Genomic DNA, 57671 nt, shown 5'->3' on the forward strand with positions numbered 1-57671 from the left:
TTCTTACTTCTGATAAATGTTAAGATTTTGTTCCTTTAAATCTTTGAATTTATATATTTTTTAAGACCTATCGGTTCTTGAAATCCGTTTTATCGAGTTGGTGCTTTCTTAGTTTGTCATACAGTGTTTTTCTCGATACCTGCAGCTCTTGTTGTACCTCTTTTAAACGACCTTGATGGCGATGTAGTGCCTCAATCAAGATAATTTGTTCAAAGCTATCGGTGCGTTGGTTTAACGACTGTTGTTGCTCTTCAATGCTCATATCGAGTTCATTTTGCTCATCAGTATCGCTGTCGAGCGACGGCTGCTTAATTTGAGTCAGCACTCTGAGTTCGGCATGTTGGCGAAGCTGACGAATGTTCTCCGTCCAATGCGTTGCAATGAGTCGCTGAATCTCTTTTTCTGTAATGACGGGGGGTGGCAGCTGATAGCGACTGGCCGCACCACGAGCAAAGTGTTTGAATAAAGAGCCAATATCTTCCGTTCTTTGCGCCAAGGGTAGTAAATTAAACCGGCGTAGTTCACCTGTAATTGTAGTAGGAACTACTGTAGTTGCGATAATGATACAAGTTGCATTGGTCTTGCATGAGTTTTCATGAAGTAGAGTGGGTTTTAGAGCGGCTAACCATAGCCATTGCTGCGAAGTTAACGCTTCTGTTTCATGGATATAGAGTGTTCCACCTTGATGCTTTAAGAACAGTTGCAAAACAAACTGATGGAATGTCGCTTCGTCACTGCGTGGCAAATTAAACGCCGCGACAGGGCAAAGCTCCGCGGTTTGATGACTGTGTAAATCATGGGTGTATTGTGCAGTGACCCTTTTCCCCGTCCCTAAATCACCAACAAACAATAGAAGTGGGTTAGTTTTGGTATCTAGGGAGATCAATTCTCGGCGCAATGCCTGCATTGATGGAGATTGACCAATCAGTTTTGGGCCAACCTGATTTTGCATTGCCAACTCTTTGCGCAATAGGTTGTTCTCTTCAACCAGTGCGAGTTTATCTGCGGCTTTTTTAACGGCAGTGAGTAGGGCATCGACCACAAATGGCTTTTCCAGAAAATCGTAAGCGCCGGCTTTCATTGCGGATACCGCGGTTTGCACGTCACCATGTCCGGTAAGTACGATGACCTGAAAATGAGGATTTTGGCTCAGTAACTTTTGCGTCAATTGAATGCCATCCATCACCGGCATGTGAATATCGGTGACGACAATTCCGGCTTGCGTGGTATCTATTTTCTTTAATGCCTCAATAGCATTGGGAAAGCAGACAATATCGATGCCTTCAATGAGCATGGCTTGTTCTACGGAGTCTCGAATGGCGGGTTCATCGTCGACAAAATAGAGTTTAGGCATAGAGTGCAAAAGCCGATTCCTTAGCAGTAGGTGAGATTAGCAGTATGTGAGATTCGTTTTCTAATCAGCGATAACAACGGCGTGTTAGCCCTTATCGTTATATAACGGGATGTTTAGCGAGAATACCATGCCTGAAGGCTCTAACCGGTTCGCGCTGATCGTGCCGTGATACGCTTCAATAATCCGTTTCGATATTGAAAGCCCTAGCCCTAAACCTTCCGGTTTGGTGGTGAAAAACGGGTCGAACAGCTGTTCTAGTTTGTCATCTGGCATGCCAATTCCGTTATCCCAAATGATCAGCTGACAAGCGTTGTGATGAAGTTGCCATTCGATGCCTATCTGTGGGCTAGCCTGTTGGTCAACGCTTTCCAGGTTTTGTTGCTCCTGCAAGATTTTCTGTTCAAGAACTTGTTGTTGCAGCGCTTGAATCGCGTTGTGAATCAGGTTCACTAGTACTTGTTCGAGTTCGGTTGGATGAATCGCAATATTGATGTCATCTGGCACCGTGCTTAGCCTTAGCGTAATGCCTTGCTTGATCATCAGCGCACTGAGAATACTGGTGGCGTTGTTGACCGCTTGGTGCAGGTTCGCCACATGATGCTCTTGTTTAGTGACCTTGCGAGTAAAGACTTTGAGTCGCGCGATGATGTCGGTAATGGTGTTGTTGAGGCCAATCATTTTCTCAAGATTGCTTTTCACTAAATCGGTTCGTTCCATTTCCAGTAGCTTTAAGCTGTTTTCACTGTAGGTTCGCAGTGCTGCAAGTGGTTGGTTGATTTCGTGGTTAATGCTGGCTGACAGCTCACCGAGTACCGCTAGTTTTGCGGTTTGTGTCAGCTCTTGTTCTGTCTGTTTCAACTTCGACTGCGACTCTTGGTATTGAAAAAGGGTTTGTTGCAGCTGCTGATTGGATTGCTTCAAGTAGTGGGTACGTTTATCAACGGTTTGCTCTAGGTTTTGGTTGAGTCGGGTCAACGCCACTTTCGCGAGATAAGTCTGGCGCCAAGACCAAGCGATGAGCATCACCAAGCTGTAAATCACTACGAAGATGACATCGATCTGAAAGATTTTAATAAGTTCAGCTCTGGTCTCTTTTAGGGCGACGACTTGGTACTGGTTGTTGCTGATGGTAGCGGGGTAAAGATTAAAAGCACCAAGCTTGAATAACTGGTTGGCGGTGAGCTCTTTTCGGATTTCATTGGATTGAAGGTTGCTAGATTGATTGGCGTTGCTAGCTTCTGACTGAGATCTTGAAGAACGAAAGGCTTCGATGATCGAAATTTCGCTTTGACCGTATTGGCGTTGAAGTGCGATATCCGTTTGTTGTTGCTGCGTTAATGGCAACAGTGAATGATAAAGCCATGGAGCTTGGCTTGATAGAAAGACCACTTGGTTCGAGTCGAGTACTACGATCTCAAAGTCGTCGCTGGTTAGGATGTTTTCGAGATTTTCTAAGCTCACTTTTACGGTGATAACGCCAACAATTTCCTTGTCGATATACAGAGGTGAAGACAGAAAATAACCGCGTACGTTCGAACGAGCGCCTAGCGCGACATATTGTGTGTTGTTACCTTGAATGGCAGAAGCAAAGTAGGGACGAAACGAGAAGTTCTCACCCACAAAAGTGCGAGGCTTTTGGTAATTACTGGAAGCGACCACAGTACCGTTCGGATCGTGAATATAGATGGTGTCGGCTTGGCTTTGATTCGACCATTCAAATAGCAATTGATTGAGCTGCGCAGCGGAAATCTTGTCTGCTTGTGGTGATGAGTCAAAATAAGAGAGCAAGCGCGGGTCATGGCTGAGCAAATCCGGGATCTGTTTGAATTTATCCAATTCAGAGTCGATTTGTAGATTGGCTTTACTTGCTGCTTCATCGAGTTGCTGAGTGACGATTTTTTCTTGGAATTGCACTGCTATAAAGTGGGTTGCGGTCAGCCCTGCAGCTCCCAATAACAATGAGAATAAAACAAAGGGTGTCATTAGGTTAGGCAGTATTTTGGTCACTCGGATCTCAGCTTGTCATCGGTTTGTATAAAGATTATCAATATGATGGAGAGAGTACCGAGATCTTGTTAACACAGAGCACCTTCTGTGAGACAAAACCATGGCTTAGACTTGTGTTTCAAAGGATTACGGCGCAAAATCACAAAAAAATTTAAAGGAGCAAGCAAATGGAACTGACAGATATTCGTCGCGAATACGCTAAGGGTGGATTGAGACGCAAAGACTTGGCCGCAGACCCGATTGAGCAATTCAATCTATGGCTAGAGCAAGCCATTGAAGCGAAGTTGACGGACCCTACTGCCATGACAGTTGCTACGGTTGATGAAAATGGTCAGCCATTCCAACGAATTGTTCTGCTGAAGAATGTGGATAAAGACGGGTTCGTTTTTTACACCAACTTAGGTAGCCGCAAAGCGCACCAGCTTGAGCACAACAGCAAAATCAGTTTGCACTTCCCTTGGCATCCACTCGAACGACAAGTTCATATTACGGGCACGGCTGAAAAGCTGACCGCTATGGAAAATATGAAGTACTTCTCGTCACGTCCAAAAGAGAGCCAATTGGCCGCGATTGCAAGTAAGCAGAGTAGCCGCATTTCAGCGCGTGGGATTTTAGAAGGTAAGTATCTAGAGCTTAAACAGAAGTTTGCCAAAGGCGAGATTCCTGTGCCTTCTTTCTGGGGTGGCTTCCGAGTTCGTGTTGATAGTATTGAGTTCTGGCAGGGTGGTGAACACCGCTTGCACGACCGTTTCTTGTTCTCACGCCAAGACAACAGTTGGGATATTGATCGCCTAGCGCCTTAGGCTGCTTGATCGCTTAGCTGCTTAACAGATCCAAAAATGCCGTTGATTAGACTGATCAAATCAACGGCATTTTTTTGTCTGCATTTTCAGCTGAACAGTCAATCAGTCACTGTGAAGAACAACAGAGATCTGTTTTTTGAGCAGAGTTTCTGGGATCACTGAGCCCAATCCTGAATCCAATGCATACTCAATCAATTGGCTTTTACTGCGTGCATCAAACTTCTGTTTCAATCTGGCGACATGACCTTCGACCGTTTTGATTGAAATGTTTAACGTCGACGCGATGTACTGTGGTTTCTTGCCGAAAAGCAGTAAGAACAGTACCTCTGATTCTCTCGAAGTCAGCCGCTTTTGCAGCTTAGACACGCGCGGCTCTGACCCCGCAAGCGATGCCTGATCGCTTTTTGTTCCTGTGGCCTGACAAACCCAATGACCGACCTCTAAGATCGCGGTATCGGTAAGCTCTTGGCCATAGAAGATGGTGCCTTGGACGTTGTCGTCGTCATCAAGCCATGGTGTTTTAGTAAAGATATGGGCGTGCCAGCGTCCGTCTGGATAGGGGTGAATATCGAGAATCTTAAGGGTACTGCGTGTATCCATCGCATGTTTGTCTTGAGCTCTGAAATCTTGTGCGCACTCGGTGGTTTGACTGGGCATGTCGAAGTCGGTCAAGCCAGTACAAGTCTCATTGGGTTTTAAGCCAATCAATTGGTTGTAAGCAAGGTTGGCGTACACGAAGACCGAGTCAGTATCTTTGCAGCCCCAGCAGCCTGGAAGTTGTTCGAATAAAGAACGATGTATGGAGTTGAGTGGATCTGGCAAGGTTTTATCTCGTGTGTTGCGATGTTGCAATAATATCAGTTTCTTATAGCGCTGCAATGGCAATTAGAGTACGAAAAATAAGGGGGGACTGACAGTTAAACGGACTGCTGACTAACTGTGTCAATCACGGAGAATCGATGGGCATAAAGGGTGATAATCAGGCAAAAAAAAAAGCCAGCCTGAAGAGGGGCTGGCTAAAGACAAGATATGCCTTGTCGACATGTAGAAGATTTTCAGTCTAATTTACGAGGGTCAGGTAAATTAAACTGAGGCATCAATTTGATACCCAGAGTGACTTACTACTCTATCGACGAATCTACTCCTAGGAGTGCTTATGCATAAGGGGGGAATTCCCCTATAAATGTTGCTCAATGTGATAATTGAGAACCTAGAGTAAATATTTGGGGTTCTGAGCCTATGACTGGGAGCCTACAGCTCTCGTACTACTCGGAATCCTAGATAGTTCGCTGCCGTTGAAGGCGGTACGTACAGTTCGTTAAACACTTTTGCTTCTTCAGGAGAGAAGCTCCACGCGCCACCTTTCGCTAGGCCTTTCTGAACGGTTGTCCATTCCCATACATTACCCACCATGTCGTAGAAGCCTGTAAAATGTTTTTCGTGTTCGTGTTCGTGTTCGTGTTCGTGCTTGTGTGATTGCTTGTGAAGTCCCTAAACTCGCCGGAACGATTGGTTTTACAATGCCCGTAGTTTGTACACTCTTGATCATCCTTCCGGAGGCATGATCAAGATGATCGCGATAATGATCTTTTCATTCTCGCGAGCAAATAACTCTCATGAGCATTTACAAATTCATCTTATGCGCATTTAAGAGTATTATTCTTACTATGTTGACCCGAGTATTTTTCTGTCATGTCTAAACCTTTACCCTTTCCTAACCTAGACCTTTCTCCGCTAGGCCTTACTGGCCCTCGTCCTGCTGAGATCATCACTTTGCCATCGCATATGGATTGCCACGATCACCACTATTCTCAGGTGGTGATTGGTTTAAAAGGTCAGGCGGAATTTGAAGTGAGTGGTAAGGGGAATCTTGTTGGCCCAGGACAAGGTTGTGTGGTGACAGCGAGCTCTGATCATGCTTTCGGCGGAGTGGTTGGTCAGTCGGATATTCTCGTGCTCAACATGCCTATGCCAACCGATGATGACCCTCTGATGCTAGAGAAGATTAACCAGTTAGAATCATCGAACGTCTACTTCCAATTAGATGCGCAAATTCAAAAGCTTATCCATATGTTGGTGCAAGAGATGCAGGCCAGTCCTGATGATCTGTTATTAAGCCGTGCGTGCAATGATACGGTGATTGCATTGATGCAAAGGCACATCTCGGCATTTGAAACCTCAATCAAAGATTCACGCTTTGATCTTGAAGCGTTGGATCGCTACATAGAACAGCATTTAGCAAACAAGATCTCCGTCGCGCAGCTTGCGGGTAGTGTGTTCTTGGGTGAAAGCCAGTTCCATATGTTATTCAAAGAGCAAATGGGCATTACCCCTCACCAGTACGTTCTTGGCAAGCGCATCGACCGTTCTCGTCGTTTAATTGAACAAGGTAATCTAAGCCTTGGTCAGGTCGCTGAACTGGCTGGTTTCTCCGGTCAATCTTCCTTTACTCACACCTTTTCACGCCTTCAAGGCATGTCACCATCCCAATACAAAAAGAAAATTTCTGTTAAATAGTGAAACAAAACGGCATATTATTTTAAAGTTTCATATGTGACCTTGTGTTTGTTTTGTTAATAAAGCGAGTTTTTAGCAAAAAACTCGGAGTTTTTGACAAGTAATCCTTATATACTCTAAATACACTGCAGCCATTGTAGAGATCCCGAACTCTTTTCGGGTGTGAGATTAAGGAAAACGCATGTTTACAGCTACTGATGTGTTAAAGCCAGAATTCAATGAGCAGTCGCTTGCTGATCTTTGGACGCTTATCTCACCATTATATATGGTGGATGAAATCCAATGGCTAGAGCAACTTCTGCCACTAGCTACCCCTTCTGAGTCTGAAAAGCAGCAAATCACAGACAAAACGACTTCTTTGATCGAAGCTATCCGTGCGGATAAGACTTCTATCCAGATGATCGATGCACTGTTGCTTGAATACAGCTTAGATACTCAAGAGGGCATCTTGCTGATGTGTCTGGCGGAAGCCTTGATGCGTATTCCTGATTCGGCAACCGCTGATGCGTTGATTCGCGACAAACTTAGCGTTGCGGATTGGAAATCTCACCTGAAGAATTCTGACTCGGTTTTTGTTAACGCATCAACTTGGGGCCTAATGCTAACAGGCAAGGTGGTTGGACTTTCATCTAAAGAGCAGAGTGCAGGTCAAGCGGTTAACCGTTTAGTGAACAAGCTTTCTGAGCCGGTGATTCGTAAAGCGATGCACCAAGCGATGAAGGTGATGGGTCACCAATTCGTTCTTGGTCGCAGCATTGCTGAAGCGCAGAAGAACGGTAAGTCTATGCGTGACAAAGGTTTTACCTACTCATACGACATGCTAGGTGAAGCGGCACTGACCACTGCTGACGCAAACAAATACTTCAAAGATTACCTAATGGCGATTGAAGCCGTAGGTCGAGACACATACGTCTCTTCAAAATCTAGCCCAGCACCGTCTGTTTCTATCAAGCTTTCTGCGCTTCACCCACGTTATGAAGTGGCGAATGAAGACCGCGTACTGACTGAGCTATGCGACACGCTAGAGCAGTTACTGCGCCGTGCGATTGAGCTTGATGTTGCGATCACGATTGATGCAGAAGAAGCGGATCGCCTAGAGCTTTCGCTTAAGTTATTCGAAAAACTGTATCGCAGCGAGCTAGTGAAAGGCTGGGGCAAGTTTGGTCTGGTTATTCAAGCGTATTCAAAGCGTGCGTTACCGGTTCTAGTTTGGCTAAACCGCCTAGCAAAAGAGCAGGGTGACTTAATCCCACTTCGCCTAGTTAAAGGTGCTTACTGGGATAGTGAGATCAAATGGTCACAACAAGCTGGTTTCGATAACTACCCTGTTTACACTCGCAAAGAAGCGACTGATGTAGCCTACCTAGCGTGTGCGCGTTATCTATTGAGCCCAAGTGTTCGTGGCAATATCTTCCCGCAGTTTGCTAGCCACAATGCTCATACGGTTTCCGCTATTGCAGTGATGACAGACCATAAAGACTTTGAATTCCAACGCTTACACGGCATGGGTGATTCACTTTACAACCATGCAATGGAAGCTTACCAACAGTCGGTACGTATTTACGCGCCAGTTGGTAGCCATAAAGATCTACTGCCATACCTAGTACGTCGTCTGTTAGAGAATGGTGCAAACAGCTCGTTTGTACACCGTTTGGTTGATGCTCGTTGCCCTGTAGCAGAGCTAACACAGCATCCAGTCGACATGCTTTTGGCATTCGATACGTTGAACAACACTAAGATTCCTCTGCCGCCAGCGGTATTCCCTGAGCGTAAGAACTCATACGGTGTGAACATTGATATCGAGAGCGAAGCGCATCAGTTTGAAGAGCAAGTAAAAGGCTTTTTGAACAATCAATGGACTGCTGGACCTGTGATCAACGGCGAATCTCTTGCCGAAAGCATGATCAAGGCTGATCAGAACGTTGAGCAAGTGACTGCACCTTATGATCGTCGAATTAATGTGGGTCAGGTGGCTTTCGCTAACCTTGATCATGTTTCCGCAGCGATCACTGGCGCTGATGCAGCATTTGCTGATTGGAACGCAACTTCAGTTGAAACCAAAGCGGCAGCGCTTGATAAGTTGGCTGACCTGATGGAAGACAACCTGGCTGAGCTGGTGGCAATTTGTCATCAAGAAGCGGGTAAGACAATTCACGACAGCATTGATGAAGTGCGTGAAGCGGTCGACTTCTGTCGTTACTACGCAAAACAAGCGAACAACCTACAAGGTTTTGAGCTAAAAGGCTTTGATGGTCTAACTCGAATCGCTTCGCGACAAGGTCGTGGTGTATTCGTTTGTATCAGCCCTTGGAACTTCCCATTGGCGATCTTCCTTGGCCAAATTACAGCTGCACTAGTGGCGGGTAACACGGTTGTGGCGAAACCTGCAGAGCAAACAAGCTTGATTGCGGCTCGCGCGGTTGAACTGATGAATGAAGCGGGTTTCCCTGCTGGCACGATTCAGTTACTACCGGGTCGTGGCGCTGAGATCGGCAGTGCGCTAACCAGTCATGACGCGATTGCGGGCGTTGCCTTTACGGGGTCAACACCAACAGCACAACGTATCAACGTGTCATTGGCGAGTCGTAACGCTAAGCCTGTTCCGTTTATCGCGGAAACCGGTGGTCAGAATGCGATGATCGTCGACAGTACCGCACTGCCTGAACAGGTAGTCCGTGATGTTATTCGTTCGGCATTCGCTTCTGCAGGTCAACGTTGTTCTGCGCTACGTGTGCTTTACATTCAAGAAGACATTGCAGATCGCGTGATTGGACTAATTCACGGTGCGATGGATGAGCTAAGCGTTGGTATTCCACATCTTCATAAAACGGATGTGGGCCCAGTTATCGACCAAAACGCGAAGCAGAAGTTGATGACGCACCTAGAAAATATGACTAAGACCCAGAAGAAAGTGGCTCAACTTTCTCTAGGAGCGGATTGTGAACATGGTGACTTTGTTCCACCAAGTGCATTTGAAATCGATGACATCAGCTGTTTGAAAGAAGAGCAGTTTGGTCCTGTACTGCATATCGTTCGCTTCAAAGCGAGTGAACTGGCGCAAGTGGTAGACCAAATTAACCAAACCGGTTTTGGCTTAACCATGGGCATCCACAGCCGTAACGAGACAACTTACCGTTGGATCGAAAAACACGTTCGTGTGGGTAACTGTTACATCAACCGTGACCAGGTCGGCGCTGTTGTTGGTGTACAACCATTTGGTGGTCAAGGCTTGTCTGGTACTGGCCCTAAAGCGGGTGGTCCTCACTACCTATACCGCTTTACTGATGTTCATTTCTCTCAATCACAAGACAAGGCATAAGGAGCAGTATCATGGTTCATCAAGTGACAGGTTTTTCTGATGCTTTCTTGGCGTGGGAACAATGGAATCTTACCGATTTTGATCATAAGAGTGCTCAGGTACTTGCATTCAAATCAGAGATCGAAAGCCAATCTACGTCTTTGGCGGCAGTGGCAACTTATCACCTAGAGCAGGCCTCTGCGCTGCTTTCTGAGCAGCACCTAATGGCTGGCCCGACTGGTGAAACAAACGAGCTGTATGCTGCAGGACGTGGTGTGGCTTTGGTGATTGTTGATGATTGCCAAGACAAAGAGCCAGCACTGCAAACAGCAACCGCGATGATTACCGCAGCACTATTAGCGGGTAACAGCGTGCAATTGTGCAGTGATGACGTGCAATTCAACACCTTGATCGCTGATGCAGCGAAACAAGCGAATTTACCGACGAACTTGGTGCAGGTTGCTTCGTACGACGCGGCTCAACAGCTGCTGTCTTGCGATGTACGTAGCGCAGGTTACGTAGGTAACTCACAAACGGCTCAAGCTATCAATTTACAACTTGCTAAGCGTGACGGTGCCATCGTCAGTTTAGTAGCTGAAACGGATCTGACAGCAATGCATGTTGCTCACGATCCACACTTATCGCTGCGTTTCATTACCGAGCGTACGCGAACTATAAATATAACAGCCGTGGGCGGTAACGCGACCTTGCTCGAACTTGGAAGCGAAGCTCACTAACCTTCAGTAACATTGGCTCTAAGCACTTTTGTTTTCTCCATTGTTGGTTTCACCATCTTTGGATTTAACTCATAGTGCCTTGGAGCCTCAATACCTAACTCAATGCACTCGCTTGCCTTTACGGTGAGTGTCTTGCATTGAATTAGGCATGGAAGGCTTTTTACAAATGAGGACTATCAAATGATAGAAAACAGTTTTGCAATAACGACGACGTTCATTGCGTATCTAATTATGATGCTGGCAATCGGTGTTATTGCTTACAAACGTACTTCTAGCTCGACAGACTACTTCCTAGGTGGTCGTTCGCTAGGCCCATGGCCTGCTGCACTTTCTGCTGGTGCATCAGACATGAGTGGTTGGCTACTACTTGGTCTACCGGGTTACGCTTATGCTGCTGGTTTTGAAGCATTCTGGCTTGCTGGTGGCCTGCTAGTTGGTACTTGGGCGAACTGGTTAATCAGTGCTAAGCGTCTGCGTACTTACAGCATTACAACAGAGTCACTGACGCTACCTGAGTTCCTATCTCGTCGTTTCAATGATAATTCTAAGCTGATCCAAACAATTTCTGCTTTCTTTATCCTTTTATTCTTCCTTTTCTACACAAGTTCTGGCTTGGTAGCAGGTGGTAAATTGTTTGAAACAGTATTCGGCCTAGATTACACAACAGCGGTAATCATCGGTACCGTATGTGTGGTTTCTTACACGCTATTTGGTGGTTTCCTTGCGGTATCTTGGACGGATTTGGTTCAAGGTCTGCTGATGTCTGCTGCGCTATTGATTGTACCAATCGCAGCGATGAACGGTGGTCTTGGTCAGCTATCGACTGATCTTCACAACATCAACCCAGAGCTTCTCACGCTATGGAATGATGTGAAAGGTGAGCCACTTTCTGCTATCGCGATCATCTCGCTAGCGGCATGGGGTCTAGGTTACTTCGGTCAGCCACACATCCTTGCTCGTTTCAAAGCAACACGTAGCAACAAAGACCTAACAACAGCGCGTCGTATCGCGGTGGTATGGTCTGCTCTGTCTATGGTTGGTGCAATGCTAGTAGGTCTTGTTGGTCTAATCTACGTGACTAACTCCGGCGCGCCTAAACTAGACGATGGCGAGAAGATCTTCATGCTTCTTGTTAACGCAATGTTCCACCCAGTCATCGCCGGTATCCTACTTGCTGCAATCCTAGCGGCAATCATGAGTACTGCTGATTCACAGCTTCTTGTTTCTTCATCTGCAATGGCAGAAGACTTGTACAAGCAAATTCTGAAGAAAGACGCAACGTCTGAAGAGATCGTTCGTGTAGGCCGCTTCGCGGTAATCCTAATTTCTCTGATTGCTCTTGTGCTAGCGATGACGCCGGACAGTTCAGTTCTTGGCCTCGTATCTTACGCATGGGCTGGTTTCGGTGCTGCGTTTGGTCCAGCTATCGTATTGAGCCTTTACTGGCCTCGTATGAACCGTAACGGCGCTCTAGCGGGTATCGTTGTTGGTGGTGTTACGATTGTACTTTGGAAACAGTTCACGGGCGGTTGGTTCGATGTTTACGAAATCGTACCGGGAATCATCCTATCGACTCTTTCTATCGTTATCGTGAGTCTAATTACGGGCGAGCCTGAAGACGAAGTTAAGAAGCAACACGCTGAGTTCGAGAAGAACCTTGTTGAGCTAGACTAATTTACATTGTAAAAATACCAATGAATTAGCAAAAGACATGAACAATAGAGTCACTTCGGTGGCTCTATTTTTTTATGTGAGTACGACCTTTGTCTTATTTCAAATTAAGTTTATTCGAGGTTTTCTGATATTGAAATGGGGGTTTACAATGTAAATCGAAGCGGTAGGATCTTGCGTGAGAAGGGAAAGATCAACTTACTCAATGGCGTGTGATGTCAAAAAATAAAACAGAAAAATGGCTATTTTTTGAACTTGGCGCTCACTTTTGTCATTAGCTCGGTGAATTGTGGAACCGAATTGGACATGATGTGTCAATTGTCAGTAACCACTAAAGACCTATAGGACAAAGGTATGCCTGATCTCTATTGCAAAGGATGTAAAAAAACAACACTACATAAGTCTATAATGAAACGTTGTGAATCAGAGCCCGAGACAGCTTCTGGCCGTATGATGCAATGGACGTCAAAACTATTTAGTGGAAACCTGTACTACGATATGGAAACTCAGCACTTCTGCCGCACGTGCAATTGTCGTTGCGAAACTGGAAGTGCTGTTCCCCAAGTTGGCCTAGCCTAACTCATAGTAAGTGCTTACTAACTTGATTCAAAAAACCTCCGTGCTAGGAGGTTTTTGTGTTTCTAAGCAGCCTTGAGTGCAAGCTCAGCTTCAATGGCATTGCCATCAATCTTCACTTCCCATCCATAGTTTGAGTATTCATTTGCTAGTGCCTGAGCAACATCTTTTGATACCGTTACGTGTGTCCATGAACCAATACCGTAAGGTTTATATGCGAGTTCTTGCGTTTTCATAATAGAGTCATCCTTTCTCTTTGATAATTATATTATTCACTTTGGCCTATATCCTTTCTTTCGTTTCCGGCTCAACTTATTTGTTAATCGGGTCATTTCTATAATAATTTGTTAATAACCAGAGTTTGATTTATAAGGGTTCTTATCTATTTTTATGTGTTTATATCTGGCGTGAATATCATCCGTGCATTTAGTTTTTAAATGTGTGAGCGAGGTTTTCTTCGATTGCACTTGGTATGGAATATACTGAGCGGAATTTAGAATGTTTAAGGAATGTTATGTCTCAGCATCAGCTCGATCGTATCGATAAAGAGATACTAAGAATTCTGCATATGAAAGGGCGTTTACCTGTTGTTGAACTGGCAAAACAGGTCAACCTTACGACGTCACCTTGCTCTGATAGACTCAAGCGATTGGAGAAAGAGGGCTACATCACGGGCTATCATGCTGAGCTTTGTTCAGAAAAGCTGGGACTCGATGTTCAAGTCTTTATCCATATCCGTCTCGATCAGACTAGCTTTTCGATCTTCGACAAATTTGCCCAAGCCGTGGAAATGATGCCTGAGGTGGAAGAGTGCTACTCACTGTCGGGTGACTTTGACACCATGATCAAGGTTCGAGTGAAAGACATGAAGGCGTACCAAGCGTTTATGGCAACGAAGTTGGGCACCTTGCCTGGTGTGATTCAGACACGTAGTGAAGTGGTGATTGAAGAGCATAAAAAGGGCTTCGGCGTGAACCCTGAGTTGTTGGCAACTCTAAAATAGTGGCCTAATTTCGCTTACCAACGTGATTTAGATATAAAAAATGGAAGCAATAAGCTTCCATTTTTTGTTGAGCGTCAGATAAAGAGCAATCCGATAAACTTGTTCGCCTTAAAGCGTAATGGCCGCAGAGATTAAGCCAATCACACCACCGAATACACCGCCCCAAACCACAAGCCAGCCAAGGTGTTTCTTGATCATGGTCTGAACCATCTCTTTAACCAGCTTAGGTGTTAGTTCATTCAAGCGCTGATCGATGATCGCCTCAATGTTTTCTTTGATTTCATCCATCATCGCAGGCGATTCTAGCTCGTCTTTGATGGCATTTTTTACAGAATCACTCTTGCTGATTTCAATCACAGATTCTTGCATCTTCTCAACAAACGGCGCTTTCATTGGCTCTAGTGCTTCTGTGCCACCAAACATTGCCAACATACCGCCAAACTGAGAGTTCTCGATAACATGCACCAGTGAGTCGAATGCAGGGTTAAAGTCGATCTTCTGAATCACAGGCTCTAGATTGAGCGACTTTCCTGTCATCTCGCTGCTTAGGAAGCGGTCGATGTTACTTTCTGTAAAGAATTGCTCCATCATCAGTTGCTTGATGGCTGCCTTGAACTCTTCAAAGCGCGCTGGAATCACTCCAGAACCGTATAGGCCGGGTACTTTCTCGAACAACATGTGAATCGCAAGCCAGTTGGTGATGGCACCAGAAAAGGCGAATAGGCCTGCATAAAGCAAGTATTGGTTTGCTGTCGCATAGCCGCCAGCAAGCAGCGCTAACGCGATAACGTTAGTTAAGACACTTTTGTTCATGGTTGATCTCTAGAAAGAATATTGCGCGCATTTTAAGAAAAAAACGCCAAGAAAAAAACAAAAGGATCGATGAAGTTTATTGGACAGGTAGCAAAGAGCGCCAAATAGCAGGCATAAAAAAGGCTAGCCTCCCCCCGAAGTCTAGCCTTATTCCAGAACGCGCAAGCGAGGCGTCTTTGGTGTTAATGTCATTATATAATTACGACATAACATTCTGCCATGTGTAATTTACCGCTAATAAACAAATTGCTGTGAATCACATCGCACTTTTAAAATAGCACAAAAATTAAGCGTTTGTAGCTTGCTCAAGGTCATCGGCAATGAAGCCACCGGTTTGGTGATTCCATAGCTGCGCATAAATACCATTCTGGTTAATCAGCTCTTGGTGCGTGCCTTCTTCTACGATATTGCCGGCATCAAGCACGATCAGGCGATCCATCGCTGCGATGGTCGACAGGCGGTGTGCAATCGCAATAACCGTTTTGCCTTCCATTAGCTCAATCAAGCTCTCTTGAATCGCTGCCTCTACCTCAGAATCGAGTGCAGAAGTTGCTTCATCGAGAACAAGTAATGGAGCATTCTTTAGAAGAACACGTGAGATAGCCACACGTTGACGCTGACCACCAGAAAGCTTAACGCCACGTTCACCCACTTGAGCATCGTAACCAACGTTGCCAAACGGGTCGGTTAGCGTTTCGATAAACTCATGCGCGTGTGCCTGTTTAGTCGCCGCGTATACCTCTTCGTCTGATGCCTCTGGTCGACCGTAAAGAATGTTGTCTTTGATCGAACGGTGCAGCAGTGAAGTATCTTGGGTCACCATACCAATGTTGCTACGCAGAGAATCTTGAGTAACGCTCGAGATCTCTTGGTCATCAATCAGGATGCGGCCACTTTCTACATCGTGGAAACGCAAAAGTAAGTTAACTAGGGTCGATTTACCTGCACCTGAACGGCCAACCAAGCCCACTTTTTCACCCGGTTTGATGTTGAGGTTTAGGTTGTTGATCACCCCCTTATTCTCACCGTAGTTAAAGCTTACATTGTCGAAGTTGATACCGCCTTGTGGAACCTCCAGAGGCTTCGCGTCTTTCTTGTCTTCAATAGCAATAGGCTTAGACAGAGTTTTAATGCCGTCAATCACGGTACCAAGGTTCTCAAACAGACCACCAATTTCCCACATGATCCATTTCGACATGCCGTTAATACGCAGAGCCAAGCTGACCGCAATCGCGATTGCACCCACGGTGATTGCGCTATCTAGCCATAGGTAGATAGAGATACCCGCAATGCTGAACACCAATAGATAGTTAGCGAATTCCACGCAGATGTTGAAGCCGGTTACCAAGCGCATTTGGCGGTGCACAGTATCTAGGAAGCCTTCCATGCCTTCTTCGGCGTATTCGGTTTCTCTTTTACTGTGTGAGAACAATTTCACCGTCGCGATGTTGGTGTAACTATCGACAATACGACCTGTCATTAACGATCGCGCATCCGCTTGCTCTGAAGACACGTCTTTTAGCTTTGGCACGAAGTGCAGTTGAATACCGATGTAAACGAATAGCCAAATCAGCATCGGAGCCATCAAGCGCCAATCTGATTCAGCAAGCATGAACAGCATCGCCGTGAAGTAAACCGTCACGTAGACAAACACATCGACCATCTTGGTCACAGTTTCGCGCACTGCAAGCGAGGTTTGCATCACTTTGGTCGCGACACGTCCGGCGAAGTCATCTTGATAGAAGGACAGGCTTTGCTTCAAAAGGTAGCGGTGTGCTAACCAACGAATCGACATTGGGTAGTTGCCCAGCAAAGTTTGGTGAAGCAATAGCGAGTAAACACTGATCAAGATTGGCATCACAACCAACAGCAGAATACCGAGCCCCATCAATGTCGATTCGTTGTCTGCTAAGAAAGTGTCTGGGTTGCTTGTTGATAGCCAGTCGACCAATTGCCCCATGTAACCGAACAGCGCGACTTCGATGATCGCGATGGTCATGCTCATCAACCCGAGCAAAATCAATGGTTTTTCGAAACCTCGAGTGTAATGGCGGCAGAATGCCAGTATGCCAGTAGGAGGTTGTATCGGCTCTCCCTTTGGAAAGGCTTCAGTAAAGCCTTCAAATTTCTTGTACATAGATTTCCCTTTATAAACTAGTGCATCTATAAGCGACTGCATCGTTGGTGCAGCTTTGTTTTTATGGTCTTGATTCGAAATTTAACTGCCTTAGTTTGAAATTATATAAGCGCCCATGGGTTCTTATCAGTATTAAGTCATTCGATGGATTTTGTTCTAGCGCCTATTTAGGCACTTGGCTTTAAAACACTAAAACTTTGTCTAAGCGATACAGGAAAGGTCCAAAGAGTGTCTTTCATGACGCTTATTTTAGATTGAATTAGACAGGAAAAGTTAAGCTTATTTCAAACGTAATTGATTGTTATGCAACGGTGATAATCCTAACGTTAAATGGATTGAATTGTAATCAAAACTCGTGATGGGCGAGAAAATGGAATCAGAATATTTATCCATAAAGTGACTTAACGAATATGCATACAGTTGGTTCTTTCTGATGTGCTGTTATCTTGCAGTAAAAATTACCGATTAATCTAAGATCTGCAGTAATTGTTTGGGATAAATATTCAAATAAATATTCTTTTCAGTGAATCTTGTCGTAACAAGTTGTTTACAATTCTGAAGTAAATAAAAGATAGGGACGGTTGAAATGTTAAACCTACACAAAAAATCACTTCATATCACTAATGTTCAAAACGCCAATTGCGTTGTTATGGTGCCACCAAAAGAGTTTAAATTTAACGAAGAAACAGCACGTGATAACGAATTTCAGCACAGAGTTAATCTGACCGAAGCTGAGGTGAAAGTAGAAACGATGGCCGAGTTTAAGGCGATGGTCGCTTCGTTGCGTAAAGAAGGTGTGCAAGTTGTAGAGTTTGATTACCCAGAATTGGGCGTTGAAACTCCGGATGCTGTTTTCCCAAACAACTGGTTCAGTACCTGTAGTGATGGAAGCTTATTCACGTTCCCTATGGCGTGTGAAAACCGTCAGAATGAAGTTAAGCCAAATGCTCTTATTGAAGCGTTAGAAGCGTCGGGTCGCATTGTTAACCATAGCGAGTCTCTAGAGTCTTACATCGCGCAAGGTTCTTATCTAGAGAGCACGGGCGTGATGGTGATCGACCATATCAACAAGACCATCTACGCTGCGCTTTCTCAGCGTTGTGACCGCGAAGTGTTAGAAGATTATGCGAAGCGCATTGGTTATTCTCGCGTGGTCTCGTTCCAAACAGCACTGCCGTCTGGTCAGCCGATCTACCACACCAATGTGATGATGGCGATTGGTGATAATTTCTGCGTGATCTGTGATGAAGTGATCCCAGAGTTTGAGCGCCGCTTTGTGGTGAAGTCGCTTGCTAAAGATAAGCAGGTTATCTCTATCTCAATTGATCAGATGAACCGTTTCTGTGGCAACATCCTGCAGCTTGAAACCGTGAATGGCGACAAGGTGATCGCGATGTCTCAATCGGCTTACGATGCGTTTTCTCCAGCCCAGTTAGCTCAGCTTTCGACGCATGGAAAACTGCTGCCATTTAACGTGAAAACGATTGAAGACATTGGCGGTGGTTCGGTGCGATGCATGTTGGGTGAGGTGTTTTTACCAACGCGAGTAAATCGTCTGTAACAAGCACTCACTTTCAGTAATGAATCTTTGAATACCACTCTTATCGCAGAGTGGTATTTTTGTTTTTGTCTTTCACATATAAGAGAACAGAGCTCGATACAGGAGTCAACGCGCAAAAGCTAATGGAAATAAGCTATGAAGCGTCCTTAAAAGCTCTGTGTTCGATGAACTGAGCCGACAGTGTTACGACTTCTTTGGAGTAGACAAGCGCCGTGTGGTTGAGTTTGAGGGCGTAAGTATCCGTTGCTCCTCTCAGGTTGGCGTCTTCGAGTGTGACTGTGCCATCGCCCGGGTTTTTCCCCAGTACAATACGTCCAACTCCGGCGTCGTAGGTGCCTGTAATCACGCCAATCGGCACATCAATATCGTAGTCACCCAAGCCATCACTTAAGATCATTTTGCTCGAACCAAATATAAATCCAAGACCATGATTCGAAAGCGTTTTGGCTATGGTTGCCCCATTGTGCGGCGTACCTGCGGTAATAATGCAGGTGTCTGCAAAGTCGGGTTGGTAGAACTTAAAGTAGTGGCGAATCAGCAAGCCACCGAGTGAGTGACCAAAGAAATAGACCTCATCGTACTCATTAAAGCGAGCATTTACGAAGCGATTGAGGCGTTTGGCTGCAGAAGGGAAACGCAGCGAGTTGTAGGCAAACTTGTGCGTTGTAAAGCCGCGTTTTTTGAAGTTTCTATCCAGATACTGCATGATCAACGCAGGCATATATAGGCCATGAATTAAAACTATATGTTTGTTTTTATTATTCATTTTTGTCCTCCGTCTGATGATGTCCCCAGTATATTTAGTCGCAAATCTAAACTCAATAAAACTTGCTACGAATGGGGCACAAAAGACAGAGGTGTACGTTATAAACAGTGCGTTCGTCATAGAGAAAAGGTGGGTTAGTCAGATCTCACTCCACCATACACATCTATGGTTAATCCGCCTTGTTTGGCGTAAGTATTGGGTGTTAGACCGATGGTTTTCTTTAGGTAACGAATCAGGTGCGGTTGGTCGCTAAACCCAAATTGAAAGGCGACGTCCATCCAGTCGATGTCATCCAAATTTCGCTTATACAAGTATTCCAACATCGCTTCGAGTTTGTTCATCGATTGGCACTGTTTTAATGTCAGCCCTGTTACCTTGTTGAAGCTTCTTTCCAATGTTCTTTGCGAGCAAAACAGCTTGTCTCCAAGCTCTGCAATCGGTGTCGAACCAAGCACACCCAACACCTTGCGTGTGAGTTCGCTGTGCCTATCCGTTTTAGCTGTCGATAGCCAAGGCAGCATTAAATCATCTAACTGCTGACAGCAGGCCTCAACATCGGTTTGAGCGAGCTTGATCAGCGACATTACTTCGGCATTAGGATTATCTAACAAACTCGCGAGATCGATAGGGTTAACACTGTCTAGGCTGGGGTGTGGACAGTCTGGAATATCTAACGTGTACAAGGCTCCGACATGGAATTTAATACCTAGGTGAACAAAGGGCTTTGAGTGATCCAATTCGATGGCTTTATGGTGTGGTAACAGCAGATGGCAACCAACGCCTTGATCGACCTGTTGCTCTATTGTGTAGTGATACGGCTGATCGCAGGGGGACAGGATTAAATGCGCTGAAGGGTCAGGGTTGAGTATCGGAAACTGATGAGTTTGGGCATCGGGCGTTTTCTCGATAAGCCAGTAGCAATCAATGAACTGAGCGATTTCAGGGGATTTTGGCGACTGTAACCAATTGATCATTCGAACTTCTATTTCTGATGAGTACTTTACCACTATATGTGGATATCGTTGTCTGTGACAGTTTTATCCATACTAAGTGCTTGCGCTTGGCATCTTAGCTTCACTTCACACTGAGTGCGCATGCTCAGTGCGAGGTAAAGCTGAGTTTTCAACTAGCGAAAATCAAACTGTAAGATGCGATGCTTTGATGACAACCCAGCGCGTGTGATAGCTTTTTGCGCGCCAATATTGCTATTTTCTGTTGAACAGATAACTTCCAAATCTTGCTGGTTAGCGTGCTGCTTTAGAAAGTTAAGAACACGCGTTGCTAACCCTTTTCCGCGCTCTTGTTGAGCGACAATCATACCCAGGTCGGCAAACTGTGTTTGATGCTCATCGAACTTACGGCACTCACCGGCTGCGAGAACGCTGCCATTTTCCCAGTAGCCCCATAACTCTTGGCGGGCAATCAAATTGCCGTAGTAGCCGGTTAACCACTCTTTTGGCGCACCAATCGTTGATGAAGCAAATTCGACTAATTGATCGAGTTGTTCTTGCGTCGCTAGAGTCATCTCGATGTCTTCAATACGACCTGAATTACGACTAGAGTTAGCTTCTTGGTCTTGGCAATACATCAAGGAGTTCACCTTAAATGAATGGGTGTTATCCATGCATAGTGACAAGTATTGTGGTTCTGCCGTGCTTACGAATGCGCCTTTCACTTCACCAATCACAGAGCTGTTGTTTTCTACGATTAAGGTAAACAAGTCTTCTATATTGGTGTTGGCTGTTGGTGCTAGGTAGAATTGAAGTAAGTAACCTTCTCCGTTCAATACGCAATACCCCACAAGTTTGTCATCTTCGTAAAAGCCGTAATGGTCAGACATAGGTACAAAGCCAAAATGCCACATGCCATCGAGTGGAGCTGTAGATTCAGCAAAGTAAGCCGTTTTAAGTTCGCTTAAGTCGCTAAGTACTGAGATTTTTTTGATGTCTAACATCGCGTTAATTCCTGTTGTTTCGATGGCTGTAATTGTAGGCGACTGCTTTAGGCTGGTATTGAATAAAAACGACAGTTTTATGTGTATCACTAGTGGAGTAGCGGCCTATTCGCTTGGATCGGACCATGATTTAGGGATGTTGAATTGGGGCAAGCTGGTGGGTTTGTTTCTTTCGCCTTTGCGCCATGCTTTTAGCTGATTCACATAAGTTAGAATATGCGCTATCGCGACAAAGAGTTGGTTTGGAACCATTTGGTCGATTTGAGTGGTGTTGTAAATCGCCCTGGCAAGTGCAGGGCTCTCGACGACTTCAACCTCATTTTTAGTCGCTAGTTCTCTAATGTAAAGCGCCACATCATCTTGCCCTTTCGCGACAACAAACGGTGCCTCTGCTTGGCTTAAATCATAAATTAGGGCAATGGCGTAACGGGTCGGGTTGGTTAACACAACGCTCGCTTTAGGCACGCGCTCATTGGCACTTCTCTTGGCATTTTGAGTCTGTATCTGACGGATTCGAGCTTTAACCTCGGGCCTACCTTCTTGGTCTTTGTGCTCATCTTTGACCTCTTGCTTGGTCATTTTCATCTGTTTTGTAAATTCATGCCGCTGATAAGGGAAATCAAATAAGCCAAACAGTAAGACGATTAAAAGAAGGTAACCCAAGTACTCAATGGTAATGGTTGCTACGGAAAGTACGACGGTATCAAAGTGGGCACTGACTAAGTTGGTGATCACCGAGATGTAGCTCGATATTACCCAGTACAGTAGGGTAAAGAACAGAGAGACCTTAATGACGTTCTTAAACAGTTCGACGATCGATTGAGAGGAAAATATGCGTTTCAGTCCTTTGAGTGGGCTTATCTTTTCCCACTTGGGGATCAATAAAGATGGGCTGAATATCCACCCACCAAGTAGTGTTGAGCCGACGATCGCGGCAATCATTTGATAAATCAGAAGCGGGAAAAATAGCGTGATCATCGAAAAAAGCGCGGTGCCTACTAACTCAACGATAGCCATTGGCTGGCTGACCGTTTGGCTATCAAACTGAAAGCTGACAAGAAACAGTTCTATGAAGGTCTGTTTAATCATGTCTACATTCAACACGTAGTAAGCAACGACGCTGACAAGGGTTATTGAAGAAACGAACTCTTTAGCGCGCGGTACTTGCCCTTCTCGTCTAGCTTTGGCGAGCTTATGTTGACTGGGTTGCTCGCTCTTATCTCCGGAGTCTTGATGATCAGACATTAGGCAGCCTCAACATATAGTGCAGATGCTGGTTCAACTCTAATACCAGATCAAAATAGTGATCGCCAATACCGGTTAGGGAGGCCATTAATGCGAATAAGCCAAGTAGCATGGTCATTGGGAAACCAAGTGCAAAGACATTAAGAGACGGTGCCGCTTTGTTCATTAAACCAAACGTGATGTTGCTCAATAGCATCACGACAATAGCAGGCACCGCTACCAGTAAGCCGGTCGCAAACATCCAAGAGACCATTTTCAAGACGTATTCAATGCTGTTGAAAGGGAAGGCTGAATTGAGAGGCCAATATTCAAAGCTTTCTTTAAACACAAGCAGCATCACTAGGTGTCCATCTAAAGAGAGGAAAAGCAACATAGAGGTGATGAACATGATTCTGCCAATGATGGCGATACTAACGCCATTGGCAGGGTCATTCATTATTGCCATGGCTAACCCCATTTGCATGGAAATCGCCTGCCCCGCAATTGAAAAAATAGTGAAAAATATCATCACTGCAAAGCCAATTAAAAAACCAAATATGAGTTGGTAAAAAGAGAACAGTAGAGTGTCGATGCTGAAAGGGTTAAATGGAGGAACCTCCTTCACTAAGGGAGCGAGAAGCAAAGAAAAAATAAAAGCAAACAGCAACTTAACTCTTACCGGTATCGCGTTATCACCAAAAAATGGTGCGATAAGAAAAAGCCCAGTAAATCGGACAAATGGCCACCAGAGTATCCCTAGCCATTGGGTGATATCAGTAAAGGTTATTTGCATCAGGGCTAGCCAACCTTGCTTGGTATTGTATTGAAGATAAACAAGAATAGGTCGTTGATCTCTTGTAATAACCAATGGCCAGAAAGAATGATGCATAACAGAGTTACTAATAGCCTAGGAAGGAAGCTAAGGGTTTGTTCATTGACTTGAGTTACCGCTTGGAAAATTGCTACGACCAAACCCACGACAAGGCTAGGCACGATAAGAACCGACACCATAAGAATGATCAGCCAGATTGCTTGGCTTACCAGAGTGACGGCTTCTTCCGGACTCATCCACTTATCCAAAAACTGTTGGCTAAACTCCCCATGAGTAAGCCCCAGCCATCGACGATGACAAATACCAGCAGTTTAAAAGGCAGAGAGACAATCAAGGGCGACAGCATCATCATCCCCATCGACATCAGAACAGAAGCCACCACTAAATCGATGACCAGGAAGGGCAAAAACAACATAAAGCCAATTTGAAAGGCGGCCTTGAGCTCGCTCAGTAGATAAGCCGGCAGTAATACTAAGAAGGGAATATCTTGATCGGACTCTATGGAGGTTTCGCCTGCGATTTTGGAGACTTGTTCGAGTGCCTTACGTTGCGTTTGGTCCAGCATGTATCGTCGCAGCGGCTTTTCTGCTGTGGCTAACGCTTCCATCAAGGACATTTCATCGTTCGAGTATGGAATGTAAGCGGTATCGTAAATCTTGGTCCAGACTGGCCTCATGATCAGCAAAGTAAAAATGAGTGCAATCCCCACAAGCACCTGATTTGGTGGCGTTTGTTGCAGACCGAGCGCTTGCCTTAAAATGGCCAAAACAATGACGATTCGCGTGAAGCTGGTGCACATGATCACGAAAGCTGGAACGAAGCTCAGTAATGTCATCAGGATTAGAATCTGCAATTTAATGCTGTATTCAGTGCCGTCAGATGTGGTTGTTTCACTGAGAATCGTCAGCCCTTCTGCGTGCGATGTACTCGCGAATAACGCAAAAGCTAGCGTGAAGAATATTCGTTTCGGCATCGTACTCTTTGCGTTATTCAAAGGAGCTACTTACTTGGTTTCTTGATGATGCTCAGTAATCTAACGCCATACTGACCATTCTTGGATACTATCTCCCCCGTGCCAAACGCGGTGCCGTTGATCTTGATATCGACGGGGTCGCCTTCATGTTTTTCCAGCATCACGACACTGCCTGCTTTTAAATTCAGTAGCTCATCTAATATCAATGTCTTACGTGCAACCTCAACGGTGATGTCGACAGGGATACTTTTTAGCAGAGAGATGTTACTCATATGCTCTTTGTCGTCTCCCAAGTCCAAGTCGTCGGTAAGATCATCCAAATCTAAGTCATCAAGATCTGGTAATTCATCATGAAGGTTTAAGTCGCTCATTGAGCTGTCAATGTTGTGTGTCTCTTTGTCGTTAGCCATCGATTTCGACTCCCAGTTCAGAGTTTATGGATTGAAGTTTGCCAAAAAAAGTAGGGTGTCCGTTGACCTTGACCGTGAGGTTTTTGCACAAGGTCATGGGCATAAAATCCCCGGGTTTTAGCTGAGAAAGCTCATGGAGTGTGCACTGCCGGTGAAGCATGACACACCCTAGCTCAACGGGCTGATAGCGTAAGTTGTCGAGTATCTCTTCCCGATCAAAGGTTTCGTTACTTTCCATCATGTCGCGCAGCTTTTTCACGTATTTGTTGTCGATCATGAAGGTCAGATCGAGCTGTTGGTCGTCGAACTCAAACGTAATGGTGACACCAATGTCAGAGGGCTGATGGTCGGTGTGCTCAATGGCGTAGTGATTGGCATCGGCAGTCAGCGCGTTGGTTATCGCCATGGCGAATTTTTGAAAAAGCCTTAGGTGGGTTTGGGTTAGCGCAATGTCGTTATTGCTACGCTTTGATTTCTTGAGTGGTAACGGGTTGTTGAGGTGCTTGTGTAGCAGAATATCGGCAGCTTGTGGCGCAATAAAGAAAAAAACATGCCCAAATTCCTCAATATGAAGAACGGTTTTGATGCTATTTGCTGGAGGTCGACGAGCTTCTGAAAACGTCGCTTTTACGTGACGGCCCGCAAAGTTAAACTTAAAAATATCAATAATTTCTGTAGAGAAATGGCTTGAGTGCCTTAACAGAAACTTACGCATTTTTATGCTCGGATTTCCGAATTCAGTCAATGATAACTTCTTCATGTCAAGTACCAATTGTTGGTTTTTGCGGTCACTCTCAAATTTGACACGCTAATTAATCCTAACTATAGGTTAAAGCAATCTCATTTCAACTTCGGTTGTGAGAGAAAATATAAAAAGTTAAAGGCCTACTTCTTAAAAGGATTAAGGCCAAACAACGACGAGGCTAGGGCAATGATTCACTTAGACGATGCGCTTGGGGTACACCCAAAAATGGTGCAGTTTCGTTTGGACAGAGCAGCAGTATTGAGCTCCAATATTGCTAACGTGGACACGCCTAATTACAAAGCGACGGATCTAAGATTCGAGGCGGTACTCAGTGGTATTGGTCACTCAAAAGACTGGTACATAGGTACGACGGCTCAATATCGGATTCCTGTGCAAAGAACACGAGATGGCAACACTGTTGAGCTAGAAAATGAGCAAGCTAGGTTCGCGAAAAATGTGATGGATTATCATCAGAGCCTTGCGTTTTTGCAGTCTAAGATCAACGGGATAAAGTCTGCCATCAAGGGACAATAAGTGAATTAGGTAGGGACATCATGGCTTTCTTAGGTATCTACGAGACGGCAGGCTCAGCGATGAGTGCACAGACCGTCAGGCTTAATACTATCTCCAGTAATTTGGCGAATGCCGATTCAGTATCTGGTGACCCATCAAAAGTCTATAAACCGCTGAAACCGATTTTCTCAGCAGTTTATAACCACTTCAATGCACAGCAAACTCAACAGCAAGGTGTGGTGCCGATTCGGATTGCCGATGTTGTTGAAGTCTCCTCAATGATGGAAGGCCGTTATGAGCCCAACAATCCTCTCTCCAATGACGAAGGGTATGTTTATTACTCTGGCATTAATGTCGTTAACGAAATGGCTGACATGATATCGGCTACTCGTAGTTTTGAAGCCAGCGTAGAAGTGCTCGGCAACGTAAAGTCGATGCAACAATCACTGATGGGGCTTTGGCGTAGTTAATGTAACTGCTGCCAATGACGCCAGAGGAATTACACCATGACGACGATATCCGGTGCGGCGCAGGTCAATAATATTGAGTCTGCGTCAACGATCACCCCTCAAGATAATCCGAATAGTGCGAGTGCATTAAAGAATGAGTTCATTACTTTAATGGTGGCTCAGATTGAAAATCAAGATCCACTCAACCCAACTGACGGCACGGAATATGTCGCACAGTTGGCGCAGTTCTCTCAGGTTGAAAGTACAGAAAACCTTGTTCAGCTGACGCAAAACAACTCGACAATGCTCGATAACTTACAAGTGCTTAGCACCGCCGCGCTGATTGATAAAACAGTGACGGTAAAAAGTGATCGCTTGTCTGCATCGGGTGTTGATCAGCATGCGGGATACGTTGAGTTACAGGCGCCATCGAATACCGTGATACTGGAGTTAGTTGACTCACTTGGCAACGTAAAGTCGATGAACCTTGGCCCGAACAGTGCAGGGCGAGTGGATTACACATTGGATGCGCAAGCCATGGGGCTGACGGGTAAGTACCAAATGCGTATCAAATTGGACAGTGGACAAGATTATCAGCCATCGATTTATCAGCATGGCCAAGTGGAACATGTGACGACACCTTTAATCGGTGGTACCAGTCACTTGCAGGTAAAGGGAGTTGGCATGGTGGCGTTTTATGACGTTGCTGCCTTCTCAAATGAGTAAAGTTTGAAATAGGTTAAAAGATTTTCGCTATATTTTTTCGGCTTTTGCCGGTTTTAGTTTGTTTTTTAAAGTAAGTAAGATGGCGGCTGTCGTTCTTCGCTAGCTAAGTAAACCTGCGGAGATAGCCTCTTTAGCGTGAAGAGGAAGACATTATGAGTTTTAGTATTGCACTGAGCGGGCTTAATGCCTCGAACTCAGAGCTGAACACCATTTCGAATAATATTGCTAATGTTTCTACGACAGGTTTTAAAGAGTCGAGAACCGAGTTTGCTTCCGTTTATAGCGGTAGTGAAGCTGGTGGCGTTGAAGTGGTTGGGGTTTCGCAAAACTTTGAAAAAAGTGGAACGGTTACAGGTACAGGGCGATCTCTGGATATGGCATTGAGTGGTAATGGCTTCTTTGTGCTTGAAGACAGTAAAGGGCAAACCCTCTATACCCGTTCTGGTATTTTCAACATGAACGCCGATGGCGTGATCACGGCAAATAGTGGTGCGGCTCTGCAAGGTTACTCGGTTGATGGCAATAATAACCTGCTGTTGGGGTCGGTAGGCACCGTGCAGATCAGTACTGCATCCTTGCAGGCTAGGGAAACAGATGCCATTGAGTTTGTTGCCAATTTAGATGCCAGAGAGCAAGTTCCCGCCACCGCATTTGATTACGGTGATTCATCCACCTACAACCATTCCTATACCACTCCAGTTTATGACTCTCTAGGTAACCCACATACGGTGAGTCAGTACTTTGTAAAAGGTGCATCCAATGATTGGGATGTCCATGTTTTGGTTGATGGTAAAGCGATTGATGGCGCTGATGCCTTGATACCTGCCGCGTCACCAACTGCAACAGACACAGCAAATTTTACTTTTAATGCCGATGGCACCATTTCGTCAGGGGGAAATTATTCAGTCAGTTTTGACCCTGCGAATGGGGCGAACAGTGTTACGGTTAATATTGACCTTGCTGCGGTCACTCAATTTGGTAGTGACTTCGTTGTCTCCAAAAATAGCCCGAATGGTTATACCTCTGGTGACTATGCCAGTGTTCGTATGGAAAACGATGGCCGTATATTTGCGACCTACACCAACGGCCAATCTCAATTGCAAGGTCAGGTGGTGCTTGCCGACTTTGCTTCTCCTCAAAACATGATCAAAACCAGTGATACCGCTTGGTTGCAAAGCTTCAGTTCCGGTACGCCAGTTCTTGGTACCGCGGGCAGTGGGGTATTCGGTGATTTGACTTCTGGTGCACTCGAAGGTTCTAACGTCGATCTGACGTCTGAATTGGTGGCCTTGATGACGGCTCAACGTAACTATCAAGCCAATACCAAGTCGATATCGACATCGGATCAATTGACGCAAGCCTTGTTCAACGTGGTGTAGCGCTATGAATCCTATTCTATTCAGTGCAGCGAAAGGTGCAGAGCGAACCATGCTCGCTCAGCACGTTCGCGCAAATAATCTGTCACATGCGGATACCGTAGGTTTTAAAGCCTTAATGGAGCACTCAACACCGATGCGCCTTGAGGGCTCAGGCTTTCTGACTTCCGTCACGTCTAGAACCAACTCATCGATTAATAACTTTGCTCAGGGTGAAGATATACGTACAGAGCGACCATTGGATATTGCGATCAATGGTGATGGTTTTATTACGCTCGAAGGGCTAGAAGATGAACCTGCTCAGCTCTTTACCCGGGCGGGTAATTTTCGATTGGATGGTAATGGGCAACTCTATCTTGGTGAGCGTCGGGTGATGTCGACAGAAGGTCCAATGGTGTTACCAGATTTTGAGTTTGTGTCGGTGAGCTCGAATGGGTTGGTGTCTATTACCCCTATTGGTGGTGAGGCGTCGCTAGAGGTTGGCGCCCTCAAGCTGGTTAAGCCTGAGAATGAGCAAATGACCATGCATGCCAGTGGTCATTTTGTTCCGAAAGGTGGGCAAGCATTGGCTGAAGATTTTACCGTTCAGGTTCGTTCAGGTTATTTAGAAGCGAGTAATGTCTCCAGTTTAGAAGAGCTGGTCAGCATTATGTCGCTTACTAGACAATACGAAATGCAAATTGAAGTGATGGCATCTGCAGATGAAATCGCTCAGATAGGCAATAAGCTTCTCAAAGCTTAAGGAAGGGAATTATGCACAGTGCCTTATGGATATCCAAAACAGGGATGGCCGCACAAGATGCAAAAATGACGGCTATTTCGAACAACCTTGCCAATATCAATACGGTGGGTTTCAAGCGTGACCGCGTGGTGTTCGAAGATCTTTTTTATAGCGTCGATAAACAAGCGGGTACCGAAACCACAGAGCTCAATGAACATCCAACAGGTATTCAGCTTGGTAATGGTGTTCGAGTGGTCGGCACCGAGAAAGTGTTTACCCAAGGGAATATTCAGAATACGAATCAACAGTTTGATTTAGCTATTTTGGGGGATGGTTTTTTCCAGATAGAGAACTCAGAAGGAGAGCTGCTTTATACCCGAAATGGGCAATTTCAAACTAACTCTGATGGGCAGCTAGTCAACACGCAAGGCTATCCTTTGATTCCTGAAGTTGTCATTCCTCCAGAAGCGACCCTAGTCAGCATTACTGCTGATGGTGTGGTCAGCGCCACGATACCGGGCCAAGTTAACCCTGAAGACCTAGGGCAAATTACCATCGTTAAATTCATGAATCCTGCGGGGCTTTCTGCTCAAGGGGGAAACCTATTTATTGAAACTGAAGGTTCAGGTGAAGCGGTCGAGCTCGTCGCCGGAACAGAAGGTTCAGGCCAATTAAAACAAGGAGCACTTGAAGGGTCGAACGTACAGGTGGTGGAAGAGATGGTCGATATGATCGCCACCCAACGCGCTTATGAGATGAGCGCCAAGATGGTCAGCGCAGCCGATGAGATGCTGCAGTACATCGCGCAACAATCATAGCTTTCGCTTTAACGAGCGAATAGCGATGGTCGTTAGGGAGTTCTGACATGGAAAAGTCAATCAAACCAGGGTTGGGTAAGGCGCATGCAATCTGTGTGATTTATTACCTAACCGTAGTTACCTTGCTGGTGGTGATGGTTGCCGGCTGTGCTGGTCGTCAAGACGATTTTATTCCACCATCGCCGAATGATGAAGCGTATGCACCGCCAGAGCTGGACTATCAAGTGACAAGAGTCAGCAAAGGCAGCCTTTATACGGGCACCACCTCGATGACCCTGTTTCAAGATCGAAGAGCGTACCGTGTGGGCGATATTTTAACGGTGTTGTTGGATGAAAAGACAGAGTCAGATAAGAGTGCCTCAACTCAATATGGCAAAGATTCCAGTGCCAACATTACCGCGCCCACATTGGGCAACAAGACGTTTGATGACGTGAGTGCTTCCGTCGATGCCACCCGTGATTTTGATGGTGCTGCTGCCTCAAAGCAAGGCAACAGCTTATCAGGCTCTATTACTGTCACCGTTTACAACGTCTTGCCCAATGGTGTGCTTAGGGTAAGAGGTGAAAAGTGGCTCAAGCTGAACCAAGGGGACGAATATATTCGTCTGACCGGCAATGTCAGGGTCGATGATATTCAGGCAGACAATACCCTCTCCTCCCAGCGAATCGCTGATGCAAGAATCACTTATGCTGGCCGCGGCTCGTTTGCTGATACCAATACTGCAGGTTGGTTGACCCAGTTCTTCAATTCGCCATGGATGCCATTCTAATGAAATCCCAAATTCGCTTCTACTTAACCTCGTTGGCGTTGCCTTGGTGCTTGCTCTGTTTTACTTCGGTGGTCGATGCAGCGCGGCCGATTGCTGAAGTCGCAGAGGTGTATGGAGACAGACAAAACCAACTTATTGGCTATGGATTAGTTGTCGGCTTGGACGGGTCTGGTGATAAATCGCAAGTGAAGTTCACGCAACAATCAGTGGTTAACATGATCAAACAATTTGGGGTGCAACTGGATGATTCCACCAACCCTAAACTGAAAAATGTCGCCGCCGTTAGTGTCACAGCCATGGTGGAGCCTCACCAAGGAGCAGGTCAAACCCTGACGGTGACGGTGTCTTCATTGGGGGACGCAAAAAGCTTGCGCGGCGGCACCTTATTGCTGACTCCATTACGAGGTATCGATGGCGAAGTTTACGCAATAGCACAAGGCAGCCTAGTTGTTGGTGGCTTCAATGCTACCGGTGAAAACGGAACCAGCATTACAAGAAACACACCGACCGTCGGGCGTATTCCCAATGGTGCGACCTTGGAGCGTGAGGTCTCGACCGGTACTGATTTAGAGCCAACGATACGCTTGCAACTCAAACAACCGAATTACGAAACCGCGCTCAATGTTTCCAAAGCCATTAATAAGATGTTCGGCGGGCAGGTAGCCAAAGCGCTCAATAAAGGTCAGATCCAAGTCTCTGCCCCGATTGATAGCGAAGACCGAGTGATGTTTGTTGCCATGATTCAAGAGCTTGAGGTTGAAGAGGGGCGACGACTGCCTAAGGTCGTGTTCAACTCTCGCACCGGAACTGTGGTGATCAGCCAGAACGTGACGGTGTCTGAAGCTGCGGTCAGTCAAGGCGGGATTACCGTGACGATATTGGAATCTCAATCCGTTTCTCAGCCTGGTGGTGCTTTCAATACTGCTGGAGAAACCGCGATTATTCAGAACTCACAAGTGAGTGTGGATGAGGAAGATGGGACCACTATGGTTTGGCCGAAAGGGACCAATCTGCAAGAGATCGTTGATGCGATTAACAACATTGGTGCGACACCAGAAGCGCTTATGCAAATCTTGCAGGCACTCGATGAGATAGGTGCCATTAACGGTGATTTGGTGGTGATCTAATGACTAATCTAACGGCTTTGACTCACGTGGCGCTTGAACCGATATCGAGTAACCAAGCGACGCCAATACTGGACAACCCAAAAATGGCAGCGTCGGTTAAACATGCTGATCATCCGCTGCCATTTGCAAGATTAATGATGAATAGAGCGCCTGAAACGGTGCACATGGCGAAAGCCAGTGCAGGTTCAAGCCAAGCTATGACCAACTTTTACTTAGACAACAACGCGCTTGCTAAATTGAAGCATGACAACTCTGCCTCAGGATTATTAGCGGCTTCACAGCAGTTTGAGGCGTTGTTTTTACAACAAATGCTGACCCGAATGCGCTCTGCCAGCCAAGCGCTTAGTGACAAAGATAATCCGTTGTCGATGAAATCAGACGATATGTTTCAGGGCATGCTAGATGCTCAGCTTGCACAACGAATCAGTCGTCAATCGTCGTTTGGATTAGCCGAGATGATTTTTAAACAGTTGTCATCACAAGTTATCGGCCGACCTTTTGATAAGGAGAATCAGTAATGGGAATGACCAACATCGGATTAAGTGGTGCACTCGCCAACCGTGTAGCTCTCAATACAACGGCGCAAAATACCGCTAATGTGAATACCCCTGGGTATAGCCGTCAAATCGTGACGATGGAAGCCAGTTTATCTGGCAATGCCGTGAATGGTATTAACTTAGGCTCCGGCGTTGAGGTTAGCGATATCCTGCGGATTGCCGATCAATCGTCTATTAATCGACTAAGAGAAGCGACGGAATCTGCCCAATATAGCCAAAGCTATTTTAATGGTTTGTCCAATTTGGAGAACTTGTTAGGAGCTGATGGGCTTAGCCTCACACAGGGAATGAATGGATTTTTTGCTGCCATTGATGAGGCCAGTGTGACACCTGAAAGCGTCGCTTTTCGCCAGCAAGTACTGACAAATGCTGATGCTCTAGCGCAGCAGTTTAACGCTGTATCCGCTCAGTTGAGTCAGCAAGAAGCCGCGCAAAGTGAGCGTTATGGCGCACTGGTTACCCATGTGAATAGCCAATTAGAAAGCATCGCTTCTCTAAACCAAAAACTGCAAGAAGATGCGCTGCTCGGCAAGAGCGTTGGTGGCTTACAAGATGCGATGGATAAACACCTCAATGAACTCTCTAAGTCTCTCGATGTTAAGGTGATCTACACCAATGGTGGCGTCGAACTCTCGACACCAAACGGTCAGCCTTTAGTGATTGGCGGTTATGCCGCATCGCTTGAGCGAGACCTATCCAGTGGCGATCCTTACAGCACGGATCTGAACATTACCTTTCAGTCGATGACGACGCCTGTTGATGCTTCGTTGGGTGGAGAGTTAGGGGCGCTCGAAGCGCTAAAAACCAACCAATACGATCCCATCCAAACGTTGCTAGCAGATCTTGCCAAAGGCTTGGCTGATGGAGTGAATACGGCATTGAATTCAGGGTTTGATCTTAATGGCGTAGCTGGTCAGAACTTGTTTACCTACACCCCAGGCAGTGAAGCCTTATCTTTGGCGATTGATCCTAACCTCACTGCACAAGACTTAGCCTTTTCATCGAGTGCGACCCTTGCCGGAAACGGCGATGTGTTGAAAGACCTATCGATGTTGTCACAAACACCACTAACCAATGGCTCTGTGGTGGGAGAAACACCCTACAGCGCCTATTCAGGGTTACTCGGTGATATCGGTATTTTCACTCGACAGGCGCAGAGCGAGGCAACGGCAGCTCAAGTCAGCATGGAAGACGCACAAGTGGCGAGAGACAGTGTCAGTGCGGTTAATTCCGATGAAGAGGCCGCCAACATGCTGCTGTACCTCAACGCTTATGAGGCCAACATGAAAATTATTAGTACGGCGAATCAGATGTTTCAGACCTTGCTAAGAGCATTCTAGGAGAAAAGTGATGCGTGTAACGGACTCCCAATTTAACGCGGTGATGCAGCGTTCATTAATGGACAACAATATCCGCTTGAACAAAGTTTTTGAGCAAATGTCGACCGGGCTGAAGATCAATCATTTATCCGATGACCCGATTGCCGCTGTGCGCCTTGAAGGGCTCAAAAAGACCGTCTCTGACAATCAGCAGTACCAACGCAATATCGAAAACGTGCAGTCACAGCTGACGCGCTACGAAACTAACGTCAACACGCTTGAGGAGCTCTCTCAACAAGTGAACGAACTGCTCCTACAAGGGAAAAACGGTACGCTTGATTCACAGAGTAGAGCGGGGATAGTGCTAGAACTTAAGTCCCTCAAAACGGAAATGTTGAACACATTGAACCAAGCCAATGATGGCAGTTATCTCTTTTCAGGAACGGATATCAGCACCCCAGCGATCGCTACAACACCGCCTTATGCCTTAAATCCCAACTCAGATTATCGCGAGACTAAGGTCGGTGATAATCAGTACGTACCGAGTAACTTAACCATCACCGATACCATAGGTAGTAGTGCAATTTTTACTGATTTAGACAATGCGATAGCAGAATTGGAGCTTCCAACTGGGGGATTTACTGCTGCTTTAGATAATGCGCTCAATACCAACCAAGCGCTTCATCAAAGCTTGTTGGTTTCATTAACTGATATTGGGAGTCAATACAACGCCTTAGACAGGTTGAAAGAGACCAGTATCGATATGGTGTTCTTTGCAGAAACCGTTCGTTCTGAGCTAGAGGAACTCGATTATGCAGAGGCATCCGTTGAACTTAACCAAGGTATGATCGCGCTAGAAGCTACGCAAAAAACCTTTGCGCGTGTTGCCGGAATTTCACTGTTTGATTTGTTATGAATAAGTACTTTTGGGCAACCGCTAGCTTGGGCACTTCCTCTGTCTTTCGCCGTGCCCTTGGCAAGATGCTAGGCGTTTTGCTAATAGGCTGGGGAGTGATGCTGTCGACTCAGGTTTTGGCGCAGCGCTACATTGTTCCGTTCGATAGTGTCGAGTGGCGGTTCACAGAGTCTGTCGATCAGTGTGAACTGAACTCTTTCGATCCTCACACCGGCTTTTCTGTGCAATTCATTTTGTTGGCGGCAAGCCCGATGGAGGTCAGAGTGGAAAAGCGTGGTGTGCGTTCACTTCCGACATCAACGTCATTCAATACTACAGAGCCTGTTTGGGGAACGTCCCAGTCTTACACCACAACCACCATCGAAAGAGTAAACAAGCAAGGGGCCGCTTTGGTGACAGACGATGGCGCAACCTTGATGTTGGATGATATGGCAAGTGGCGCTTGGTTTAACGTTAATGCGATGGATTTTGATGTCTATTTCCCAACCACCAACTTTAAGCCAGCTTTAGATCAATTTAATGAGTGCCGTTATGGCTTGCCGCCGGTCAACTTCCAGCATGCGCGTCGAGTCGAATTGCGCTTTCAGCAAGGGGCGGTGTCACTCACCGAAGGGCAGAAACGTACCATTAATGACATCAGCACTTTGGTCAAACGAGACTCGAGAATCATTAGAATCCTGATTGATGGTTACACCGATAATTCCGGTGATTCCGTCGCTAATTTACAACTTTCAAAGCAGAGAGGATCCGACGTTGCGCAGTGGTTTATGGGCAATGGCGTGTCAAAGAAAATGATTGAGATACGCGGCCACGGTGATCGTTATCCAAAGTACGACAACACGACTCAGCAAGGCCGGGATAAGAATCGTCGCGTAGAGATTCGGTTAGTGCGCAAGTGATGCAACCGCGAGGGTAAACAATGGAAAAGATGACTGCAGTCCAAATGCAACAAGCAATGTTAGGGAAGATAGAGCAGCAGCAAGAGGTTGCCAGTAATCCGTTCTCTAACCAAGCTGTCACGGGAGCGATGGTGAGAGGCATCACGCATGACAATCACACGGTTAACCCGGTATCCGATAATTCACTGGCGTTCAGCAACACCTTGAAAAGTGTGCTCGATACCGTAGATAGATACCAATCTCATGCTTCGGAAAAAATCACCGCCGTTGAGTTAGGTAAAAGCGATGATTTATTGGGAGCGACGGTCGCATCACAGAAAGCTCAGCTCTCATTTAATGCATTGATGCAAGTGCGCAACAAGATGGTGTCCAACTTTCAAGACATCATAAAAATGCCAATTTAGGCTAGGGATTAGCGATGGCAGCAGAAGCAGAAACTCAACCCGCGTTGACCAATAATATGGGAGTAGCCAAAGAGAAGCTCACTGAGGCCTCTAGTTGGCTCACGAGGTTTTGGCAGAGTTCACAACGCAACGTCATTATCATCACTATTTTTGCGACGATTACTGCGGCGATCATCGTGATTATGCTGTGGACGTCATCAGAACGGTTTAGGCCCCTCTATAGCAAATCAGCGAACTTCGATTCTAGCCAAGTACTGCAAATGTTGGATGAGGAATCAATACGTTACCAGTTGAGTCAGGACGATGGGCAAATACTGGTTCCCGAAGGTGATGTCGCCAAAATCCGCATGATATTGGCGTCTAAAGGATTAAAAGAACAATTGCCGAGTGGCTTTGATTCGCTAGATAGCTCAAAGAGCCTCGGCGAGAGTCAGTTTATGGAGAATGCTCGCTATCGCCATGCTCTAGAGGGCGAGTTAGCACGCAGTATCACCACTATGAGTGCAGTGAGCTTGGCTCGTGTTCATTTGGCCATACCGAAGGAAAGTTTGTTTATGCGTGATGACGCTGAGCAGCCGAGAGCCTCGGTGATTGTGCATATTATTAATGGGATGGACCTTAAGCCGACTCAGGTTGAGTCCATCATTAACTTAGTGTCTGGTGCGGTTATTGGACTTAAATCGGAACATGTGCGAGTGGTCGATCAACATGGTCGTTTGTTATCAAATGATGCGACGGTTGGGGACATTACCGTGACGACTGGCAAGCAATCCGATTACAAGCGTAACCTTGAAAAAAACTTGGTCGCTCAAGCGACTGACATGCTGACCCCAATTCTCGGTGCAGCCAACTTTCGAGTTCAAATTGCCAGTGATATTAATTTTTCTAAGGTTGAAGAAACAGAAGAAATCTACGCTGATCCTGTGGTCCGAAAAGAGACCTTATTGAGTGACATGAACGAGTCGTCGATGGCGCTCGGGATTCCGGGGGCATTGAGCAACACACCACCAGTGACCGATGGAGAGCCTCAACCAGAGCCTAACGCCAAGGTCAATCGAAGTGAAACATCGCGTGATTATGCGGTGAGTGGCAAGGTTCGCCATACTCAGCATCAGCAAGGTGTATTGCAGAACCTCTCTGTCTCTATTGTGGTGAACGACTTAGCGAACCCCAATCAAACTTGGACACCTGAAGAGCTTACTAATGTTGAGAATGTGGTTCGTTCGGCAATAGGGTTCAATACCGAGCGCGGCGACAGCATTCACATCACTCACTTCCCTTTTGTGATTGCCAGTATTCCAGAGCAAGCCCCGATTGCTTGGTTTGAGAACACGCATATTATGCAGCCTCTTAAATATCTACTTGGAGTGATGCTCAGTGGTTTGATGATCATGGTGGTGCTGCGACCTCTAGCACAATACCTTACTAAGTCAGCGGAGCAAGAAGAGCTGGAAGCGGAAAGCATGGAATACGATGACGTCATTACCAAAGAAGAGCGTGCCGCTGATGCAGCCTTACAATCCAAACTGGAATCGTTAGGTATTGATGCAACCGGTATTAAGGCGCTTGATGACAACTTGCCATCTGCGGATAGCCCACTCGAAGTTCAAATTAAACATCTCAAATTAATCGCAAAAGAAGACCCGAATAGGGTGGCTGAGATTTTACGTACTTGGATACAAGCATAACGAACCAAATAAAAGTCAGTAGGGAGAAGGGGCATGGATGGCAAACAAACCTATCAATCAGTGGACGGCGTTGCGATGTTGGTGTTGACGATGGGAGAGGACATCGGTTCTGAAGTACTCAAAGGCTTCACCCATGAAGAGATCAAACAGATCACGCATGCCATGAGTAAAATGAAGGACATCAAAGCCAAAGATGCGCTGGTCTCTTTGTCGGGCTTTTTTGATGATTTTCGTAAGCACTCCGGGATTCTCGGCGGGACACGACAATACATCACCAATGTGTTGGAAAAGACGTTAAACGGCAATTTGGCGAGAGATCTTGTGTCGGAGATTTATGGCGATGAGATCCGCTCACATGCTGAAAAGCTGGCATGGATTCCTCCGGAGCTTTTGGTCAATGATCTCAAGAAAGAGCACATCAATCTGCAAGCGCTGTTGATTGCCCACCTCCCTTTGGAATACAGCGGTCGTGTTATGGAGGAATATGAGGAACAAGAGTGCCATGCGTTAATCCTGCAAATCTCTAAGACACAGGTGTTAACCTCTGGTCTGATGGAGACACTAAAAGACCTTATCGATCGCTGCAAAGTCAATTATCACAGCGGCGGGTCTGCCAGCCTGCAGGGTTCGAAAGTGGTCGCGAACCTTATCAACCGTTATTCCGGTGACAAAAGCAATTTATTCCAATTCCTTCATGATCAAGACGCTGAAGCCGCAGAGCTGGTGGAAGAGGCGATGTTTGATTTCTTCACCCTATTTAATCAAGACCTAGAAACCATCAACCTGATTAACGAAAGAGTCAGCCTGGAGCAATGGGCATATGCCCTCAAAGGTACCAATAAAGATTGTCGCCTTTACATCATTAACTCTATGCCACAACGGGTATCGACAGAGCTCAAAGAAAACCTGGTACGCATTGGTGCTGTGCCGGTCAGTCAGGTTGAGCAAGCACGTAAAGATATCATTGATATCGTCAAACAAATGCAATCGGAAGATATCATCAAGCTGAACTTTGCTAACGAGCCAAGGTTGACCTAATCGGAGATGTGGTATGAAACTCACGGGTATTACGCAGCGCAAAAATCAGGTGAATCCGACAACGACGGGAAAAATTAAAAAGCCGGAAAAGCTAACCAGTAACAAGCCGAACAATGCACTCGTTAGGCAGCAAATGGCGCAAATGAACCTGCAAGAAAGGCCTAAGCTGATTGCTGAGGTTGCCGATTCTCACAAAATGTACAGCAGGCTTATGATGGCGGGGGAAGTGCTACGAACTGTGGCGAGCGAATTGATTAAGCTGCGCCAGTTAGCAGAACTGAACCAGTACAGCCCAGAACAAGCCAATCACATTGATGTGATTAAGAAAAAATTGGTGTTTTGGAGTCAGAAAAGATTGTTTGGTGACTATGTCGTGGACTCAAGTTTTGCACCGATTCAAGGCGATAATCCTTTTATCGAATTTACGATTCCGGGGCTCGACTTACAGCGAGAGCGGTTTCGCGATGAGGTTGTTTCTCTGTACATCAATAACCGCTTGATACCGTTGGCGTTTGAACGTTCAGAAGACAGAGAGGTATTGCTAGAACAATTCAAGATGATGTTTGCTTATGCGCATTTGCAGCTCAGAATCAATGAACAACAAGAGTTTGTGATCGGTATTCGAGACCAACAATGGCGTTTGTGGGATGGGCAGGTTTTCGTTTCAGGCCAAGGTGGTCGGTATGCTGAAGGGCCTCCGATTGCGGTGCCGGCTCAAGCTCGCTATCCCGTGTTGGACGACATCAGTCGCTTGTTGGTCAATGAGCCGGGCTCAAATCAACAAATCGACGCCTTGCTTGAACGGGTTAATAAACTGTATTTGGCATTATCGAAAATGTTGAAAATGAAAAGGCAAAAAGCTGACCAGCTTATCGCGTTTTGTTCACACCCCGAGTTGCAAAAATTAGGCAGTTTTAAGCATCAGTTAGTGAGTAACCCAGAGCTGTCGCTTAGGTCAATTCATCGCGGCTTTAGTGGGCCAACCAGAGACAATGTAATCAAACTATTGAGAAAAAGGTGAAACAGAGACGAAATACTGCCGTTATAGTTAATTAGTAGTGCAGCAAAATGGGTAGGCAGAGATGAGTCAAATTAAGGTCGACAATGTGAAACACGTTGTGCCTCATACTCAGGTAGATGTGGTTCAAAACAAAAAAACCGAGCCCGATCAAAAAGCGAAGGTGAAGCCGATTAACCTCTCTCAGCATGAAGTGGAGTTACTCGATAATACCAAGAGCCTTTTTGACGGTATAGACGATATCGATATGGCTAAAGTCGAGCAGATTAAAGCGCAAATTTCCACGGGAGAGTTAGTGTTTGATATGGATGAGCTAGCGAAAGTCATTACGAGACTGGATCATGGAACGTAGAAGTGACCTGATTGGTTATATTACCTATGGTCAGCATGTGCTGGCTTTGTCGGGCGAGTTATCTGTACGTTTAGATGATATTCGTGCTGCGATATTGAGTCGTGAGTATCAGAAGCTGGAATCCCTCAATCAAGCGGTCACATCACTGACTCAACGGCTAGCTGACGCTGACGCCAAGCGATTTACTCTGGCCAAAAGGCTCGGTTGTAAGGAGCGACAGTACGCAAAAAACATGCAGGCTCGGCTTAAAGGAAAGGCACTGCAACGCGTTCAAACGTTGGATGCGGAAATTGAGCAGTCGATCAACCAGTGTAAAACCAAGTTGGCGCGCCAAGGCAGTGTCATGGTGATGCAGCATCAAGCAATGGAAGAGGCGCTTGGTAAGCATCAATTAAGAGTCAATGTTTAGGCTGAGGCGGTGTATGGTTAGATTATTAAAGCTAGCTGGTACATTACTGCTCGTCTATGGTTGTGTGACCAAGGTGAATGCAGAATCAGATAGCATTGCACTTGAACAACAACTCTCCACTCAAATCCATTCGCTCATTGAGCAAACCATTCGCTACCGCTATCCCCAACAGTACCAACTCGATGTTCAGCTGCGTTTTTCTCGGGCTATTCATCAGTTACCGCCCTGTACTGAGTCTGTTGAAGTGACCCATAGAAGCAAGATCAAGCTTGGCAAACAAAAGTGGAATGTGCGCTGTGCGCCTGAGAGATGGACCCTTTCTGCGACCTCAACGTCGACAATAACCGTCTGGACTGCGACAGCTAATAAAGCACTTAAGAAAGGCCAACGGCTAACGCATGACGATATTACGATTGAACCGATCAAACTCTACAAAGACCAAAAAGTGTTCTTCAAGGCCAGCGAAATCGTTGGTAGCAAAATTAAGCGCTCAGTGAACAAGGGAGGTTTGTTGACCACTTCCTCTATGTATTTGGATTATGACGTTGAAAAGGGGCACTCTGTGGATGTGGTTTTTCAATCGAATCGTATACGTTTAGAAACGTTAGGAATGGCGTTAGAAAGTGGGCTGATAGGCGACACGGTCTCTGTTAAGAATCGACAGTCTGGAAAGTTACTACGCGGCGTCGTCATTGAAAAAAACAGAGTTCGTGTGTTCTAAAATCAGATTCAATGAGCGAATTATTATTTACTCCACATCCCCTAACACATTTAATCCATACTCATTTGGGATCTCATTGTAACTCAGCACAATCAGCTCTTTGGCAAAGGCCTTGGCTAACTTGGCTATCATAGGGCGTGTGGTGGGAGGCACTACGATGACCGGTGGCAGGTTTTGGCTCTGCATGGTTTGTACTATGGTCGGCATGCGATTTTGGAATTTCTGCAAGATCGTCGGTTCAACAGGAATCGAGTCCAGAGGAATATTGGGGTCGCTTTGCTGACTCAAAGAGATCGCGCCCTTTAACTCACCTTCTAAGGTTGCACCAATAATGAAAGCGTGGATGGTTTTGCTGTTTGGCGAGATCAAATTGACGATGGTTCGTTTTAACGCGACCCGGATATTAGAAGACAGCAAGATTGGATCCTTTATGGTGTCGACGCTTTCAATAATGGTGTTGGCGATGGTTCTCACGTTAATGATAGGCACTTGTTGAGCCAGCAATTGACGGATGACCTGCATTTGTAGGTTCGGACTAATAACGCTTGCTAGGTTCTCTGCAAGCTCAGGATGCTGCATAGCAAGTCGTTGGTTGAGGGCTTTCACGTCATCATAATTGAAGATGTTGTCTAGGTGTTCGCTGCACACTTTGCTGACGTGAGTCGCGATGACATCATGCACCTCAATTACCTGAAAGCCATGATTGATCGCCTTGGTTTTATCCCCTTTTTTAATCCATAGCGCTGGAAGCTGATAGGCTGGGTCAATGCCAACAATGCCATCGAGATCAGGATGCTCAATATGGTTGCCTACTGCCATCGCTTTATCGGCATAAACTTCGCCACGTTCAATCTCATCACCATCAATGCTAATGGCGTATTCGGAAGGCTTGAGCGAGAGGTTGTCGGTTATCACCACCTCTGGCATCACAAAGCCTATTTGTTCACTGAGTGTTTTTCGGCTGCCACGAATACTCTTAATCAGGTTACCGCCCTTTTGAGAGCTTGCTAAAGGAACCAACTTGAAGCCTAACGACAGGGCAATCACATCCACGTTGGGAATAATGCTCCAATCAATCGTATTTTCTTGATGAGGCTGAGGAAGCGTATCTAAATCGGGGCTTGTATCGGGCGTAACATGCTGAAATTTAGATTGTCTCCAACCGACAAACGCCAACAATACGGTAAAGGTATAAAAGGCTAAGTGCGGCATGTTTGGCACGCTACCAATAACAAACATGACTCCCGCAGCCATGTATAAGTTGTTCGGTGACGCAAGCAACTGCCTTTTCACCGTTTGTGCCATGTCGTTATCGTTATCACTAATTCGCGTCACGATGATAGCGGCTGATGTGGCCAGTAACAGCGATGGAATTTGTGCAACCAGACCATCACCAATGGTCAGTAGGGCATAGGTTTGGAAAGCTGCTTCTGCGGTTAGGTTGTGCTCAAATATTCCTATTAGAACCCCACCGATTAAGTTGATGAACAGGATTAATAGCCCAGCAATCGCATCACCACGAACGAACTTACTGGCACCGTCCATTGCGCCGTAGAACTCCGCTTCTTCTCCTACTTCTAAACGTCGAGTTTTGGCTTCTTTCTGATCGATAGCGCCTGCATTTAAGTCTGCATCAATGGCCATCTGTTTCCCTGGTAGGGCGTCCAGAGTAAAGCGCGCTGATACTTCTGAAATCCGTTCGCCCCCTTTGGTGATGACCACAAAGTTAATGATCATCAAGATCACGAACACCACGATACCGACAACGTAGCTCCCGCCGATAACCACTTCACCAAAAGATTGAATCACCTTACCAGCGGCGTCACCGCCATTGTGACCTTCGAGTAGAACGATACGGGTAGAGGCTACATTGAGGGTTAATCGAAGCAGGGTAGCGACAAGTAATAGCGAGGGAAATATAGAGAAATCAAGCACTCGTGAAACGGTACTGCTGACCAGCAAGACGACTATGGCAAGCATGATATTAAAGGTAAAAAACGTATCCAATAAAATTGGTGGCAGCGGCAGAATCACCATCGCCAAGATCATGAGTAACACAATTGGAATTGTTAGCCGTGCAGCTATTGCATTTAATACGTGTCTCATAACAACCATTATTATGAATATTGTTGATTAATATACTAGGATACTTTTACGCACTTCTCATTTTTGAGTCTTGCTATTTTTAAATTTAGTGATCTTTTTTCCGAAAAATATGAAATGAAATTTTTCCTCTGTCGTTAACAGTTAGTGAACAGCAAACACAGATGGGGAACATCAGATGGCTATATCAGTACATACAAATTACGCAAGCTTAGTGACTCAAAATACATTGCAGTCGACCAATAATGCGTTAACTAAATCCATGGAAAAACTGTCTACCGGCTTTCGAATTAACTCAGCGGCAGACGATGCGGCAGGTCTACAAATCGCCAACCGATTGGAAGCTCAATCACGTGGTATGAATGTAGCAATGCGTAACTCGCAAGATGCGATCTCTATGTTGCAAACCGCTGAGGGTGCATTCGATGAAATGACCAATATTGCTTACAGAATGAATGATCTATCCACTCAAGCTGCTAATGGTACTAATACTACGGCAGATTTAGCCGCATTGGACTCTGAGTATCAGCAGCTGGGAGAGGAATTAGCAAATATTCTAGCGAATACCAATTATGGTGGTAACAACTTAGTAAGTGGCACGGGTGCTTTTGACGCAACAATTGACTTTCAAATTGGTAGCACATCGGCTGAGACCTTAACTTTTGATACTACAGTTGGCGGTACATCTACAGCACTGGCTGATATTCAAGCCTTTGTCGGTACATCAGGTGCTTTGGGTATTGGTGATTTAACCACCCAAGCGAATGCACTTGTCGCGATGGATGCATTGACTGGTGACCCTGCAACAGCGACAGATAATGGTCTGATCGGTCAACTGGGTGAAATTCGATCTACATTTGGTGCGACAATTAATCGCCTAGAGCACACCATTACCAACTTGGGTAATATGACGGAAAACGTGGACGCATCTAAAGGCCGAATCATGGATACCGATTTTGCCTCTGAGTCTGGAATGATGAGCAAGCAGCAAATGCTCATGCAATCGGGTGCTTCTATGCTGAGTGCATCGAAGATGGTGCCTCAATTAGCGATGAGCCTATTGGGCTAGTTTGAGTAGCAATTATTTACTCAGTAGCGGCTATACATATAGCCGAATAGCAGGAGGGTAGAGCTGTACCTCCTATGCGAGTTAAGGAGAAGGGTTATGAACGTTGATGCGGTTCAGTTAGCTAGCAATTTTGCCAGTCTAGATGTGCAGCCTTTTGAGTTGCGCTATACCCAAAAGTTGTCAACGATTACCTCAAAGACCTCTGCGATTGGTAAAGTTAAAACGGCCCTTCAGTCGCTTGAAGATAAAATTTACGAGTTTACTCAATCGGGCTCAAGCCTAACTCAAACGTCAACCTCGACATCGAGTGATGATTATTTCTCTCTCTCCGTCGACTCTGGTGTGAATGACATCAACTTAGATGTTTTTGTGCAACAGATGGCTTCCAATCATCAAGTGGTTTTTGATGCCAACTCGGTCGATTCAAATGATGTTATGGCGTCGGGAGGCGTATTTTCTGTCACTCAAGGCGGCGTTACTACAGACATCAACATTATGGATGCAGACTCTGACGTAAGTGGTGATGTTACGTACAGCGAGTTTGTAAGTTACTTCAATGATCAATTTGACGGTTCTATTCAAGCCACTCTCGTTAAGTCGCAAGGGGCGATGAAAGTGCTGTTTGGTTCTGAAAATGAAGGCGCTGACGCTGCTTTTACTTTGTCTGCAGATGCAGCCAGTGGTTGGGGTACGGTGGTGGCAGCAGCAAGCGCCGCACCAATGCAAACAGCCCAAGATGCGGTGATCGCACTCGGTGGCGAGTTTGGCACTCAACTTACTAATTCAAGTAATACCTTTGAATCGCTCATTGATGGCGTTGACCTTACAGTGACTAAATCGAACAACAGCGGAGATTCAGCAACAAAGATTGAAATTGGCGATGACCTTTCCGCCACGGTCGCTTCCTTACAAGAATTTGTTGATGCCTATAACAGCGCTGTTACTGAGATCACTAACCTAACCGCTTCTGGTAATGAAGATGAGACAAGGGGCGTATTGGCTTCGGATAGCGCAGTCCGCAGCATCAAAAACCAACTGGCTAGCGTTATACGTGATGACTACAACGGTACTCGCTTGTTTGAGTTAGGACTTGAAATCGACCGCGATGGCAAACTTAGCCTCGACTCCAGCAAATTTGAAAGTGCGGCAACGACGGTCGATTTTGAAACACTATTCACTGGAAGCGGTGGAGTCTTTGAAGCTTTTGAAAGCAAACTTGAAACCTATATCGACTTCTCTAACGGCTCCCTGAGTCGACGAATAGATACGCTCGATAATGAAAAGAGCCGCATTAATGACGCCTTAGCGGCGCTCGACACTCGCTATGAGACTTACTACAACCGCTACCTGTCTCAGTTTACTCAACTGAACTCACTCAGTAGTCAATTGGATTCGGTATCTGGACTTTTCACTATCTAAGGAGCAACACATGCTTTTAGGGAAACAGCAGCAAGCCAACTATGCCAATGTTCAAGTGACGGCTAATGCTTCAGTGTCGTCGAGCTTTGAATTGATTTGTATGTTACACGAGCGACTGATCCAAGAGTTAGAAAGTGTCAAATTCTCAATTGAAAACAAAGACTTGGAGCTCAAATCTAACGCAACGCAAAAATCGATTGATATCTTAGTTGGGCTCGATGCATCTCTGGATTTATCGACTGGGGAAGAGCTTATCCAAAACATACACGCCTTGTATGAGCACGCCATTGCGACTGTATTTGAGGCGTCGAAAGAGATGAATACCGAACTTATCGTTAAGTTGATTGGTGTCGTGACCGATCTGAAAGAGGGATGGGAAGGCGCAATGGAGTGGCTTGATGAAGCCCAATCCTAAACAGGTAGAACGTCTTGTTAGTAAGTTAGAGGACGCAGCAAATCGCAAAAAATTTGCTGAGATCGTGAAGCTTAATCTGTTGGTGAAAAAGGTGCTGCTAGAGGTTGAACAGTCGCACCCTGATTATGTTGCTATCGTTAGGCGACTTAAGTCGGCTCATGAGCAATGTCGAATCTTAGTGACTCATGAGCAAGCCTTATTAAAACAGCAGCTTAGTAACAATATCAGTCTACGTGAACGTGACAAAGCCTATGCTCAGACACAGGTCAGAGCGGGAGAGTAATTATGGAATTACAAGCACAAACGTCGTCTTATAGGAGCAGTTTGGATTTACTGTCGACGGCAAGTCCTTCAGTGAAAAGTAACACCGCGAGTACGTTAGCGACGCCTATAGCTTCTGAAACCTTAGCCTCTGAAGCTTTAGCTTTTGAACCATTGGCTTCAGAACTAGGCGAGATACGTATGACGCCGCTTGCGCAGTCTTTTCAGTCGCTATTTTCGGTGCTTGATCAGGTGAGTTCGTCTATGTCTGCAATTTCTCCAGATTCCGCTTTGATACCTAATATGAGTGCCTCTGAAAGCACGGCTAGTTTTTCTCATTCGGTACTTTCTTACTCACAACTATTTAATCCTGAACTATTGAGTCCTGGGTTTGATACTACTCACTCTCACTCACCTCTAACTCGATTGGAGGCATCAGCGGAAGGGTTGAATCTGAGTGATAGAGCAGCAGTGCAGTCGTTCGACTCGCCACAAGATCTCGTGCAGCAGCCACAGGTTCAACTGCCGCAGTTAAGTACGATTGCTCATTTTGTTACCCAGCAGTTGGAATTGATGAATCAAAGACGGGGAGCGGGTTCTGAATTCAGTTTAAAGAGCAGCTCGCTATTATCTTCTAAAGGAGTGGATCATTCAGGGGCTGATTGGCAAGCGAGCGCGCCTTCATTTTTTGGTCACACACCTAATAGGTATACCAGTTCAGAGTTGGCCTTGTCGTTTAATCATCAGCTAGCCAGTTCAATGTTCAATGCCACTCCAGCAAGCCTCAAGTTAGGGGCTACTTCCACCACTCCATTTTTAATGGGGCAGCCGATAATTGAAGCGGTTAATGCTACCAGTGATGGCAGCTATGTTAGGGCTTTGGCTCCGATGGTAGAGGCGACCAAAGAGCTCAGCTTAGAAAGTCAAAGGCAGATACATCAAGTATTGAGGGATAAAATCCAGCTTCAGTTCGACACGTTAAATCAGGCCGCGCGAATACGTTTTGATCCACCTGAGCTAGGCAAGGTCGAGATGTACATTCGCATGGAAGGTGACAAAGTAAATATCCAAATGAGTGCATCATCGGCGCTAACCAGAGAGGCGATCTTAGCGACATCGGAGCGTTTGCGACACGAATTGATTTCGCAAAATTCAGAGTTGTCTGAGGTGAACATTAGTCTTGACCAACCTAGCCACCATCAACCTGAGTCGAAGCAACAAAATCAGCCGTTCGAACAAGAACGCCTATCCTCTAGTGATGCTCATACGCAAGATCAACCCGAGTATGTACTGGAATACCAAGCATATATTGCGAGGGTCTGAACATGATTAAAGTTTTCATCACCTTTGCTTTAACTCTCGCATTATGTGTGACCGGATTTTGGTTTTATCAAACCAATCAACTGAATATGGGACTGTTGAGTTCATGGTTAACCCCAAGTGAGCCAGAACCGGCTGCAACGCAACAGATCGAGGTTCAGTTAGAAAATGTACTCGTACCGATTAACCTAGGTAACCGACAAAGCCTGCTGTTGCTGGATGTCTCTATGTTTACGCCGGAGCGGAACAGTGGTTACGTGCACGAGCAGCTCAGTCGAATCAAAAATCGAATCATAAAAAAATTCAGTGTGAAGGAGGCGTCTTACTTCTATAACAAGCAGTTTATTTATGTCATTCAAGACGATTTAAAGGACGATTTGGACGAGTTACCCAGCTTACAAGTGGGTGATGTGCTTGTGACGAAAGCGGTATTTCAATAGGTCGTCATCATGTTAATGCAGCCTAAGTATCAACATACCCAAACCGATGACCAAGCTACGCTACAGGAGCTCGAGAAGTTGGTATTGCAGCAAAACATTAAGTTGATTAATGGGCTGCTGTATCAATATCGCTATGCGGTTGATGAGGGGACGTTTGAGGACCTTAAACAAACCGCCATGATGACCTTAGTGATTGAACTGAGAAAGTTTGACCATGTGGCAAATGATGACTTTCGTCGTGCCGTTGCGGTGCGCATTCGTGGTGAATTGATCGATGAATTGCGTCGACGTGACTACATGGAGCGTGATAAACGCCAGCTCGTCAACCGCATCAAACATGCCGAGCGGCAGTTACTCCAGCTACTCGGCAGGGAGCCAACCAGTAATGAAGTCTGTCGACACTTAGGGGTAGAAGCGGATGATTACCAGCAAGCCATGACCCTCGTGGATGTCTTTGATGATATCGAGTTGGAATCTGTAGTTACTGCAGTGCCCGAAACCGATAAAGAAGTATTGTTTAACGAGGTGAAGCTGGTACTGAATTCACTCCCAGCAATGGAACAGCGGATTTTGTATCTGATTTACGTGAAGAGCTTGAGCACCAAAGAGACGGCGTTAGTCCTCGATATCAATGAGATTAAGGTTCACAGGCTCAAACATCGAGGCTTAGACATTCTCAAAAGCAGAATTAAGGAGAGTGATGTATGCAAAAGTTAATCGGCATTGTTGTCGTATTAAGTGTGATTTTTGGTGGCTTCATTTTCCTTGGTGGTAAGTTTGAGTTCATCTTTAAGCTGTCAGAGATCATCATTATTTTTGGTGCAGCCTTCGCTAGCTTGCTGATGTCTACGACCTCTTCAACCCTCAAATTGATGGTGCAACAGATTGGTATTGCGTTTCGCTCTACTCCTTACAACAAGGACTATTATCAGCAGTTACTGTCTTTGATGTTTGAGCTGATTAATACCGCGAGAGTGAAGAACATCAAAGCGTTGGATATTCATGTTGAGAACCCGGAATCGAGCAAGATTTTCGCGAAGTATCCTCGAATTACCAAAGACGCGTTAACCACACAATTCATTATCGATTCATTTCGTCAGGTGATTACGGGCAAGCAATCTCAGCATTTGCTCGAGGCTTTTCTTGAAGAAGAAATCGAACATTTGGAAGACGAATATACTAAGCCGTCGGAGAAGCTACATGCCACTGCTGAGGCGATGCCAGGGTTAGGGATCTTAGCGGCTGTGATGGGAATAATCCTCACTATGCAGGGGCTGGATGGTGAGATAACCGAAATTGGTAAGAACATTGCTGGCGCATTGGTGGGTACCTTCACTGGCGTTTTTGGGTGTTACTGTGTGTTAGGTCCGATGTCGAGCAGCATTAAAGATGTGTCTGAGAATCAGCTCGCACCACTGTTTTGCGTTAAGTCGATATTGTCAGCTTATGCTCAAGGCCAGTCGGCTCACATGTGTGCTAATGCAGGTCGAAAAAATATCGAGACTCGCTACAAACCATCATTTGTTGAACTTGAAAAGGCGGTTGAAGTGTTAAGACAACAGCCGTCATCAAGTTAAGGAGACGATGATGCAGCAACCTCAAGTCATTATTCAGAAAAAAGGTCGCCGTAAGCGCAATGAACTGCAACATGGTGGTTGGAAGGTCGCAATGGCGGATCTGATGATTTCGTTGATGTGTCTCTTTTTGGTGCTGTGGATTTTGCAGGTGGTGGATGTGGATGATCAGAAGAAACTGCTTAACTACTTTGCTTACGGAAATGATCCAATCATGCACCTAGGTACCAGTGAAAGTGGTGGTAATTCCATAAACCCATTGCCACTGCCTCATGTCGCGACCTCTCACTATGATGCCGATCTTCATCGAATTAATGATACCTCAGTGTTAGAAGGCGAGTTTAATAGCCAACAGGAGCTTGAATTGCTGGCACAACGTATAACCCAAGAGCTTTCAGGTATTGATGCATTAGGTAGTGTCAGTGTTTTCGTTACGCCTCAGGGAGCCAAATTGGTGATTGCTGATTCAGACAAAGGGCCGATGTTTTTCCGAGGCGGAGCTAAAGTGACGCCATTTTATCAAGACCTGTTATTGAACCTCGCAAGGCTACTCGAAAAAATCGAGAACAAGATGATCATTACTGGTCACACAGATGCCAGTCGTTATAAGGGTAGCCGCATGACGAACTGGGAACTATCAAGCAATAGGGCAAACAGCGCGCGTTACTATCTCAATAAAGGGGGGCTTCAAGAGCACCATATCTTTCAGGTCACGGGTATGAGTGATACCGCCCCTGTTGACTATGAGAATACGAAATCTGGAGTCAACCGTCGTATAGAGTTGTATATATTGACCGCAAATACCCTAGAGCAGCTGAATAAAGTCTATAAGTCGTTTTCGATAGGCAGTGCCACAAGAGCTTCTCCACTTGGTCAGCACGAGTTGGATAAGGTGTTGCCCGACAGTAAGAGAAGGGCGGTTAGACAAGCGGAGTTGAACCAACCTGTCACTTCTTTTGAAGTGCTAAGTCGTTATGACTGAATCAATCAACGTCATGTTTAATTCACGGAAGTGCCTGGCTTGGTTAGTACTCATTGATTATATTTTAATTGGCTATTACGTCTATTTAGCGACGAGTTTGCTGTATTTCGATGTTTTTATCGTAGGTTTGTTGATTGCTATCTACAATATTTTGCTAGTCATGTTTATCGTTCAACAGCCACAAGGTTTTATCTCTCTCGAGAAGGATAAGCATTTAGTTATTCCCATTTGTTTCGCGGTATTTTTGGGTTGCACCATCGTGGTATTAACCTTTTTTTGGTGATTCTTTGAGTGAACAGCTCTATAGGTGTGCTTCCAAGGCTGACGGTGGGTATCAACAGGGATAAGAACAATTAACACGTATAAAAACAATACGATGATGGAGCGATGTTTTGGCTAAAGGCTTTGGCTTTCAAATTCTGGTGCACTGGTTTTTAGGACTGGTGTTATTAATTATGTGCTTTCAAAGTAGCTCCAGTTATGCGCAAAACCGTCCATCCCAAAATGTCATCCAACCCCACATAAACACGCTTAAACCATACCAAAACCAAATACTGAAAAAGCTAGAAGAGTTCGACCCACTGGTTAACGAAATCTTTAGACAGCTTGCCGAGCGATCTTTACCTGATAGCTTTGTGTTGGTGCCTATGCTGGAATCTTCGTATAACTCCAATGCTATATCTCCTGCTAAAGCGGCAGGCTTATGGCAGCTGATGCCAGCCACTGCTGAAAGGTTTGGTTTGACGGTTAATGACAGGCAAGATCAAAGGTTTGAGATTGAGCCTAGCACTCATGCGGCGATGCAGTATCTCGATTTTTTATATCGTAAGTTTGATGGTGATATTAACCTGACTCTTGCGGCATATAACGCTGGAGAAGGACGGGTACAACGAGCAGTAAAAAAGGCGGGTAGTCGGCAGTTTTCCGATTTAAGGTTACCCAAAGAGACGGTTGACTATGTACATCGTTTTTACGCCCTGTTGGTGTTAGTGGATGTTACTTCACTCAAACAGAATACGGTTGCTCCAATGTGGTTATTTGCCAGTGAAAGTTACTGGCAAAGTACTCCTTTGGTTAACTTGACTCCTTTGCCGCCATTGATTTTGCTGTAATGGTAGCCGAATGGTGCTTATGTAAACGAACCTTTGGAAATTAATTTACATAAGTCACCTATAAAACTAGCGACACGCAGCAAAAATATCTTGGTTCTCTCGGTATTCTTTGGTTTGTACATCCATTAGGCCAAGCAAAGAGTCGAACAGGTTGTCTTGGGAGAAGCTCTGTTCTTTGCCTGCCTTTCTCAAGCAGGTTTGGTTTATCCCTTTCTGCTCGGCGAAACCATAAGACATCCACATGATCATAGGCACATGGGTTTGCTCTTTCGGTGCCAATGAATAAGGCATGCCATGTAGGTAGACGCCGTTTTCCCCTAAAGATTCACCATGATCGGAAATGTACATCAGCGCCACGTTGTACTTATCGGTGAGTTTCTCTAGTTTCTGCATAGCCTGTGAGAGAAAGAAATCCGTGTACAAGATGGTGTTATCGTAGGTGTTAACTACTTCTTCTTTGGTGCAGTTTTCAATATCGGCGCGAGCGCAATCAGGCGTAAATTTCTTATGTTCTTCTGGATAACGCTCAAAGTACGTTGGGCCGTGGGATCCCGAAATATGATAGAAAATGATGCTATCTTGCTTGAGATCTTGCGTGTCTTGTTCGAAGTTCTCTAGCATCGCTGTGTCGTAGCATACGTCGTTATTACATAACGGGTCGCTGTCTTTGGCGACGAGCGTCATCTCTTTGATTCGGTGTGCGACCGCCTTGTCTCCACCATCATGTTCTCTCCAGATAGAGTGAATGCCCGCGCGGTTCATAATGTCGACCACGTTATCTTGGTTGTAGGCTTTGTCGCGATCATAGTTGCTGCGATTCATGTTCGAGAACATGCACGGTACAGAAACCGCGGTGGCTGTTCCGCACGACTGAACATCAGAGAAAAATATTGGGTTATAAGGCTTGGTATGAGCGTTGGTTTCTCTCTCATAGCCATAATATTGGTAGTTATACACGCGAGCGGTTTCGCCAAGCACAAACACCAATAAGGTCGGTTTGGCGGCCGCTTTTGCTTGTGGTTTGAGTTGAGCATCTAACCCCAATTCTTGATAGGGGATGGGCTGTTTGATGTAGGTGTTATTGATGTATTTGACTGTTGATGCCACATACTCGGTCGGAATGATCATCTTTTTGATGTGCGAGTTATTGCGACCAATCGATACGTAATCTTTGTAGAAAAGCCCGGCAATAATCGCAATGACGATCAAGGAAGAGAGCAAGCCAATCGATTTCCAGACAAAGAAATCTTTCCAAGACTCTTTTTCAAGTTTGGTAAACAACAGGATGAGTGATGGAATACCGCCCATAGCCAGTAGCCATAAGATCGAGTGACCACTGATATAGCTGGCTGCTTCACCGCTATTGGTCTCAAACACATTCTCTATCATGCCGTAGTCGACGAATATGCCGTAATTGAACATGCTGTAGCTGACTAAGGTGGAGGTGATCAGCAATAAGATGAAAAACGGCTTAGAGAAGATAGGCCAGTTGAAGACTTGGAAGATGAAATTAAAGGCAGCAAGGAAGAAGATAGGAATGGAGATAAGAAACGCAACGCTTTCAGATTTCGATGCCTGAACAATACTAAACAGTTCTTGGGAGAGAGGTAGGTTGACGACAAGCAGATAATACACGGCCAACACAAAAGGCAGCTTGTTTATCGACATGTTTAAGCTTGGTAGATTCATAGGTCTTGTTTTCCTGCGTCTCTTATCCCTTTATTTTAGTCTCGCTACCAAGAAAGCTCTAATATCAACGCATAAAGCTCAATCAGTGATGGTGAGCGATAAACCGGTTAAAGTGAAATGACGCAATAGGGTGTGTAGAAACAAAAAATTCACTTTACTGAGTGACCTTCATGACAAGGTGGAACAGCAAAGTGAATTAGTATGTTCAGCTTATTCTATGTGGTTCAATCACATTAGAAGTTGTATGAACCACCGAAGCTAATGCTGTTGAAGGCAAGTGTTTTGTCTTCTTTATACAAACCGTAGTCGTTCTCTACGCTTACTGCGTCTGCTTGCGAAATTAGACGCAGCGTTAAGTGTTCGATTGGCGTGTATTCAACACCAACACCAAAATGGAAACCGGTTCCGCTATCGTCATCATATAGAGCTGCGTTATTTGCGTTTAGGTCAACAGAGCTTAAACCTGCAAGCACGAATGGACGAATCGTGTTGTCGAACGTATAACCTAGGTTTGCTGATAACGAAATAGAAGTTGGCGACAGTTTTGCAGCACCCTTTTTGTAGTCTGCGTAATCGTTGTAGCCAAGTTCAACACCAACGATACGGTTGAACTGGTAGCCACCATATAGGTTGTAACCCATGCCGTCTGAGTCTAGGTTGCCTTGACCGTCTGTATCAGAATCTTGGTACACACCAAGGCCGCCACCGATGTACGCACCGCCGTCAGTACCTGCAGCTAAAGCTGGAAGAGAAACTGCGCTGATTAAACCCAGTGCTAATGCTGATTTTGTTATCTTGTTCATTTTTGTTACTCACTCTTAAATGTCATGCCAGTATCAATTATTTTTGTTTTGCGACCTTTCGACCGTTGGTGAGCATTATTCCGTAGTCTTGTACCTATTACTGTATGGCTTTGTAAGCTAAATCGTTACATAGTAGATAAAATGCTCATCCGGTTGCTTAGTGAGTTAGGCTGCCAAAAACAAGGAATACACATGCTAATGAAACAAAATACATGTTTGGTGGTTGTGGACGTGCAAGGTAAGCTTGCACGCCTTGTTGATGAGAGTGAGACACTTATTTCTAACTGTGGAAAGTTGATTAAGGGCGCACAGGTTTTGGGTCTGCCAATTATTCGTTTGGAGCAGAATCCAGAGAAGCTAGGTGCGACGGTTGATGAACTCAATGACCTTTTGAGTGATGCTAAACCAATACCTAAATTCACGTTTAACGCGTGTGATGAGCCCAAGTTTGTTGAGGCGGTTCAAACCAAGGATGTAGAGACTTGGTTGGTGTGGGATTGAGGCTCATATTTGTGTTTATCAAACCGCATTGGGTTTGTTGGAGCTTGGGTACAGGGTTCAGGTAGTTGGCGACTGTATTGGTTCACGGACAGCATTGAATAAGAAGTTGGCTATCAGCCGATTACAGGACGCTGGTGTCCAAATTACGGGATTAGAAATGAGCTTATACGAGCTAGTGAAAGATTGCCGCGCACCAGAATTTAAGCTCATTCTATCCTTGATTCGTTAATCACCGAGAGGCTGTCTGTCGCCCCCACCTCGGTAGGAATCTAGCGCAACCTTCAAACGACGCAGTTTGTCGCGCGAACGGTTTTTATGATTGACTGCGATCCCCATAGAAAGCACATCCACTAGCGCCAACATGGCGTAGCGAGACGCCGACGGTTTGTAGATGAAGTCAGTTTCCATATGTTTGATGGGCAACAAGATATCGGCAATCTTTGCCAGTGGTGTATCTTTTGGGGTAATCGCTATGATCTTAAGCCCGTACTGCTTAGCCAGCTCTGCGGTTTCAGTAATCACAGGCGTGAAACCGGTCGCGGAGATCATCACCATGACATCATTGACATCTGCTGTCGCAGCAACCATGCGTGACATTAAGCCATCGTTGTACGACACCACGGGATAGCCCAAACGAAACAGTCGGTGTTGCAGTTCTTGAGAAGCGATGGTCGAGCCACCACCCATGCCAATAGCAATGATTTGTCTGGCGTTATGCAGCCAGCTGACTGCGGTTTCAACGTCTTGCTCTTTGAACAAGGTGCGGTTGATGTCTAGGCTCTGCTTGATCGATTCGTAGATACCTTGATAACCCGTTTGGTCAACCGGTTCGAGAATAAAACGCTGGCCAACTGTCAGTGTTTGAGCAAGCTTGATCTTCATATCACGTACGTTGCTGCAGCCGATAGCCTTAGCAAAACGTGTAATGGTGGCTTCACTGACTTGAGCGCTTTCAGCAAGCTCTGTGATGCTGGCATTGGCAGCAAAATCAATGTCGTCCATGATCAGCTTAGCGACTTTTTTCTCTGCATCACGAAGAGCGGGAAAACGCTCCGTTATCTGTGAAATGATATCTACTTCTAAACTCAAGAATCCTGATCCTTTGTTGATGGGGCTAATCGTTATCACCTAGTTATTAAGAACCTAGCTCGTAAGAAGTAAGCTCTTTAGCTTTTTAGCCATTTAGCCGTTTAAAACTAAGCGTTAGCCCCGTTAGTATATCTTATTGTTTCGCTGATTCTAGCTTATTGAAAAATCGAACTAGAAGCAGGTTTCCACCCAGTTTGTTACCTGATGGTCGTCATCGCTGATGGCAATGTAGCGCCACTTATCGAAGGTTAAACACGGGTGTGAGGTTGAGAATGCAATCATGTCGCCCACTTCAATTTCAGAAGAGCCGTCCGTTTCAACAAAGGTATGCTGATCCATCACGGCGGTCGCAGTCAGCCCTTTCACAGAGATAGCTTCGCCATTGCGATAGCCGCGTTCGGCAATAGGTAACCCCGCATCAAAGGCCACATCACGCTTGCCTAGCCCAACAACTAGTTTGGTCGGTTCTGGGCGAGAGATTACATACGCCCATACCTCAAGTGCCGATTCCAGATCTCCACCCAATTCGCACGCGTAACCTTGGTTTACTTGGGCACGCTGCAACACCTTGCTTTGAGCGTCTAGGTAGATACCTGTGTCGTGAATCGCGTAACAGCCCGGGCGGATGATCGCCAAGTAATCGGTTAGGTTCGCTAAACATTCTGCAACCACGTCATACCAAGCCGAACCTGCACCAGTGATGATAGGTTGCCCTGCAATTAGGCCATCTGATGCGAGGCTTTCGACCGAGGTCAGCGCTTGGTTTAAGAAGGTACGAATGTCTTGCTCGGCATTGTCGCCATGAATCACGCCCTCATACACCTCAATACCCGCTAGCGAAAGTGCAGGCGTATCTTGAATGGTTTGAGCCAGTTCTAAAACTTCTTGAGGTGAACGACAACCACAACGGCCACCCGGAACACCAAACTCGATTAGAGCTTTTAGCGTCTGCTTTTTGTTGGCGAAGTATTGGTTGAGTTGCTGCACGTTTACCGATGAATCCACACAGCAATAGAAATCAACGTCGAACTCACTAATAAGCTGTTCGATGATCGCCATGTTGGTTTTACCTACCAATTGGTTAGCCATGATGATTCTTTTTGCGCCTGCCATTGCTGCAACTTCTGCTTGTGCAGGTGTCGCAACGGTAATTCCCCAAGCGCCATTTTCTAGCTGTTGACGGAAGAAATCAGGCGTCATCGATGTTTTGCCATGTGGCGACAATTTAACCTGATGATGATCGGCGAATGATTGCATCCAATTCAGGTTATTGGTCAACGCTGATTGTTTGATAATTGCTACCGGAAGCGAAATGTCTTCATCAACCAGTCGATAAACACCGTTCTCAGATTGTGATACAGCTCTCCCTTTTTGGCCTTTTTCAGTCAAGATGAAACTATCTTTTTGATACTTTATAACATCTTTTTGTGCAGGGTTATGTTTCATTGCTGATTCCTAACATGATTTAAGTGGTTGTTATTTAATGTTTAAATATATCTGTAATGTGTTTTGTGATAGAAACTATCACGCAAATTAAAATATTATGTGTGTTTTGTCACTGAAAATAATCGGCTGGATTTCTAATATAGCTCCATCAACAAAGTGGATTGAGAGAGTGAGAAATGTTGTTCGATACGATAATTAAAAATGTAGAGGTGTTTGATGGCACCGGCGAACAATCGTTTTGTGCCG

At 45.6% G+C, this 57671-nt stretch carries 57 protein-coding genes and 2 pseudogenes (1 of these 59 running past the window's edge); 38 read left to right on the forward strand and 21 right to left on the reverse strand.

Features of this window, described 5'->3' with window-relative positions:
- Positions 1-67: 67 nt before the first annotated feature.
- Complete coding sequence (locus AB4517_RS05770) at positions 68-1354, reverse strand: sigma-54-dependent transcriptional regulator (protein WP_372148040.1); 1287 nt, start codon at positions 1352-1354, stop codon at positions 68-70.
- 84 nt (positions 1355-1438) lie between these two features.
- Positions 1439-3361: an ATP-binding protein gene (locus AB4517_RS05775; RefSeq protein WP_372148041.1), complete on the reverse strand. Its 1923-nt coding sequence runs from the start codon at positions 3359-3361 to the stop codon at positions 1439-1441.
- A gap of 167 nt (positions 3362-3528) precedes the next feature.
- Between AB4517_RS05775 and pdxH the strand changes: the two genes are divergently transcribed.
- Entirely contained in the window at positions 3529-4164 is a 636-nt protein-coding gene (pdxH, locus tag AB4517_RS05780; RefSeq protein WP_017061203.1) for a pyridoxamine 5'-phosphate oxidase, read from the forward strand.
- Between the two features lie 102 nt (positions 4165-4266).
- Here the strand turns inward: pdxH and AB4517_RS05785 are convergent, their stop codons facing one another.
- Positions 4267-5049 (reverse strand): PAS domain-containing protein, encoded by a 783-nt coding sequence (locus AB4517_RS05785; RefSeq protein WP_372148042.1) that lies wholly within the window; start codon positions 5047-5049, stop codon positions 4267-4269.
- 366 nt (positions 5050-5415) lie between these two features.
- A pseudogene (locus AB4517_RS05790) lies at positions 5416-5595 on the reverse strand (SUMF1/EgtB/PvdO family nonheme iron enzyme); the annotation flags it as partial.
- Between the two features lie 261 nt (positions 5596-5856).
- On the opposite strand from AB4517_RS05790, the gene AB4517_RS05795 reads away from it, so the two are divergent.
- The 4 genes from AB4517_RS05795 (at position 5857) to putP (ending at position 12390) form a co-directional block, all read left to right on the forward strand.
- Complete coding sequence (locus AB4517_RS05795) at positions 5857-6681, forward strand: AraC family transcriptional regulator (protein WP_017065150.1); 825 nt, start codon at positions 5857-5859, stop codon at positions 6679-6681.
- A gap of 181 nt (positions 6682-6862) precedes the next feature.
- Positions 6863-10000, forward strand: coding sequence for a bifunctional proline dehydrogenase/L-glutamate gamma-semialdehyde dehydrogenase PutA (gene putA / locus AB4517_RS05800; RefSeq protein WP_372148043.1), 3138 nt, complete (start codon positions 6863-6865; stop codon positions 9998-10000).
- Between the two features lie 11 nt (positions 10001-10011).
- Positions 10012-10716 carry a hypothetical protein gene (locus AB4517_RS05805; protein ID WP_004736898.1) on the forward strand — a complete coding sequence of 235 codons (705 nt, stop codon included), beginning with the start codon at positions 10012-10014 and terminating at the stop codon, positions 10714-10716.
- A 183-nt stretch (positions 10717-10899) separates the two neighbouring features.
- Positions 10900-12390, forward strand: coding sequence for a sodium/proline symporter PutP (putP, locus tag AB4517_RS05810; RefSeq protein ID WP_372148058.1), 1491 nt, complete (start codon positions 10900-10902; stop codon positions 12388-12390).
- 638 nt (positions 12391-13028) lie between these two features.
- Here the strand turns inward: putP and AB4517_RS05815 are convergent.
- Positions 13029-13199 (reverse strand): hypothetical protein, encoded by a 171-nt coding sequence (locus AB4517_RS05815; RefSeq protein ID WP_017070161.1) that lies wholly within the window; start codon positions 13197-13199, stop codon positions 13029-13031.
- 278 nt (positions 13200-13477) lie between these two features.
- On the opposite strand from AB4517_RS05815, the gene AB4517_RS05820 reads away from it, so the two are divergent.
- A complete protein-coding gene (locus tag AB4517_RS05820; protein ID WP_004732526.1) occupies positions 13478-13966 on the forward strand; it encodes an Lrp/AsnC family transcriptional regulator in 489 nt (162 codons plus the stop codon).
- A 108-nt stretch (positions 13967-14074) separates the two neighbouring features.
- Here the strand turns inward: AB4517_RS05820 and AB4517_RS05825 are convergent, their stop codons facing one another.
- Both AB4517_RS05825 and AB4517_RS05830 read right to left on the reverse strand, forming a co-directional pair.
- A complete protein-coding gene (locus tag AB4517_RS05825; RefSeq protein WP_017065155.1) occupies positions 14075-14779 on the reverse strand; it encodes a hypothetical protein in 705 nt (234 codons plus the stop codon).
- 286 nt (positions 14780-15065) lie between these two features.
- On the reverse strand, positions 15066-16916 hold the full coding sequence (locus AB4517_RS05830) for an ABC transporter ATP-binding protein (protein ID WP_065584473.1): 1851 nt from the start codon (positions 16914-16916) through the stop codon (positions 15066-15068).
- A gap of 586 nt (positions 16917-17502) precedes the next feature.
- On the opposite strand from AB4517_RS05830, the gene AB4517_RS05835 reads away from it, so the two are divergent.
- On the forward strand, positions 17503-18477 hold the full coding sequence (locus AB4517_RS05835; RefSeq protein ID WP_017061193.1) for an arginine deiminase-related protein: 975 nt from the start codon (positions 17503-17505) through the stop codon (positions 18475-18477).
- Positions 18478-18610: 133 nt separating this feature from the next.
- On the opposite strand, the gene AB4517_RS05840 is transcribed toward AB4517_RS05835, so the two are convergent.
- The 9 genes from AB4517_RS05840 to AB4517_RS05880 all read right to left on the reverse strand — a co-directional run bounded on the left by AB4517_RS05840 (position 18611) and on the right by AB4517_RS05880 (position 25396).
- Complete coding sequence (locus tag AB4517_RS05840) at positions 18611-19243, reverse strand: triacylglycerol lipase (RefSeq protein WP_017082886.1); 633 nt, start codon at positions 19241-19243, stop codon at positions 18611-18613.
- A 134-nt stretch (positions 19244-19377) separates the two neighbouring features.
- Positions 19378-20217 (reverse strand): helix-turn-helix domain-containing protein, encoded by an 840-nt coding sequence (locus AB4517_RS05845; protein ID WP_372148044.1) that lies wholly within the window; start codon positions 20215-20217, stop codon positions 19378-19380.
- Between the two features lie 152 nt (positions 20218-20369).
- Positions 20370-21197: a GNAT family N-acetyltransferase gene (locus AB4517_RS05850; RefSeq protein ID WP_065584472.1), complete on the reverse strand. Its 828-nt coding sequence runs from the start codon at positions 21195-21197 to the stop codon at positions 20370-20372.
- 105 nt (positions 21198-21302) lie between these two features.
- Positions 21303-22442: a flagellar biosynthesis protein FlhB gene (flhB, locus tag AB4517_RS05855; RefSeq protein WP_372148045.1), complete on the reverse strand. Its 1140-nt coding sequence runs from the start codon at positions 22440-22442 to the stop codon at positions 21303-21305.
- Positions 22435-23214: a flagellar biosynthetic protein FliR gene (fliR, locus tag AB4517_RS05860; RefSeq protein WP_050651150.1), complete on the reverse strand. Its 780-nt coding sequence runs from the start codon at positions 23212-23214 to the stop codon at positions 22435-22437. The genes flhB and fliR overlap by 8 nt, the downstream gene beginning before the upstream one ends.
- A gap of 5 nt (positions 23215-23219) precedes the next feature.
- Positions 23220-23489 (reverse strand): flagellar biosynthesis protein FliQ, encoded by a 270-nt coding sequence (fliQ, locus tag AB4517_RS05865; protein WP_048610132.1) that lies wholly within the window; start codon positions 23487-23489, stop codon positions 23220-23222.
- On the reverse strand, positions 23486-24226 hold the full coding sequence (fliP, locus tag AB4517_RS05870; RefSeq protein WP_248365971.1) for a flagellar type III secretion system pore protein FliP: 741 nt from the start codon (positions 24224-24226) through the stop codon (positions 23486-23488). The genes fliQ and fliP overlap by 4 nt, the downstream gene beginning before the upstream one ends.
- A gap of 26 nt (positions 24227-24252) precedes the next feature.
- Positions 24253-24636 (reverse strand): FliM/FliN family flagellar motor switch protein, encoded by a 384-nt coding sequence (locus tag AB4517_RS05875; RefSeq protein WP_048610127.1) that lies wholly within the window; start codon positions 24634-24636, stop codon positions 24253-24255.
- Positions 24629-25396 carry a FliM/FliN family flagellar motor switch protein gene (locus AB4517_RS05880; RefSeq protein WP_048610125.1) on the reverse strand — a complete coding sequence of 256 codons (768 nt, stop codon included), beginning with the start codon at positions 25394-25396 and terminating at the stop codon, positions 24629-24631. Before AB4517_RS05880 ends, AB4517_RS05875 begins: the two co-directional genes overlap by 8 nt.
- A 171-nt stretch (positions 25397-25567) precedes the next feature.
- Here AB4517_RS05880 and AB4517_RS05885 point away from each other — a divergent pair, with 171 nt between their 5' ends.
- The 19 genes from AB4517_RS05885 (at position 25568) to flgA (ending at position 41202) form a co-directional block, all read left to right on the forward strand.
- On the forward strand, positions 25568-25915 hold the full coding sequence (locus AB4517_RS05885) for a flagellar basal body protein (protein WP_372148046.1): 348 nt from the start codon (positions 25568-25570) through the stop codon (positions 25913-25915).
- A 20-nt stretch (positions 25916-25935) separates the two neighbouring features.
- Positions 25936-26364, forward strand: coding sequence for a flagellar basal body rod protein FlgC (flgC, locus tag AB4517_RS05890; RefSeq protein WP_048610123.1), 429 nt, complete (start codon positions 25936-25938; stop codon positions 26362-26364).
- Between the two features lie 36 nt (positions 26365-26400).
- Positions 26401-27069: a flagellar hook capping FlgD N-terminal domain-containing protein gene (locus tag AB4517_RS05895; RefSeq protein ID WP_372148047.1), complete on the forward strand. Its 669-nt coding sequence runs from the start codon at positions 26401-26403 to the stop codon at positions 27067-27069.
- A 152-nt stretch (positions 27070-27221) separates the two neighbouring features.
- The gene (flgE, locus tag AB4517_RS05900; protein WP_372148048.1) at positions 27222-28448 is read left to right on the forward strand and encodes a flagellar hook protein FlgE; all 1227 of its coding nucleotides are present in this window, start codon (positions 27222-27224) and stop codon (positions 28446-28448) included.
- A 4-nt stretch (positions 28449-28452) separates the two neighbouring features.
- Positions 28453-29187: a flagellar hook-basal body complex protein gene (locus AB4517_RS05905; RefSeq protein ID WP_048610119.1), complete on the forward strand. Its 735-nt coding sequence runs from the start codon at positions 28453-28455 to the stop codon at positions 29185-29187.
- 11 nt (positions 29188-29198) lie between these two features.
- Positions 29199-29984, forward strand: coding sequence for a flagellar basal-body rod protein FlgG (gene flgG / locus AB4517_RS05910; protein ID WP_048610117.1), 786 nt, complete (start codon positions 29199-29201; stop codon positions 29982-29984).
- A gap of 134 nt (positions 29985-30118) precedes the next feature.
- Positions 30119-30754 (forward strand): flagellar basal body L-ring protein FlgH, encoded by a 636-nt coding sequence (gene flgH / locus AB4517_RS05915; RefSeq protein ID WP_048610372.1) that lies wholly within the window; start codon positions 30119-30121, stop codon positions 30752-30754.
- Positions 30754-31881, forward strand: a complete 1128-nt coding sequence (locus tag AB4517_RS05920; protein ID WP_086968999.1) for a flagellar basal body P-ring protein FlgI — start codon at positions 30754-30756, stop codon at positions 31879-31881. The genes flgH and AB4517_RS05920 overlap by 1 nt, the downstream gene beginning before the upstream one ends.
- Positions 31881-32399, forward strand: a complete 519-nt coding sequence (locus AB4517_RS05925) for a rod-binding protein (RefSeq protein ID WP_157367449.1) — start codon at positions 31881-31883, stop codon at positions 32397-32399. The genes AB4517_RS05920 and AB4517_RS05925 overlap by 1 nt, the downstream gene beginning before the upstream one ends.
- Positions 32399-33778, forward strand: coding sequence for a flagellar hook-associated protein FlgK (flgK, locus tag AB4517_RS05930; protein ID WP_050643540.1), 1380 nt, complete (start codon positions 32399-32401; stop codon positions 33776-33778). Before AB4517_RS05925 ends, flgK begins: the two co-directional genes overlap by 1 nt.
- 10 nt (positions 33779-33788) lie before the next feature.
- Positions 33789-34673, forward strand: coding sequence for a flagellar hook-associated protein FlgL (gene flgL, locus AB4517_RS05935; RefSeq protein WP_050643539.1), 885 nt, complete (start codon positions 33789-33791; stop codon positions 34671-34673).
- Positions 34670-35572 carry an OmpA family protein gene (locus AB4517_RS05940; protein ID WP_372141173.1) on the forward strand — a complete coding sequence of 301 codons (903 nt, stop codon included), beginning with the start codon at positions 34670-34672 and terminating at the stop codon, positions 35570-35572. Before flgL ends, AB4517_RS05940 begins: the two co-directional genes overlap by 4 nt.
- Positions 35573-35592: 20 nt before the next feature.
- Positions 35593-35976, forward strand: a complete 384-nt coding sequence (locus AB4517_RS05945; protein WP_050643537.1) for a flagellar hook-basal body complex protein FliE — start codon at positions 35593-35595, stop codon at positions 35974-35976.
- Between the two features lie 14 nt (positions 35977-35990).
- A complete protein-coding gene (fliF, locus tag AB4517_RS05950; RefSeq protein WP_050651144.1) occupies positions 35991-37664 on the forward strand; it encodes a flagellar basal-body MS-ring/collar protein FliF in 1674 nt (557 codons plus the stop codon).
- Between the two features lie 33 nt (positions 37665-37697).
- The gene (locus AB4517_RS05955) at positions 37698-38702 is read left to right on the forward strand and encodes a FliG C-terminal domain-containing protein (protein ID WP_372148049.1); all 1005 of its coding nucleotides are present in this window, start codon (positions 37698-37700) and stop codon (positions 38700-38702) included.
- Between the two features lie 13 nt (positions 38703-38715).
- On the forward strand, positions 38716-39723 hold the full coding sequence (locus AB4517_RS05960) for a hypothetical protein (protein WP_050651143.1): 1008 nt from the start codon (positions 38716-38718) through the stop codon (positions 39721-39723).
- A 61-nt stretch (positions 39724-39784) separates the two neighbouring features.
- Complete coding sequence (locus tag AB4517_RS05965) at positions 39785-40072, forward strand: flagellar biosynthesis anti-sigma factor FlgM (protein ID WP_048610104.1); 288 nt, start codon at positions 39785-39787, stop codon at positions 40070-40072.
- On the forward strand, positions 40062-40481 hold the full coding sequence (locus tag AB4517_RS05970; protein WP_050651142.1) for a hypothetical protein: 420 nt from the start codon (positions 40062-40064) through the stop codon (positions 40479-40481). Before AB4517_RS05965 ends, AB4517_RS05970 begins: the two co-directional genes overlap by 11 nt.
- Before the next feature lie 13 nt (positions 40482-40494).
- Positions 40495-41202, forward strand: coding sequence for a flagellar basal body P-ring formation chaperone FlgA (gene flgA / locus AB4517_RS05975; protein WP_048610364.1), 708 nt, complete (start codon positions 40495-40497; stop codon positions 41200-41202).
- A gap of 27 nt (positions 41203-41229) precedes the next feature.
- Here the strand turns inward: flgA and AB4517_RS05980 are convergent, their stop codons facing one another.
- Positions 41230-43317, reverse strand: coding sequence for a flagellar biosynthesis protein FlhA (locus AB4517_RS05980; protein WP_372148050.1), 2088 nt, complete (start codon positions 43315-43317; stop codon positions 41230-41232).
- A gap of 166 nt (positions 43318-43483) precedes the next feature.
- On the opposite strand from AB4517_RS05980, the gene lafA reads away from it, so the two are divergent.
- From lafA to AB4517_RS06030, 10 genes are all read left to right on the forward strand, one after another.
- Complete coding sequence (lafA, locus tag AB4517_RS05985; RefSeq protein WP_268670531.1) at positions 43484-44374, forward strand: lateral flagellin LafA; 891 nt, start codon at positions 43484-43486, stop codon at positions 44372-44374.
- A gap of 96 nt (positions 44375-44470) precedes the next feature.
- Complete coding sequence (gene fliD, locus AB4517_RS05990; protein WP_372148051.1) at positions 44471-45793, forward strand: flagellar filament capping protein FliD; 1323 nt, start codon at positions 44471-44473, stop codon at positions 45791-45793.
- A 10-nt stretch (positions 45794-45803) separates the two neighbouring features.
- Positions 45804-46208, forward strand: a complete 405-nt coding sequence (gene fliS / locus AB4517_RS05995) for a flagellar export chaperone FliS (protein ID WP_372148052.1) — start codon at positions 45804-45806, stop codon at positions 46206-46208.
- A complete protein-coding gene (locus tag AB4517_RS06000) occupies positions 46192-46491 on the forward strand; it encodes a hypothetical protein (protein ID WP_059017864.1) in 300 nt (99 codons plus the stop codon). Before fliS ends, AB4517_RS06000 begins: the two co-directional genes overlap by 17 nt.
- Positions 46492-46493: 2 nt before the next feature.
- Positions 46494-47792 carry a flagellar hook-length control protein FliK gene (locus AB4517_RS06005; RefSeq protein WP_372148053.1) on the forward strand — a complete coding sequence of 433 codons (1299 nt, stop codon included), beginning with the start codon at positions 46494-46496 and terminating at the stop codon, positions 47790-47792.
- A gap of 2 nt (positions 47793-47794) precedes the next feature.
- The gene (locus AB4517_RS06010; protein WP_048610088.1) at positions 47795-48229 is read left to right on the forward strand and encodes a flagellar biosynthesis sigma factor; all 435 of its coding nucleotides are present in this window, start codon (positions 47795-47797) and stop codon (positions 48227-48229) included.
- A 9-nt stretch (positions 48230-48238) separates the two neighbouring features.
- Positions 48239-48946, forward strand: coding sequence for a sigma-70 family RNA polymerase sigma factor (locus tag AB4517_RS06015; RefSeq protein ID WP_048610086.1), 708 nt, complete (start codon positions 48239-48241; stop codon positions 48944-48946).
- Positions 48934-49806 carry a flagellar motor stator protein MotA gene (gene motA / locus AB4517_RS06020; RefSeq protein WP_048610084.1) on the forward strand — a complete coding sequence of 291 codons (873 nt, stop codon included), beginning with the start codon at positions 48934-48936 and terminating at the stop codon, positions 49804-49806. Before AB4517_RS06015 ends, motA begins: the two co-directional genes overlap by 13 nt.
- A gap of 7 nt (positions 49807-49813) precedes the next feature.
- On the forward strand, positions 49814-50785 hold the full coding sequence (locus AB4517_RS06025) for an OmpA family protein (protein WP_048610082.1): 972 nt from the start codon (positions 49814-49816) through the stop codon (positions 50783-50785).
- A 455-nt stretch (positions 50786-51240) separates the two neighbouring features.
- Positions 51241-51897, forward strand: coding sequence for a lytic transglycosylase domain-containing protein (locus tag AB4517_RS06030; RefSeq protein ID WP_372148059.1), 657 nt, complete (start codon positions 51241-51243; stop codon positions 51895-51897).
- A gap of 66 nt (positions 51898-51963) precedes the next feature.
- Here AB4517_RS06030 and AB4517_RS06035 read toward each other — a convergent pair whose 3' ends face one another.
- The gene (locus AB4517_RS06035) at positions 51964-53586 is read right to left on the reverse strand and encodes a phosphoethanolamine transferase (protein WP_372148054.1); all 1623 of its coding nucleotides are present in this window, start codon (positions 53584-53586) and stop codon (positions 51964-51966) included.
- A 233-nt stretch (positions 53587-53819) separates the two neighbouring features.
- Entirely contained in the window at positions 53820-54389 is a 570-nt protein-coding gene (locus AB4517_RS06040) for a porin family protein (protein WP_268670537.1), read from the reverse strand.
- Between the two features lie 192 nt (positions 54390-54581).
- Here AB4517_RS06040 and AB4517_RS06045 point away from each other — a divergent pair.
- A pseudogene (locus AB4517_RS06045) lies at positions 54582-55119 on the forward strand (hydrolase).
- Here the strand turns inward: AB4517_RS06045 and AB4517_RS06050 are convergent.
- Positions 55116-55979 (reverse strand): MurR/RpiR family transcriptional regulator, encoded by an 864-nt coding sequence (locus AB4517_RS06050; RefSeq protein ID WP_372148055.1) that lies wholly within the window; start codon positions 55977-55979, stop codon positions 55116-55118. The pseudogene AB4517_RS06045 and the gene AB4517_RS06050 sit on opposite strands and share 4 nt — an antisense overlap.
- 171 nt (positions 55980-56150) lie before the next feature.
- Positions 56151-57425 carry an amino acid deaminase gene (locus AB4517_RS06055; RefSeq protein WP_372148056.1) on the reverse strand — a complete coding sequence of 425 codons (1275 nt, stop codon included), beginning with the start codon at positions 57423-57425 and terminating at the stop codon, positions 56151-56153.
- Positions 57426-57601: 176 nt separating this feature from the next.
- On the opposite strand from AB4517_RS06055, the gene AB4517_RS06060 reads away from it, so the two are divergent.
- A protein-coding gene (locus AB4517_RS06060; RefSeq protein ID WP_372148057.1) for an amidohydrolase family protein crosses the window boundary here: on the forward strand, positions 57602-57671 show its 5' end (the start). Its footprint extends 1364 nt past the window's final position; 70 of the gene's 1434 nt are visible here — the first part of the coding sequence; the start codon lies at positions 57602-57604; its stop codon lies off the right edge, out of view.

The organism is Vibrio sp. 10N.222.52.C3 (assembly GCF_041474195.1).
Classification (GTDB): domain Bacteria; phylum Pseudomonadota; class Gammaproteobacteria; order Enterobacterales; family Vibrionaceae; genus Vibrio; species Vibrio crassostreae_C.

Bases quoted from the DNA above. Each gene is read 5' to 3' on its own strand.
- AB4517_RS05770 (WP_372148040.1), bottom strand. From the start codon at position 1,354: ATGCCTAAACTCTATTTTGTCGACGATGAACCCGCCATTCGAGACTCC.
- pdxH (WP_017061203.1), top strand. From the start codon at position 3,529: ATGGAACTGACAGATATTCGTCGCGAATACGCTAAGGGTGGATTGAGA.
- AB4517_RS05795 (WP_017065150.1), top strand. From the start codon at position 5,857: ATGTCTAAACCTTTACCCTTTCCTAACCTAGACCTTTCTCCGCTAGGC.
- putA (WP_372148043.1), top strand. From the start codon at position 6,863: ATGTTTACAGCTACTGATGTGTTAAAGCCAGAATTCAATGAGCAGTCG.
- AB4517_RS05805 (WP_004736898.1), top strand. From the start codon at position 10,012: ATGGTTCATCAAGTGACAGGTTTTTCTGATGCTTTCTTGGCGTGGGAA.
- AB4517_RS05815 (WP_017070161.1), bottom strand. From the start codon at position 13,199: ATGAAAACGCAAGAACTCGCATATAAACCTTACGGTATTGGTTCATGG.
- AB4517_RS05820 (WP_004732526.1), top strand. From the start codon at position 13,478: ATGTCTCAGCATCAGCTCGATCGTATCGATAAAGAGATACTAAGAATT.
- AB4517_RS05825 (WP_017065155.1), bottom strand. From the start codon at position 14,779: ATGAACAAAAGTGTCTTAACTAACGTTATCGCGTTAGCGCTGCTTGCT.
- AB4517_RS05830 (WP_065584473.1), bottom strand. From the start codon at position 16,916: ATGTACAAGAAATTTGAAGGCTTTACTGAAGCCTTTCCAAAGGGAGAG.
- AB4517_RS05835 (WP_017061193.1), top strand. From the start codon at position 17,503: ATGTTAAACCTACACAAAAAATCACTTCATATCACTAATGTTCAAAAC.
- AB4517_RS05840 (WP_017082886.1), bottom strand. From the start codon at position 19,243: ATGAATAATAAAAACAAACATATAGTTTTAATTCATGGCCTATATATG.
- AB4517_RS05845 (WP_372148044.1), bottom strand. From the start codon at position 20,217: ATGATCAATTGGTTACAGTCGCCAAAATCCCCTGAAATCGCTCAGTTC.
- AB4517_RS05850 (WP_065584472.1), bottom strand. From the start codon at position 21,197: ATGTTAGACATCAAAAAAATCTCAGTACTTAGCGACTTAAGCGAACTT.
- flhB (WP_372148045.1), bottom strand. From the start codon at position 22,442: ATGTCTGATCATCAAGACTCCGGAGATAAGAGCGAGCAACCCAGTCAA.
- fliR (WP_050651150.1), bottom strand. From the start codon at position 23,214: ATGCAAATAACCTTTACTGATATCACCCAATGGCTAGGGATACTCTGG.
- fliQ (WP_048610132.1), bottom strand. From the start codon at position 23,489: ATGAGTCCGGAAGAAGCCGTCACTCTGGTAAGCCAAGCAATCTGGCTG.
- fliP (WP_248365971.1), bottom strand. From the start codon at position 24,226: ATGCCGAAACGAATATTCTTCACGCTAGCTTTTGCGTTATTCGCGAGT.
- AB4517_RS05875 (WP_048610127.1), bottom strand. From the start codon at position 24,636: ATGGCTAACGACAAAGAGACACACAACATTGACAGCTCAATGAGCGAC.
- AB4517_RS05880 (WP_048610125.1), bottom strand. From the start codon at position 25,396: ATGAAGAAGTTATCATTGACTGAATTCGGAAATCCGAGCATAAAAATG.
- AB4517_RS05885 (WP_372148046.1), top strand. From the start codon at position 25,568: ATGATTCACTTAGACGATGCGCTTGGGGTACACCCAAAAATGGTGCAG.
- flgC (WP_048610123.1), top strand. From the start codon at position 25,936: ATGGCTTTCTTAGGTATCTACGAGACGGCAGGCTCAGCGATGAGTGCA.
- AB4517_RS05895 (WP_372148047.1), top strand. From the start codon at position 26,401: ATGACGACGATATCCGGTGCGGCGCAGGTCAATAATATTGAGTCTGCG.
- flgE (WP_372148048.1), top strand. From the start codon at position 27,222: ATGAGTTTTAGTATTGCACTGAGCGGGCTTAATGCCTCGAACTCAGAG.
- AB4517_RS05905 (WP_048610119.1), top strand. From the start codon at position 28,453: ATGAATCCTATTCTATTCAGTGCAGCGAAAGGTGCAGAGCGAACCATG.
- flgG (WP_048610117.1), top strand. From the start codon at position 29,199: ATGCACAGTGCCTTATGGATATCCAAAACAGGGATGGCCGCACAAGAT.
- flgH (WP_048610372.1), top strand. From the start codon at position 30,119: ATGGTTGCCGGCTGTGCTGGTCGTCAAGACGATTTTATTCCACCATCG.
- AB4517_RS05920 (WP_086968999.1), top strand. From the start codon at position 30,754: ATGAAATCCCAAATTCGCTTCTACTTAACCTCGTTGGCGTTGCCTTGG.
- AB4517_RS05925 (WP_157367449.1), top strand. From the start codon at position 31,881: ATGACTAATCTAACGGCTTTGACTCACGTGGCGCTTGAACCGATATCG.
- flgK (WP_050643540.1), top strand. From the start codon at position 32,399: ATGGGAATGACCAACATCGGATTAAGTGGTGCACTCGCCAACCGTGTA.
- flgL (WP_050643539.1), top strand. From the start codon at position 33,789: ATGCGTGTAACGGACTCCCAATTTAACGCGGTGATGCAGCGTTCATTA.
- AB4517_RS05940 (WP_372141173.1), top strand. From the start codon at position 34,670: ATGAATAAGTACTTTTGGGCAACCGCTAGCTTGGGCACTTCCTCTGTC.
- AB4517_RS05945 (WP_050643537.1), top strand. From the start codon at position 35,593: ATGGAAAAGATGACTGCAGTCCAAATGCAACAAGCAATGTTAGGGAAG.
- fliF (WP_050651144.1), top strand. From the start codon at position 35,991: ATGGCAGCAGAAGCAGAAACTCAACCCGCGTTGACCAATAATATGGGA.
- AB4517_RS05955 (WP_372148049.1), top strand. From the start codon at position 37,698: ATGGATGGCAAACAAACCTATCAATCAGTGGACGGCGTTGCGATGTTG.
- AB4517_RS05960 (WP_050651143.1), top strand. From the start codon at position 38,716: ATGAAACTCACGGGTATTACGCAGCGCAAAAATCAGGTGAATCCGACA.
- AB4517_RS05965 (WP_048610104.1), top strand. From the start codon at position 39,785: ATGAGTCAAATTAAGGTCGACAATGTGAAACACGTTGTGCCTCATACT.
- AB4517_RS05970 (WP_050651142.1), top strand. From the start codon at position 40,062: ATGGAACGTAGAAGTGACCTGATTGGTTATATTACCTATGGTCAGCAT.
- flgA (WP_048610364.1), top strand. From the start codon at position 40,495: ATGGTTAGATTATTAAAGCTAGCTGGTACATTACTGCTCGTCTATGGT.
- AB4517_RS05980 (WP_372148050.1), bottom strand. From the start codon at position 43,317: ATGGTTGTTATGAGACACGTATTAAATGCAATAGCTGCACGGCTAACA.
- lafA (WP_268670531.1), top strand. From the start codon at position 43,484: ATGGCTATATCAGTACATACAAATTACGCAAGCTTAGTGACTCAAAAT.
- fliD (WP_372148051.1), top strand. From the start codon at position 44,471: ATGAACGTTGATGCGGTTCAGTTAGCTAGCAATTTTGCCAGTCTAGAT.
- fliS (WP_372148052.1), top strand. From the start codon at position 45,804: ATGCTTTTAGGGAAACAGCAGCAAGCCAACTATGCCAATGTTCAAGTG.
- AB4517_RS06000 (WP_059017864.1), top strand. From the start codon at position 46,192: ATGAAGCCCAATCCTAAACAGGTAGAACGTCTTGTTAGTAAGTTAGAG.
- AB4517_RS06005 (WP_372148053.1), top strand. From the start codon at position 46,494: ATGGAATTACAAGCACAAACGTCGTCTTATAGGAGCAGTTTGGATTTA.
- AB4517_RS06010 (WP_048610088.1), top strand. From the start codon at position 47,795: ATGATTAAAGTTTTCATCACCTTTGCTTTAACTCTCGCATTATGTGTG.
- AB4517_RS06015 (WP_048610086.1), top strand. From the start codon at position 48,239: ATGTTAATGCAGCCTAAGTATCAACATACCCAAACCGATGACCAAGCT.
- motA (WP_048610084.1), top strand. From the start codon at position 48,934: ATGCAAAAGTTAATCGGCATTGTTGTCGTATTAAGTGTGATTTTTGGT.
- AB4517_RS06025 (WP_048610082.1), top strand. From the start codon at position 49,814: ATGATGCAGCAACCTCAAGTCATTATTCAGAAAAAAGGTCGCCGTAAG.
- AB4517_RS06030 (WP_372148059.1), top strand. From the start codon at position 51,241: ATGTGCTTTCAAAGTAGCTCCAGTTATGCGCAAAACCGTCCATCCCAA.
- AB4517_RS06035 (WP_372148054.1), bottom strand. From the start codon at position 53,586: ATGAATCTACCAAGCTTAAACATGTCGATAAACAAGCTGCCTTTTGTG.
- AB4517_RS06040 (WP_268670537.1), bottom strand. From the start codon at position 54,389: ATGAACAAGATAACAAAATCAGCATTAGCACTGGGTTTAATCAGCGCA.
- AB4517_RS06055 (WP_372148056.1), bottom strand. From the start codon at position 57,425: ATGAAACATAACCCTGCACAAAAAGATGTTATAAAGTATCAAAAAGAT.